This is a genomic window from Intestinirhabdus alba, assembly GCF_009711095.1.
GTDB classification, from domain to species: Bacteria; Pseudomonadota; Gammaproteobacteria; order Enterobacterales; family Enterobacteriaceae; genus Intestinirhabdus; species Intestinirhabdus alba.
In genome coordinates, this window is the sequence record NZ_WMJZ01000013.1 from 1 (window position 1) to 57,671 (window position 57,671).

The window sequence follows — 57,671 nt, forward strand, 5'->3', positions numbered from 1 at the left end:
GTACAGGCTCTCAACTCAAATATGGCGGTGAGGGGGGGATTCGAACCCCCGATACGTTGCCGTATACACACTTTCCAGGCGTGCTCCTTCAGCCACTCGGACACCTCACCATATTGTATTGTTGCCCAACTACCCGGGGGCAACGGGGCGGTACTATAGGGAGTTGCGGGGAGACGGTCAAGCAGTATTTAAGCTTTCATTATCGTTTGGTTACGCAATGTACATCATCCTTTGGTAGGAAAGGAACGAAATCAGATTTTGGGTATAGTTATGACGGGTGCTGTACTTCCTGCGAGGCAGGGAAAGGGGATTAACCTAAAGCCCGGTGGGAAATTAATGATGTCTGTAATCCGGCTTTCTCACTAACCCTTTTTCTTGACAATATTATAACTATTTGTTTTTAAATGTTTATTTATAGTAAGTAAAAAATAGGGTATATCCGGTTGAGCATGAGTTTTTCTACATGTAATCAATGTAATAGCCTGATATGATTCCAGTTCACTGCCGTACAGGCAGCTTAGAAATTGGGCTGGTGGCTGGTGCGGTTACCGTCACCGTTCACTGCCGTACAGGCAGCTTAGAAAACTGACAAAATTCAGGGATGGAACAGAGCAAAGTTCACTGCCGTACAGGCAGCTTAGAAAGGAAAGAAAATATTTATCGTGAACATTATTATGTTCACTGCCGTACAGGCAGCTTAGAAATGGTATACGCTCCCAGCGTGTGCCGTTTAGCACGTTCACTGCCGTACAGGCAGCTTAGAAACTTAGTCGATTACGGATAGGTGAAACAATTACCGTTCACTGCCGTACAGGCAGCTTAGAAACTCAACGGCCAACAGGCAAGCTGTTAACCGTTGTTCACTGCCGTACAGGCAGCTTAGAAAATGCCCGGCCGCGCTCCGCGGAAAATCAGTGAGTTCACTGCCGTACAGGCAGCTCAGTGATAGAAAGAATAACGATGGGTATCCTGGCTGGTGTTCGCCGCATCGGGCGGGGCGATACGGAGCTAAAGCACGCTATGCGCGCAGGCGGACGGCGTACGGGCGAATAGCCCTGGAGGCCATCAATACAAAAAAGGCCGGATAAACCGACCTTTTTATCTTCTGTACGCCGCGCGGGCGTCAAAAATAATCAGCGACTACGGAAGACAATGCGGCCTTTGCTCAGGTCGTACGGGGTCAGCTCAACGGTCACTTTGTCGCCCGTCAGAATGCGGATGTAGTTTTTACGCATTTTACCGGAGATGTGGGCAGTAACCACGTGACCGTTTTCTAACTCTACGCGGAACATGGTATTAGGCAGCGTTTCGAGAACGGTACCCTGCATTTCAATATTGTCTTCTTTGGCCATCTAATCCTCTGGGGTATCACTACCATAACTTGAACCGGCAAGATAATGCCGAAGTTCTTTAAATAAGTAAAGATTTGTGCGCTAAAACGCCGCAAATCAGGTTAGGCGCATTACTCAACACGCGGCAAAACCGCACTTGAAGCGCAACGTATAAGGGAGCGATGAGATAAACGAGGATGTTACCTGACGCAATCTGTTCCTTAACGGCGGCGGGGTAATGGGCATAACCTGCTCAGCGGCACAATTATAACACCGCGGTAAAAAATGTGCCGAAAACATTCACTCGGCAGGTGAAAATAACGTTGCTGGCAGCCAGAAATGGGCCGGAAGCGGCCGCTGACGCATCGCTTCGAGGTGTTGCAGATACTCCTGGCGGGGTATCTCAACGGCTCCCAGAGACGCGGTGTGGTTGTTTAGCACCTGGCAGTCGATCAGTTCCCCGCCATGACGGATAAACTCGGCGCAAAAAACGAGCAGCGCGGTTTTCGAGGCGTTTTCCCGGCGGCTGAACATCGATTCACCGCAAAACAGCGATCCTTGCGCAACGCCGTACAGACCGCCGACCAGCTCGCTACCGCACCAGACCTCTATCGAGTGTGCATGACCCAGCTCGTGCAGGCGGCGGTACGCCTCGGCGATGCCGTAGGTTATCCACGTTCCTTCGTCGCGATCGCTGGCGCAGCCCTCAATGACCCGATCGAAAGCGTGATTCAGGGTAATGCGATAGGGCGAACGCTGGTGAAAGCGCCGCATGCTGCGGCTGACGTGAAATGACGCTGGCCAGAGAACGGCGCGCGGATTGGGAGACCACCATAGAATCGGATCGCCAGGCGAAAACCACGGAAAAATCCCTCTTTGATAGGCCATCAGCAGGCGAGCGGGGCTGAGATCGCCGCCCATAGCCAGCAAACCGTTCGGTTCGCGCAAAGCGCCTTCCGGCGAGGGAAAGGCGAGGGAATGACGAGAAAGCTGAACCAGGCGCATTACGGCAAAACTCCAGTCGCGAGAGATCGTTCAATAATAGCTTACAGGCTTTGCTTAAACTGATAATAGCGGCCCCGACAGGCTAACAGATCGGCATGATTACCTTGCTCAATAATCTGTCCGTTGTCCATGACGATTATTCGGTCAAAGCGCGCCAGCCCCCGCAGGCGGTGCGTGACCATCAGCACGGTCTTGCCCCGCATCACCTCCGCCAGCAGCTCAAGTATCTGGCTTTCCGTGGCGGCGTCCAGTCCTTCGGTAGGTTCGTCGAGCAGCAGCAGCGGGGCGTCGTGCAGCAGGGCGCGGGCGATGGCCAGGCGGCGCAGCTCGCCGCCGGACAGCTGGCGTCCGCCTTCACCCAGCCAGCCGTTAAGCCCGCTGCCGTCCAGCAGTTTTTCAAGTCCGACCCGGCGCAGCATAGCGGCGAGCGCCTCGTCGTCGGCGTCCGGGGCGGCCAGCAGCAGATTATCGCGCAGCGTGGCGCTGAACAGATGCACGCGCTGGGGCACGACGCCGATGCTCCGGCGCAGGGTCGCTTCGCCCAGCGTGCCAAGGGGCCGTTCGTTAAGCAGGATCTCCCCCCGCTGTGGGTCCCAGGCGCGGGTCAGCAGCTGCAGCAGCGTCGATTTACCGCAGCCGGTGCGGCCAAGAATAGCAATATGCTCGCCGGGGGCGGCCTGAAATGAAACGGCCTCCAGCGCCCGTTGCGCCTGACCCGGATAGCTGAAACAGACCTCGCGCAGCGCCAGGGCAATCTGCGCCGGAGCGGCAGCATCGCCTTGCGGAAAGATCACTTCCGGCGGCTGCCCGGTCAGTTCGCTGATACGCAGCGCGGAGGCAATCACCTGGCCGAGGTGCTGAAACGCACCGGTGACCGGTGCCAGCGCTTCAAAGGCTGCCAGCGCGCAAAAAACGAACAGGGCGATTAGCGCGCCTGGCTGGCTGTTTCCGCCGACGCCCCCGGAGGCCATCCACAGCATCATTAATACCGCGACGCCGCCCACCAGCAGCATTAGCACCTGAGAAAGCGCCGTCAGCTCGGACTGACGACGCTGCGCGTCGTGCCACTGCAGCTCTGTATTCTCCATTTGTGCGCGGTAGCGTTCACTGGCGCTGAAAAGGGTCAGTTCGGCCTGCCCCTGCAGCCAGGCGGTGAGCTGCTGGCGATACAGGCCGCGCAGGTGGGTCAGATTTTGCCCGTTGCGCTTTCCCGCCAGATAGAAGATCGGCGGTATAATAAGCAACGTCAGCAGCATAATCCCGCCCAGCGTGGCGGCAAGCGTGACGTCAAGCACGCTCAGGCCGAGGGTCACCACGACGATGACCGCGAATGCACCCACCAGCGGTGAAATAACCCGCAGGTACAGATGATCCAGCGTATCAACATCGGCAACGACGCGGTTTAACAGCTCACCCTGGCGATAGCGGGCCAGCCCGGAAGGGGAGAGAGGCAGCAGCTTACTAAAGGTGTAAATGCGCAGATGCTGCAGCACGCGAAAGGTTGCGTCGTGGCTGACCAGCCGCTCAAAATATCGCCCGGCGGTGCGGACGATCGCCGCGCCGCGCACGCCCGCCGCCGGTAACATATAGTTAAAGCTGTAGATCCCGGCCACGCCCGCCACGGCGGAAGCCGACAGGAACCAGCCGGAGAGCGTCAGCAGGCCAATGCTGGCCAGCAGCGTGACGATGGCCAGCACGATCCCCAGGGTTAACATCCATTTGTGTCGTTTATAGAGCGTCAGATAGGGAAGCAGGGCGCGCATTTAAATCTCCTCCTGACGATGGGCCAGCAGCGCAGCGAACGCGCCGTTTTTCGCGCTAAGCTCGGCGTAAGTCCCGGTTTCGATGATTTGTCCATCCTGCAGGACCCAGACGGCGTCCCAGTCCGCCAGAGCCTCCAGCTGATGCGTGACCATCAGCGTGGTCTGCCGCTTTGACGCCGCGTACAGCGCTTGCATTACGTGGCGCTCGCTGTGGGCGTCGAGGCTGGCGGCAGGTTCGTCGAGCAGCAGCAGCGTGCAGGGCGCGATAAGCGCCCGCGCCACGGCGACGCGCTGGGCCTGCCCGACGGAAAGACGACCCGCCTGATCGCCTACGGGCGTATCTGACCCCTGCGGCAGCAGCGACAGAAATTCGCTGACCCCGGCGGCATCAAGGGCGGCCTGCAGCGTCAGTTCACTGGCCTCTGTCTGCGCCAGCAGAACGTTTTCGCGCAGGGTTGCGGCGGGCAGCTGCGGGTTTTGCCCGACCCAGGAGATCTGTTTGCGCCAGGGGGCGGGGGCCAGTTCACGAAGCTCAACGCCGCTGATGCGCAACGATCCCTGATAGGGAAGAAAACCGGCCAGCGCGTTCAGCAGCGTGCTTTTACCGGAACCGCTGCGCCCGACCAGCACCGCGCGCTGCCCGGCGGGCAGGGTAAAATTGAGCGGACCGGCCAGCGGCTGGCCTTCCGGCGAGATAATAAACAGATCTCTGGCCTCAATAGCGACAGCGGCGCTGCCCATTAGCTCCAGCTCGCCACGCTCCGGATGAGCCAGCGGCGTCTCCATAAAGGTTTTCAGACTGTCGGCCGCGCCCACCGCCTGTGCCTTAGCGTGATAAAAGGTGCCCAGATCGCGCAGCGGCTGAAAAAATTCCGGGGCAAGGATCAGCGCCAGAAAGCCTGAGGAGAGAGTGACCCCGGCACCGTAGCTGCCGAAGTTGAACTCGCCTAAGTAGGAGAAGCCAAAGTACACTGCCACCAGGGCGATAGAGAGCGAGGCAAAGAACTCCAGCACGCCGGAGGATAAAAAGGCGAGGCGCAGCACCTCCATGGTGCGCTGGCGGAAGTCCCGGGAGGCGGTGCGGATAGCCGCCGTTTCAGCCTCGCCGCGTCCGAATACGCGCAGCGTGTCCATACCGCGCAGACGATCGAGAAAATGGCCGCTCAGCCGGGCCAGCGCCAGGAAGTTGCGGCGGTTGGCGTCGGCCGCGCCCATGCCGACCATCGCCATAAACAGCGGAATAAGCGGGGCGGTGCCCAGCAGGATCAGCGCTGCGGCCCAGTTTGTCGGGAGGATGGCCGCCACAATCAGCAGCGGCACGCAGACGGCAAGCGCCATCTGCGGCAGATAACGCGCGTAGTAGTCGTGCATATCGTCAATCTGCTCAAGCACCAGGGTGGCCCAGCTGCCTGCGGGCCGGCCCTGAATCCATGCCGGCCCCGCCTGCTGGAGTCGGTCCAGCACCCGGCGGCGAATTTCAAAGCGAATGTGCTGCCCGGCATAAAAGCCGACGCGCTCACGCAGCCAGACGACCCACGCGCGCAGAATGAAGATCAGCGCCAGGATGGCAAAGGGGAGCAGCAGGGCTTCGCGCGGGATATTTTCCATTATCATATGATGCAGAAGCCGGGCCAGAATCCAGGCCTGGGCAACAATCAGCGCGCCGCTGGCCAGCCCCAACAGACGAGAAAAATTCAGCCAGCGCCGGGAGATGACGTTTTGCTGCTTTAACCAGCAGATCAGTTCTTTTTGACGGGTTTTATCCATTACGCGCTTAACAGGTGAGTTATCAGAATTATTGGCGCGCTAATGTTACAACGAGGCAAAAATAAAGGCGACTGCTAGTCGTATCACTTTGCTGAACGAGCCGAATTTTTTCCGCGACCGCAGGCTGCGTTTTAGCGCCGTTGAGGTGCCTGCTGCGGGCGGCTATGGGCGGGAGACAGAGAACGCCTGGCTGTTTAGCACGGTTCCGGCACAAAAAAGCCCCGATCTTGCGACCAGGACTTTGTTAGCCAGCAGAAGCAACAGCTCTTCAGGGGGTTATGACGGGCTTTGCACTCTGCCAGCGTTTTAGCATCAGAAGCTGTAACGGTAGCCGGCGTTCATCTGCCGTTGGTTGAACTGATGGCCGGTTGATATTTCAGCATCCATATAGAAAGTATGTCGTTCAGCCACCTGGGCGCTGATGCCCACGCCGTTATTCCACCAGCCTCCATGCATTTTCTCGTTCTCACGGGAGCCGTTGAGCCGGTAATCGATCTTGCCGGCCATTTCGCCGACAAAGGCCGTCTTATAATAGACGTCAACGGCACTGTTACCGCTCAGGCTGTATCCCACCAGTGAACCTATCCGGCCCTGCACGGAATTTATATCATCTGATTTAATGCGCAATCCGTTGCTGGCGGTGGTTGAGATACCTTCCTGCCAGATCCAGGACAGCTGAGTCTGCGGTTCAATATAGAATCCGTTCTGCGGCGCATTAAGCCAGAAGCGTTTTCCTGATTCCAGCGACAGGCTGAAGCTGTTACTTTTGCTCTCACCGGATACACCGTTATGGCTGCTGTCTATGACCTTAAAGCTGTTAGTGAGACGGCTGTATTTCATCAAACCGTCAATATACAGGCCATTATCAATGAGGTAGCTGGCGTAAAGTCCGGCGCTCTGGCTGTTAATGCTGCCGTCGCCGCCGTTCCTGGCGTAACTCTGGCTGGAGTTAGCGGCACCGAACATCGCCCCAATCAGGACGCTCCCGGTGGCGGTGGCTATGTGTTTATCCGCGCCCAGCTGGAAGCCGTGATAGTTCATATTGAAGCCGCTAAGGTAACTCTTTGCAAAGCTGTCAAAGCGCCCGGCATAACCGCGAGCCCATACGTCGCCTTCTGTTTGATTAAGGCGTAGCTCACCCATGCGCTGTAAGAGCGTCTGGTTTTCAGCGTAGCTTAACAGGTAGTTGCCGATAAGCGCGTTGGCCGCGGCGTCTGCTGCCGAGCTCAGCGTTTTGCCACCCGTATCATTGCCGCCGGTATTACCACCGGTATTGCCACCGCCGCCGTTATTGCCGCCGGTATTACCACCGGTATTGTCGCCGCCGCTGTTATTGCCGCCGGTGTTACCACCACCGGTATTGTCGCCGCCGCTATTTGAACCTGAATAACCTTTCAACTCCCAGTCATGGTTGTTGTCCGTACGGGTCAGTTCATAGCTGTAGCCGCCAAAATCGACGGTCTGGCTGTTGTGCAGCGTAAAAGTTGCGAGACCATCCTGCGTCTCGACTACCGTCAGGCGCTCCCTTCCGTTGGTGGGCTGGGTTGCGTCACCGGTCAGGAGCAGCGAATGCAGACCTGCGCTAGTGCCCGCAACGAGTAGTTTATCGCCGATCTGCTGTGCCATATTGACGCGCATAATAAAGCGGCCGTTCCCGCTTAGATTATTATCGACCGTCAACGTTCGCCAGGCGCGAGGGAGCAGCGCTGCGCCAGGATCGTCGCCAAAGGAGATCGCGCCATTGTTTACGGAGTCAATCAGTCTGGAGCTGCCTGTCATCGTCCACCGGCTGTCAGCGTCAACATCGACAGAGCCGTTTTCTGCGCTGCCCGCCCACTCTGAGGCGCTCAGCGTCAGGTTGGCGGTGCTAAGACCGTCGGCATAAATGTCGCCAGCCAGCGTACTGTTATCCGTAGCGTGAAGGGTAACGTTGCTGCCGATGGTTCCGTCAGTGCCTGACATTCCGCTGGCAGGCACAATGCCTGAATGGATCAGCTTGCCCCCGGGAGCGCTAAGGTTGGCGTTTTCCAGTTGGGCCGTAATGGTTGCGCCTTCGGCGCGGAACAGATCCCCTTGCGCGCTGGAAATCGATCCGCCTTTTTGCGTCAGCGTGATGGTAGCGGCGGTGTCAGACGCCCGACGTTGTCCGCTGGCGTAAATCGCATGTGCTCCAATCCCGCTGGCGGCAATCTTATTGTTACCTGCCGCGCTGTTGGTCAGCGTAATATCCCCGCCCTTGTTGGCGAAAATAGCATGTGCATAATCGCCAGACGTTTCAATTAGGTAGTTATCCCCGGTAAGGCTAATTTGGGGGGAAGTATCGGTAGTGCGGGCGAGTATTCTGTCGCCTTCTGTTGTAAAGCCGTAGGCGCTTTCGCCGGACGTCACTATTGACTGATTGTCACCAAAAAGCGCTATTTCGCCGTTGGTGGTAGCGTAAATGCCACTGGAGTTTTTTCCCGTTGTGACGATGGATACGCTTGAAGCCGTATTGCTATCACCCACCTGGATACGTGATTTACCGTGAGTGGTCAGGCCCGTTACAAGCCCGCCAGAATCCTCACCGCTGGTGGTGATGATATTGTTGGTGCCTGTAAGAAATACTTCGCCGTTTTTAGTCGCGCTGCTTCCCAGCGCTGCAACGGCGTTCCAGACCATGATCGCGGCGGAATTTTTCCCGTGAGTCGTAATCTGAAGGTCTTCCGCCGTTACCCTGCTGTCACGAGCGCTACTGGCACCGGTGGCGATGCGGATACCGTAGGTATATGGCAGTAAGGAGCCTACAGTACCGAGCGAGATAACGGCATTTTTACCTAAATTGACGTTGGCACCGTTGGTCACATTGATGCCGATAGGGCCTGTGCCATTTACGCTGTTGGCGGTGGAAGTGATTATTATTGAGCCATTGCGTACCGTGAATGTACCTGCATTCAGATCCAGGCCCACTGTATTTGGCATATTTCCCAGGGAAATGTTTAATGGCGCATCTATAACTATTTCAGAAAGCGCGCCGGTCATTTTCACGCTTCTGGCAATTGGTGCGTTAGTTACGGCAGTGGTACTATGTTCTATTGTCAGTTTTCCGCCGTTAGTGACATTAATGGCCGGTGCTACGGAGGTATTGGTATATATTTCTTCAGTGGTGGTGGTTATCGTCGTTCCATCAACGTTAAGTGCTGCACAATAAGCATGTCCAACGGGGAACAGAATGACGGATAAAGCGAGTGCTACGGGCGTAAGCAGCGGCGTTACGTTCTTGTGAACGCACTTCCTTTTCATGAGTATGACCTCCATCCTTTAAATATAAATGGCATGATGAAAATATGAAATACATAGGTTGCGCAGGCATGGTAAGCATAGTGGGGAATATAAGCAATACGCCTTATTTATTTCAGTGTTTAAATTTTTCTAATGGATTGAAATAAAAGGTTTTATATTTTTGAGATGATGTTTGTTTTATATTGTCGTGGTGGTTAGTTAAGTGGAAAATATAATATTAATTTTCTGAGCGGGCTAATTCTATTTAAATGGTGTGAATTGTCTTAAAGCTGATGTATTGATAATTTCCCGCCGCAAATGAACAGCTAAATACGGCGGGAACGTTTCTTTTTACTGGCGCAAAAGATCGTAGCGCGCAGGCCTAGTTGGCGGCGTCGGCCAACCCATCGAGATAGCGTTCAGCATCCAGCGCGGCCATGCAGCCGGTGCCTGCGGAGGTGATCGCCTGGCGATAAATATGGTCCATGACGTCGCCGGCGGCGAAAACGCCCGGAATGCTGGTCTGGGTCGCATTACCGTGAATGCCTGACTGGACCTTAATGTAGCCGTTCTCCAGCGCCAGTTGGCCCTCAAAAATGGCGGTATTAGGGCTGTGGCCGATGGCGACGAACAGGCCCGCCACCTCCAGCGATTCACTATTTTCGCCATTTTGCGTATCGCGCAGGCGCAGGCCGGTCACGCCCGTCTGGTCGCCGACCACCTCTTCCAGCGTCCGGTGGGTATGCAGCACGATGTTGCCGCTCTCTACCTTGTCCATCAGGCGTTTGATGAGGATTTTTTCGGCGCGGAAGCTGTCGCGACGGTGGATCAGATGAACTTCGGCGGCGATGTTAGACAGATACAGCGCCTCTTCAACGGCGGTGTTGCCCCCGCCGATAACCGCGACCTTCTGATTGCGATAAAAGAAGCCGTCGCAGGTGGCACAGGCGGAGACGCCGCGTCCTTTAAACGCCTCTTCCGAAGGCAGCCCCAGATAGCGGGCGGATGCACCGGTCGCGATAATCAGCGCGTCGCAGGTATAGTGACCGCTGTCCCCGGTCAGGCGGAAGGGACGTGTCTGCAGGTCCACCTGGCTGATGTGATCGAAGATAATTTCGGTTTCAAACTTCGCCGCATGTTCGTGCATACGTTCCATCAGCAGCGGGCCGGTCAGATCGTGCGGGTCGCCGGGCCAGTTTTCCACTTCGGTCGTGGTCGTCAGCTGACCGCCTTTTTCCATGCCGGTTATCAGCACCGGCTTCAGGTTTGCGCGGGCCGCGTAGACGGCAGCGGTATATCCCGCAGGGCCTGAACCCAGGATTAGCAGTTTACTGTGTTTGGTGGTGCCCATGAGATCCCCATAGTTGTTAGCAGGCAATGGGCTGGATTGTAGGGAATTTACCGGGGTAAAAAAAGAGTATGGCGATTTTGTTAACGATTTGTGCAATAGCACAGGTCGATGAGTGGGGACTTTTGCATTTATAGCGTGAAGGTGTCTGCCCCATTTCGCCCCGTTATAAGGCGATAAAATGACGATTAAGCCGGGGTCTTCGCTGAATAACTGGTATGTTGTACTAAAAAAAGATGTTTTACTTTGACAATCACCTGCCGTTTTGCGAAAACATTCGTGGGAGAAAAAACAGTGCTATATGCGTGCCGCATAAACACGCATGTAAATACTATGTTTACCGGGCTAGTGAAATCTACGCATGGCGTGGACAGACGCCATGCGTGATGTCGATAGCGGCTGCAAGGCACCGGGCTTCTCATCATAGACCCCGGCATGCGCGCCGTTGCTCCTTTCGGGGGGCGGTCTATCGTGACGGGCTGCGACTCTTGACAGTGATGTTATTGAGTCAGTCAGGTTTAGGGAAGAATACAGAGAGACAATAATAATGGTAGATAGCAAGAAGCGCCCTGGCAAAGATCTCGACCGTATCGATCGTAACATTCTTAATGAGCTGCAAAAGGATGGTCGTATTTCCAACGTCGAGCTTTCTAAACGTGTGGGACTTTCCCCGACGCCCTGTCTTGAACGCGTGCGTCGTCTGGAAAGGCAAGGATTTATTCAGGGCTATACGGCGCTGTTAAACCCGCACTATCTGGATGCATCACTTCTGGTATTTGTTGAGATTACTCTGAATCGCGGTGCGCCGGACGTGTTTGAACAATTTAACAACGCCGTGCAGAAACTTGAAGAAATTCAGGAATGTCATCTGGTTTCCGGGGATTTTGATTATCTGTTGAAAACCCGCGTGCCGGATATGTCAGCGTACCGTAAGCTGCTCGGGGAAACCCTGCTGCGTCTGCCTGGCGTAAATGACACCCGCACCTACGTGGTGATGGAAGAAGTCAAACAGAGTAATCGTCTGGTTATTAAGACTCGCTAATACGGAACAGGTGCAAAATCGACGCATTTTGATTACACTCCTGTTAATCCATACAGCAGCAGTGCCGGGGCAACCTGGTGCTGTTGTCCGTTTTAGCCTCAGGCAGGAAAAGCCTGAAACCTGGAGAGCTTTTCTTGAGCCAGGAATACACTGAAGACAAAGAAGTCACACTGACAAAGCTGAGCAGTACGCGCCGACTTCTCGAAGCGCTGCTGATTCTTATTGCGCTTTTCGCCGTCTGGCTGATGGCCGCCTTACTCAGCTTCAATCCTTCAGATCCCAGCTGGTCACAAACGGCCTGGCATGAGCCTATCCATAATTTAGGCGGTGCGCCCGGCGCGTGGCTGGCCGATACGCTGTTCTTTATTTTTGGCGTGATGGCGTACACCATTCCCGTCATTATGGTCGGCGGCTGTTGGTTTGCATGGCGGCATCAGGCCAACGACGATTACATCGATTATTTTGCCGTCTCGCTGCGCATTATCGGCGTGCTGGCCCTGATTCTTACCTCCTGCGGCCTGGCGGCCATCAACGCCGACGACATCTGGTATTTCGCCTCCGGGGGCGTTATCGGCAGCCTGCTGAGCACCACGCTGCAGCCGCTTCTGCACAGCAGCGGCGGAACCCTTACGCTGTTGTGCATCTGGGCTGCGGGCCTGACGCTGTTTACCGGCTGGTCGTGGGTCAGCATCGCCGAAAAGATCGGTGGCTGGGTGCTCAACATCCTTACCTTTGTCAGCAATCGCACGCGCCGCGACGACACCTGGGTCGACGACGAGAGCGATGAGTATGCAGACGAAGATGACTATGAAGCCGAACGTGAAGGCGCGGCGCGCGAAAGCCGTCGGGCGCGTATTCTTCGCGGCGCGCTGGCGCGCCGTAAGCGCATAGCGGAAAAATTTATTAATCCTCACGGACGGCAAACCGACGCGGCGCTGTTTTCCGGTAAACGTATGGATGACGAAGAGAGCGTCGCATACAGCGCCCGCGGCGTGCCTGCCGATCCCAACGATGTACTCTTTTCCGGGCACCGGGTGACGCAGCCGGAGTACGATGAATTTGATCCTCTGCTGGACGGGCAGCCGGTTGCTGCGCCGATCGCCGCAGCCGCTGCCGCGACGGCGGCAACCCAGGCGTGGGCAGCGCCAGTCGAACCGGTTGTGCACACGCCGCCAACGTCGGGCGTGCAGCCAACGGGTGAATGGCAGACGGCCATGACGCCGCAGAACGATGAGCCGCCTTATGCCGCCGGGTCGGAAGGTTACCCGCACCAGCCGCAGCATGAGCCGTGGCAGCAGCCGGCCGATCCCGTATCGCAGCCGCTGCACGCCTGGCCGACAGCCCCGCAGGCCCCTCAACAGGCCCCCACGCTTCAGCCTTCGTCTACCTTTCAGCAGAAAGCGACGTTCCAGTCTTATTCTACGATGCCGCCGCCGTCGGCTGACGCGCAGGCTGAAGCCGCGCCGCCTGAACCGGCGGTGGAGGAGAGCAAACCGGCGCGTCCGCCGCTTTACTATTTTGAAGAGGTGGAAGAGAAGCGCGCCCGCGAGCGCGAGCAGCTTGCCGCCTGGTATCAGCCCATTCCTGAGCCGGTACAAGAGCCGGAGCCGGTAAGGCCCGCCGTTGCCACAGCGCTGCCGCCGGTGGAAGCCGCCGCCGCGACGGCGACCCTTGCGTCGGGCGTAAAACAGGCCGCGACAGCCGCTGCCGCAACGGCGTTCAGCCCGGCCAGCGCCGCCGCGCCGCGTCCGCAGGTCAAAGAGGGGATTGGGCCGCAGCTGCCACGGCCTAACCGCGTAAGGGTGCCTACCCGTCGTGAGCTGGCCTCGTTTGGTATTAAACTGCCGTCCCAGCGAATCGCTGAAGAAAAAGCGCGAGAGACGGAGCAGAAGCTGCATAGCGCAGAACCGTATAGCGACACCGATATGGACGCCGTTCAGCAGGATGAGCTGGCCCGCCAGTTCGCCCGCACGCAGGAGCAGCGCTACGGGGGCGCTTACCAGGATGATGCGTCGCCGACCCAGGATGAAGAGCTTGCCGCAGAAGCGGAGCTGGCGCGCCAGTTCGCCTCTTCGCAACAGCAGCGCTATTCCGGCGAGCAGCCGGCGGGTGCCAGCCCGTTCACGCTGGATGATTTTGAATTTTCGCCGGCGAAGATTCTGCTGGACGACGGCCCGCAAGAGCCGCTGTTTACGCCGGGCATAATGCCGGAACCCGAGCCTGAGGCGGTTCCTCCGCAGCCGCAGCATCAGCAGCCCGTACAGCCGGTTCCTCCGCAGCCGCAGTACCAGCAGCCCGTACAGCCGGTTTCCCCGCAGCCGCAGCATCAACAGCCGCCCGCCGCGCCGCAGGAGAGCCTGATTCACCCGCTGCTGATGCGGAACGGCGACAGCCGTCCGCTGCAAAGGCCGACCACGCCGCTGCCGTCGCTGGATCTGCTGACCCCGCCGCCGGGCGAGATCGAGCCGGTAGACACCTTCGCCCTCGAACAGATGGCGCGCCTGGTGGAGGCTCGCCTGGCGGACTTCCGCATCAAGGCGGACGTGGTGAACTACTCCCCTGGTCCGGTGATTACCCGCTTTGAGCTTAACCTGGCACCGGGCGTTAAGGCGGCGCGAATCTCTAACCTTTCCCGGGACCTGGCGCGTTCGCTGTCAACGGTTGCGGTGCGCGTTGTGGAAGTTATCCCGGGTAAGCCCTACGTTGGGCTGGAGCTGCCGAACAAGAAGCGGCAGACCGTCTATCTGCGCGAAGTGCTGGATAACGCGAAGTTTCGCGAAAACCCGTCGCCGCTTACCGTAGTGCTGGGTAAAGATATCGCCGGCGATCCGGTGGTGGCCGATCTGGCGAAGATGCCTCACCTGCTGGTCGCCGGTACGACCGGTTCCGGTAAGTCGGTTGGGGTCAACGCCATGATCCTCAGTATGCTCTATAAGGCGCAGCCGGAAGATGTGCGCTTCATTATGATCGACCCGAAAATGCTGGAGCTTTCGGTCTATGAAGGGATCCCGCATCTGCTGACGGAAGTGGTTACCGACATGAAGGATGCCGCCAACGCCCTGCGCTGGAGCGTCAACGAAATGGAGCGCCGCTACAAGCTGATGTCCGCGCTTGGCGTCCGCAATCTGGCGGGCTACAACGAGAAGATCGCCGAGGCGGCGCGTATGGGGCGTCCGATCCCGGATCCGTACTGGAAGCCCGGCGACAGCATGGCCGCAGAGCATCCGGTGCTGGAAAAGCTGCCGTATATCGTTGTGCTGGTGGATGAATTCGCCGATCTGATGATGACCGTCGGTAAAAAGGTGGAAGAGCTGATCGCGCGCCTGGCGCAGAAAGCACGCGCCGCGGGCATTCATCTGGTGCTGGCGACCCAGCGTCCGTCGGTTGATGTGATTACCGGTCTTATCAAGGCCAATATCCCGACCCGAATCGCCTTTACCGTTTCCAGCAAAATTGACTCCCGCACGATCCTCGACCAGGGGGGCGCAGAGTCGCTGCTCGGCATGGGCGATATGCTTTTCTCCGGGCCGAACTCGACGATGCCGGTGCGCGTCCACGGTGCCTTCGTTCGCGATCAGGAAGTCCATGCGGTGGTGCAGGACTGGAAGGCGCGCGGTCGTCCGCAGTACATTGACGGCATTACCTCCGACAGCGACGGCGAGGGCGGCGGCGGCGGCTTTGATGGCGGCGAGGAGCTGGACCCGTTATTCGATCAGGCGGTTAATTTCGTCACGGAAAAACGCAAAGCCTCTATCTCAGGCGTGCAGCGCCAGTTCCGCATCGGCTATAACCGCGCGGCGCGTATTATTGAGCAGATGGAAGCCCAGGGTATCGTCAGCGAGCAGGGCCATAACGGTAACCGGGAAGTGCTTGCACCACCGCCGTTTGAATAAGCGAAAGGCGGCTAACGGCATGATTTTTAGGAATCATATGGTTTCTTTATGCTGGCTTTTATTCTGAAATGAGCGGCAGAAGGCTCTCCCAATCGGGTAAGACGTTTTTGAGGAATAATGATGAAAAAGATCGCTATCACCTGTGCACTACTTACAAGTTTTATCGCCAGCAGCGCCTGGGCTGACGCCGCCAGCGCCCTGAAAAGCCGTCTGGATAAGGTCGGCAGCTTCCACGCCAGCTTTACCCAGAAGGTCACCGACGGCAGCGGCACGGCGGTTCAGGAGGGGCAAGGCGACCTGTGGGTAAAACGTCCGAACCTGTTTAACTGGCATATGACCCAGCCCGATGAAAGCATTCTCGTCTCCGACGGAAAAACCCTCTGGTTCTATAATCCGTTCGTTGAGCAGGCGACCGCCACCTGGCTGAAGGATGCCACTGGCAATACGCCGTTTATGCTGATCGCCCGCAACCAGGCCAGCGACTGGCAGCAGTACAACATTAAGCAGGATGGCGATGACTTTGTGCTGACGCCGAAAGCCAGCAGCGGCAACCTGAAGCAGTTCACTATTAACGTCGGGAACGATGGCACCATTCATCAGTTCAGCGCGATTGAACAGGACGATCAGCGCAGCAGCTATCAGCTGAAATCGCAGCAGAACGGCGCGGTCGACGCGGCCAAATTCCGCTTCACCCCGCCGCAGGGCGTGACGGTAGACGATCAACGTAAGTAGAGGCGATGAGTGAGCAATCTGTCGCTCGATTTTTCCGATAACACCTTTCAGCCTCTGGCCGCGCGTATGCGGCCAGAAAATTTAGCACAGTACATTGGCCAGCAGCACCTGCTGGCCGCCGGTAAGCCGCTGCCCCGCGCCATTGAGGCGGGGCACCTGCATTCAATGATTTTGTGGGGGCCGCCCGGCACGGGTAAAACCACCCTTGCCGAGGTGATCGCCCGCTATGCGAACGCCGACGTGGAGCGCATCTCTGCGGTGACTTCCGGCGTGAAGGAGATCCGGGAGGCCATCGAGCGCGCCCGCCAGAATCGTAACGCCGGGCGGCGTACTATCCTGTTCGTCGATGAGGTCCACCGCTTTAATAAAAGCCAGCAGGACGCCTTTCTGCCGCATATTGAGGATGGCACCATCACCTTTATCGGCGCGACGACGGAAAATCCCTCCTTTGAGCTGAACTCTGCGCTGCTCTCCAGGGCGCGCGTCTATCTGCTGAAATCTCTCACCGCCGACGATATCGAACGGGTGTTGGACCAGGCGATGGAGGATACCTCACGCGGCTACGGTGGCCAGGATATCGTTCTGCCGGATGAGACCCGCCGGGCGATCGCCGAGCTGGTGAACGGCGATGCGCGCCGGGCGCTGAACACGCTGGAAATGATGGCCGATATGGCAGAAGCGGACCCTGGCGGCAGGCGGGTGCTGCAGCCTGCGCTGCTGACGGAGATCGCCGGCGAGCGCAGCGCGCGATTTGATAACAAAGGCGATCGTTTTTACGATCTTATTTCGGCGCTGCACAAGTCGGTGCGCGGCAGCGCGCCGGACGCCGCGCTCTACTGGTACGCGCGCATTATTACCGCCGGCGGTGATCCGCTGTACGTGGCGCGCCGCTGCCTGGCGATCGCCTCTGAAGATGTCGGCAATGCCGATCCGCGCGCGATGCAGGTAGCGATTGCCGCGTGGGACTGCTTTACCCGCGTCGGGCCTGCGGAGGGCGAGCGGGCTATCGCCCAGGCGATTGTCTATCTCGCCTGCGCGCCGAAAAGCAACGCGGTCTATACCGCCTTTAAAGCGGCGCTGGCCGACGCCCGGGAACGTCCGGATTATGACGTGCCGCCCCATCTGCGCAACGCGCCGACTAAGCTGATGAAGGAGATGGGCTACGGCCAGCAGTATCGCTACGCCCACGATGAGCCGAACGCCTACGCCGCCGGGGAGGTTTACTTTCCGCCGGAAATAGCGCAAACGCGCTATTATCATCCGACAGGCAGGGGACTTGAGGGCAAGATTGGCGAAAAGCTCGCCTGGCTGGCTGAACAGGATCAAAATAGCCCCACAAAACGCTACCGCTAATGCAGGCGTTGCGGTAAGGTTACTTCCTCTATTTGCGTGGTCGCAGGCTGTGGTCACGTCTCTCTTTTTCAATTCGATAAGCACAGGATAAGCATGCTCGATCCCAATCTGCTGCGTAACGAGCCAGACGCAGTCGCTGAAAAACTGGCACGCCGGGGCTTTAAGCTGGATGTAGATAAGCTGCGCGCTCTCGAGGAGCGTCGTAAAGTTTTGCAGGTTAACACGGAAAACCTGCAGGCAGAGCGTAACGCTCGATCGAAATCCATTGGCCAGGCGAAAGCGCGCGGGGAAGATATCGAGCCTTTACGTCTGGAAGTCAACAAGCTGGGTGAAGCGCTGGATGCGGCAAAAGCCGAGCTGGATGCCCTGCAGGCCGAGATCCGCACTATTGCCCTGACTATTCCTAACCTGCCTGCCGACGACGTGCCGGTGGGTAAGGACGAGAACGATAACGTAGAGGTCAGCCGCTGGGGCACGCCGCGCCAGTTTGACTTCGAGGTGCGCGATCACGTGACGCTGGGCGAAATGCACGCCGGCCTTGATTTTGCCGCCGCCGTTAAGCTGACCGGCTCCCGCTTCGTGGTGATGAAAGGGCAAATCGCCCGCATGCACCGCGCTCTGTCGCAGTTTATGCTGGATCTGCACACCGAACAGCACGGCTACAGCGAAAACTACGTGCCCTACCTGGTCAACCACGACACCCTGTACGGCACCGGCCAGCTGCCGAAATTCGCCGGCGATCTGTTCCATACCCGTCCGCTGGAAGAAGAGGCTGACAGCAGCAACTATGCGCTGATCCCTACCGCCGAAGTACCGTTGACCAACCTCGTGCGCGATGAAATCATCGACGAAGAGCAATTGCCGATCAAAATGACCGCCCATACCCCGTGCTTCCGCTCCGAAGCCGGCTCCTACGGGCGTGATACCCGCGGCCTGATCCGTATGCACCAGTTCGACAAAGTGGAAATGGTGCAGATTGTGCGTCCGGAAGACTCTATGGCCGCGCTGGAAGAGATGACCGGTCACGCGGAAAAAGTTCTGCAGCTGCTGGGCCTGCCGTACCGCAAAATCGTGCTGTGCACCGGCGATATGGGCTTTGGCGCGTGCAAAACCTACGATCTGGAAGTGTGGATCCCGGCGCAGAATACTTATCGTGAAATCTCCTCCTGCTCCAACGTCTGGGATTTCCAGGCGCGCCGGATGCAGGCCCGCTGCCGCAGCAAATCCGATAAGAAAACCCGTCTGGTGCATACCCTGAACGGCTCCGGTCTGGCCGTTGGTCGTACCCTTGTCGCCGTGCTGGAAAACTACCAGCAGGCCGATGGTCGTATTGAAGTGCCGGAAGTTCTGCGTCCGTATATGAACGGGCTGGCCTATATCGGCTAAATCTGACTTTTTTCATTCGAAAGCGCCTGAGGGCGCTTTTTTTACATCTGTTTGATACCGGACAAGATTGGCTACTCCTTCAGTAGTAACATTGGCGTCGGACGAGATTCAGCATTTAATGCTGTTATTTCAAATTTTTATTATATACAAAACTATATAACGATAGTGTCGGTATTTCTGCCTGCACAACAATTTTTAGCTTTTGTTAAATATCAGCAAGCAAAGTGAGCCATTATGAAAACGGAAAACCCCAATGCCGTACTGGCAGCTGAGGTGAGTCGTCGTGGACTGGTTAAAACAACGGCGATAGGAAGTCTGGCACTGGCCAGCAGCGCCTTTAGCCTGCCATTTACCCGCATTGCCAGCGCAGCGGAAGCGATTAACCCGACACCGCCAGAGGAAAAAGTTATCTGGAGCGCCTGCACGGTGAACTGCGGTAGCCGCTGCCCGCTGCGCATGCACGTGGTGGATAACGTCATCAAGTATGTAGAAACCGATAACACCGGCGACGACGACTATGAAGGTCTGCACCAGGTTCGCGCCTGCCTGCGCGGCCGCTCAATGCGTCGCCGGGTCTACAATCCGGACCGCCTTAAGCAGCCGATGAAGCGCGTTGGCAAGCGCGGTGAAGGTAAATTCGAGCCGATCGGCTGGGATGAGGCCTATGACATCATCGTCAGCAACATGCAGCGCCTGATCAAAGAGTACGGCAACGAATCCATCTATCTGAACTACGGCACCGGCACGCTGGGCGGCACCATGACGCGCTCCTGGCCGCCGGGCGATACGCTGATCGCCCGCCTGATGAACTGCTGCGGCGGTTACCTGAACCACTACGGTGACTACTCTTCCGCGCAGATTGCCGAAGGCCTGAACTATACCTACGGCGGCTGGGCGGACGGCAACAGCCCCTCCGATATTGAAAACAGTAAGCTGGTGGTGCTGTTCGGCAATAACCCCGGTGAAACCCGCATGAGCGGCGGTGGGGTAACGTACTATCTGGAGCAGGCGCGAGAGAAGTCGAACGCACGCATGATTATTATCGATCCGCGCTATACCGATACCGGCGCGGGCCGTGAAGATGAGTGGATCCCGATCCGTCCGGGGACGGATGCCGCGCTGGTCAACGCGCTGGCCTGGGTGATGATCGAAGAAAACATGGTCGATCAGCCGTTCCTCGATAAATACTGCATCGGCTATGACGAAAAGATCCTGCCGGCAAGCGCGCCGAAAAACGGCCACTATAAGGCTTACATCCTGGGCCAGGGCGATGACGGCATCGCCAAAACCCCGGAATGGGCGGCGCAGATTACCGGTATTCCGGCCGAGCGCATCGTCAGGCTGGCGCGTGAAATCGGCAGTACCAAACCGGTTTATATCAGCCAGGGCTGGGGTCCGCAGCGCCATGCGAACGGTGAAATTGCCACCCGCGCGATCTCCATGCTGGCGATCCTTACCGGGAATGTCGGGATTAACGGCGGTAACACAGGTGCTCGCGAAGGCTCCTACGAGCTGCCGTTTGTGCGTATGCCGACCCTGGAAAACCCGGTTGAAACCAGCATCTCTATGTTTATGTGGACCGATGCGATCGTACGCGGCCCGGAGATGACCGCGCTGCGCGACGGCGTTCGCGGCAAAGATAAGCTGGATGTGCCGATCAAGATGATCTGGAACTATGCCGGCAACTGCCTGATCAACCAGCACTCTGAGATCAACCGCACCCATGAGATCCTGCAGGACGACAAGAAGTGCGAGCTGATCGTGGTGATCGACTGCCATATGACTTCTTCAGCGAAGTATGCCGATATTCTGCTGCCGGACTGCACGGCGTCCGAGCAGATGGACTTCGCGCTGGACGCCTCCTGCGGGAATATGTCCTACGTGATCTTCACCGACCAGGTAATTAAGCCTTATTTCGAGTGCCGGACCATCTATCAGATGACCAGCGATCTGGCAAAACGCCTTGGCGTAGAGCAGCAGTTCACCGAAGGACGCACCCACGAAGAGTGGATGCGCCATCTGTACCAGCAGTCGCGTGAAGCGATTCCTGAGCTGCCGAGCTTTGAGGAGTTCCGCAAGCAGGGGATCTTTAAGAAGCGCGATCCGGAGGGGCATCACGTTGCCTATAAAGCGTTCCGGGAAGATCCGCTGGCCAATCCGCTGTCCACGCCGTCGGGTAAAATCGAGATCTACTCGCAGGCGCTGGCGGAAATCGCCGCCACCTGGGAGCTGCCGGAAGGCGATGTGATCGATCCGCTGCCGATCTACACCCCGGGCTTTGAAAGCCGTAACGATCCGCTGATCGAAGAGTATCCGCTGCAGCTAACCGGCTTCCACTATAAGTCTCGCGTTCACTCCACCTACGGCAACGTCGATGTCCTGAAGGCCGCCTGCCGTCAGGAGATGTGGATCAACCCACTGGATGCGAAGCAGCGCGGGATTAACAACGGCGATAAGGTGCGCATTTACAACGGCCGCGGCGAGCTGCATATCGAAGCGAAAGTGACGCCGAGAATGATGCCGGGCGTGGTGGCGCTGGGGGAAGGGGCATGGTATGACCCGGACGCGAAGCGCGTTGACCAGGGCGGCTGTATTAACGTGCTGACGACTCAGCGACCGTCTCCTCTTGCCAAGGGGAACCCATCACATACTAACCTCGTTCAGGTTGAAAAGGTGTAAGGAGTAACCGATGACAACTCAGTATGGATTTTTTATTGACTCCAGCCGTTGCACCGGTTGCAAAACCTGTGAACTGGCCTGTAAAGATTATAAAGATTTGACCCCGGAGGTCAGCTACCGTCGCATTTATGAGTATGCGGGCGGCGACTGGCAGGAGGACAACGGCGTCTGGCATCAGAACGTCTTTGCCTACTATCTCTCCATCTCCTGTAACCACTGCGCCGATCCGGCCTGCACCAAGGTTTGCCCGAGCGGGGCGATGCACAAGCGCGATGACGGGTTTGTGGTGGTGAATGAAGAGGTCTGCATCGGCTGCCGTTACTGCCATATGGCCTGCCCGTACGGCGCTCCGCAGTATAACGAAGCGAAAGGGCACATGACCAAATGCGACGGCTGCCACGACCGCGTCGCCGACGGCAAAAAGCCAATCTGCGTCGAGTCCTGCCCGCTGCGTGCGCTCGACTTCGGGCCGATCGACGAGCTGCGTAAGAAACACGGCGATCTGGCGGCGGTTGCGCCGCTGCCGGGAGCGCACTTTACGAAGCCGAACATTGTGATTAAACCAAACGCCAACAGCCGCCCGACCGGGGATACCACCGGTTATCTGGCCAATCCGAAGGAGGTGTAAAATGGGAAATGGATGGCATGAATGGCCGTTAATGATCTTCACGGTCTTTGGTCAGTGCGTGGTCGGCGGTTTTATCGTGATGGCCCTGGCGCTGATGAAAGGTGATGAGCGCGCGGAGGTCCGCCAGCGCATTATTGTCTGCATGTTCGGGCTGTGGGTGCTGATGGGCATTGGCTTTATCGCCTCTATGCTGCATCTTGGTTCGCCCATGCGCGCCTTCAATTCGCTCAACCGGGTCGGCGCGTCGGCGCTGAGTAATGAAATCGCCAGCGGCTCGATCTTCTTTGCCGTCGGCGGTATCGGCTGGCTGCTGGCGCTGCTGAAGAAGCTGCCGTCGGCGATCCGCAGCCTGTGGCTGGTCCTGACTATGGTACTGGGCGTGATCTTTATCTGGATGATGGCGCGCGTTTATAACGGTATTGATACCGTGCCGACCTGGTACAGCGTCTGGACGCCGCTGGGCTTCTTCCTGACCATGTTCCTCGGCGGGCCGCTGCTGGGCTGTCTGCTGCTGCGCGCCGCGGGGTATGAAGGCCGGGCGATGCGTCTGTGGCCGGTGGTATCGCTGCTGGCGCTGGTGGTTAGCGCGATGATGTCGGTGATGCAGGGGGCGGAGCTGGCAACCATTCACAGCTCAATCCAGCAGGCCGCGGCGTTGGTGCCGGACTACGGCTCGCTGATGGCCTGGAGGATCGTACTGCTGGCGGTGGCGCTGTGCTTCTGGATCGTGCCGCAGTTGAAGGGGCAACAGCCCGCCGTATCGCTGCTTTCGATCGCCTTTATCCTGCTGCTGGTGGGTGAACTGATCGGTCGCGGCGTGTTCTACGGCCTGCATATGACCGTAGGCGTGGCGATAACGGGATAACGTCGGGGCGGCTGGTGCTTCGTCTGTCAGAGGTGGTGCCAGCCGGTTTACAGCTCAAACGTCCGATGGTCAGACCGGGGTCAGCCTCCCGGCGAGACCGCCGATAACCCTGCGACTCAACCCTGTGTCGCAGGGTTTTATTTTTTCCTGGCGTTCGGCTGTGAAGTACAACGCGGGAAACGACGCCTTTCTCCGTAATCTGACCGGAGCCGGCCTCCTGGTCAGGTTGATAACAAAGAGGGAAAACGTGTTTTCCCCTCTTTGCGTTTTTCAGTCAAAAATCAACGAATTGATTTTATTGTTTATTTTTCCGGCGTTGCGGAACGAACCTGTTCGTCCTGATTTTGTATGAACCGCTGCAAATCACGCCATAAGGGATCGGTAAGACGTGGCCCGGCAGCCGGGCCGCGCTTATTGCCCCCTGGTCAGCGTATCGTAGCTGGTCATCAGATTACGATAATCGGGAATGTGACTGGAGAACAGCGCCGCCAGCCCTTCAACGTCGTTGCGCCAGTCGCGGTGCAGCTCGCAGGCGATGCCAAACCACGTCATCAGCTGGGCACCGGCCTGCGACATGCGATCCCACGCCGAGTGGCGGGTGATCTCATTAAAGGTGCCTGAGGCGTCGGTCACCACAAAAACCTCAAAGCCCTCCTCAATGGCTGACAGCGCCGGGAACGCCACGCAGACTTCGGTCACGACCCCCGCAATGATCAGCTGTTTTTTCCCCGTCGCCTTCACCGCCTTAACAAAATCCTCGTTATCCCAGGCGTTGATATTGCCGGGACGGGCAATATAGGGCGCGTCGGGAAACTGGGCTTTTAATTCCGGCACCAGCGGTCCGTTGGGTCCCGCTTCAAAGCTGGTGGTAAGGATGGTTGGCAGACCGAAATACTTCGCCAGGTCGCCCAATGCCAGCACGTTGTTTTTAAATTTATCAGGCTCTATATCCCGCACCAGCGAGAGCAGGCCGGCCTGATGGTCCACTAACAGCACCGCCGCATTATTTTTATCGAGACGAACATAGGATTTTGTCATCCTCTTCTCCAGTGAGAACCGAAAGTGCCCTGTAAACGACCAGGATGTGTGTCTTGCCTTCAAAGCATAGACCGGAAAAATAATACCGTCGGGACCATGAAATTTTTCGACCGAACAAAAGGTGATAATTTCGCTACTGTTCAATAAAAACAATGGGATGGAGAGGATCCGATCCGCTTTATTCTGTTCAAGAATTAGTAATTCAAATCGTCGTTCCCAAAAGCGCGGCGCGGCGTGATGTCCGCCGATTGACAATGTTTTTGTTGGTGTCATGATGCGCGTGAAATTTGAACTTCCTCACGGTTCCCGACCATGTCCACCTATACCCGGCCCGTCATGCTTTTGCTGTCCGGCCTGCTTTTGTTGACCCTGGCGATCGCGGTATTAAATACGCTGGTCCCCCTCTGGCTCGCCCAGGAAAGGCTGCCGACCTGGCAGGTTGGCGTTGTCAGTTCGTCATATTTTACCGGTAACCTTGCGGGAACGGTGCTGACCGGTTATCTCATTAAGCGCTTTGGCTTTAACCGCAGCTACTATCTGGCATCGCTGATCTTCGCCGCGGGCTGCGTTGGCCTTGGCGTGACGCCAGGCTTCTGGAGCTGGCTGGGCTGGCGTTTTATCGCCGGCGTCGGCTGCGCCATGATTTGGGTGGTCGTGGAAAGCGCGCTGATGTGCAGCGGCACCTCGCGCAACCGCGGGCGGCTGCTGGCCGCCTATATGATGATTTACTACGTGGGGACGTTCCTGGGCCAGTTGCTGGTCAGCAAGCTGTCGACGGCGCTGATGAGCGTTCTGCCGTGGGCTACCGCGCTAATCCTGGCGGGTATTTTGCCGCTGCTCTTTACCCGCATTGTTAACCAGAGCGCCGAAGAGCAGACCATGACGCCCATTAGCAGTATGCTGAAGCTGCGCCAGGCGCGGCTGGGCATCAACGGCTGTATTATTTCCGGGATTGTGCTGGGGTCGCTGTACGGCCTGATGCCGCTCTACCTTCGTGACCTGGGCATCAGCAACGCCAATGTCGGTTTCTGGATGGCGGTGCTGGTGAGCGCGGGCATCCTCGGACAGTGGCCCATTGGCCGCCTGGCGGATCGCTTTGGGCGTCTGCTGGTGCTGCGGGTGCAGGTGTTCGTGGCGATCCTCGGCAGCGTTGCGATGCTGAGCCAGGCGGCGATGGCCCCGGCGCTGTTTATCCTCGGCGCGGCGGGGTTTACCCTCTATCCCGTGGCGATGGCCTGGGCCTGCGAAAAGGTTGAGCGTCATCAGCTCGTCGCCATGAACCAGGCGCTGCTGCTCAGCTATACCGTGGGCAGCCTGTCAGGCCCCACCCTGACCGCCATGCTGATGCAAAATTTCTCCGATAAGATGCTGTTTATCACCATCGCCAGCGTGTCATTTATTTATCTGCTGATGCTGCTGCGTAACGCGGGCCAGAGGCCGAATCCGGTCGCCCACGTTTAACCTGCGCAGGGGAGCCAGGTTGCCGCCTGCCCTTTACGCTTTTCGGGAAGCGTAAACGCTCTTTTTCTGGCGTGGCGGATCGCTCCTCTTTTCCGGTAGGCACCGGGCGGTTAAAAAAACGCCTGCGGTGAATCCGGGCGGGGGAGGTAGAGATCACGGCAGTGGCACCAGCCTGGCCGGCACGTCGTATTCCTTGCCGTTATAGCGCAGCGTCAGGCTGGCCCTGCCCGGTGTATCCTTCGTGGCGCATTCGCCATCAGCGTTAATATAGGTTGCGGAGGTCACGCTTTTTTCGCTTACCCGAATATCGGCGTACCCCTGATGAGAAACGGGGGCAATGGCAAGAGTACGTTTGATATCCAAAAACTCGCCGGCGCAGTTGCCGTCCCACTCTCCGCTGCCATCCTCCAACAGAATGCCTTTTAATATGCGGCGCAGCCGATTATTTTCAATCACATACAGGGATAATGCGCTTTCTCTGAAAGGATTAACGCGCGAGCTGCCGCTGCGCGCGATATGCAGGCCAAACGCCAGCTGGTCGGGGGAAACCTTCCAGCGCGCGGTATCGAGGGTTAGCCGGGTAATACGGAACACGTCATCGCTCATCTGGTCGGGCAGGCGCAGGCGCTGCTTTACGTTCAGGGTGGCGGAATCCAGCACCAGCAGCTCCAGATCGCCGGTGTGATAGTTTTCCGTTTCTTCTTTAAGATCGACCATCAGAGGAACGGCGGCAAGGGTTAGTTCTGGACGGGCTGGCCAGACGCGACAGAAAGCCTGCTGCGGGGTATCGCCATTGGTGGTGATCAAACGTCCCTCGCGGGTCATCACGCCTTCCGCCGTCGGCGTTGCCTCCGGCCAGACGTGCTTAACGATGGCGTCGATACGGCAGTCGGTGGCGCTGGCGCACTGCGCCGTCAGCAGCACTATTCCTGATATGAGTAAACGCATTGCTTCCCTTACTGGCTACCGTTAACGGAAAGGGCGGCCCTTTCGCTTAATACATCACTTTATGACCGTACTGCTCAAGGATACCCTTCACGCGCTCCATGGTCTCTTTTTTCGGCGGATGGACGCCGTCCAGCTTGTACTCTTCGCCCATCGCCACCCATTTATGCTTGCCCAGCTCGTGGTAGGGCAGCAGCTCAATTTTTTCTACGTTGCCCATGTCGCGGGTAAACTCGCCGAGGCGATGGGCGGAGTCGTCGTCGTCGGACCAGCCCGGAACCACCACGTAGCGAATCCACACCTTGACGTTTTTCTGCGCCAGATAGCGTGCAAACTCCAGCGTACGATGGTTCGATACGCCCACCAGATTCTGGTGGATCTCATCGTTCATCTGCTTAAGGTCGAGCATGACCAGGTCGGTCACCTCCAGCAGCTCGTCAATCACCGGATCGTAGCGGCGCACAAAGCCGTTGGTGTCGAGGCAGGTGTGGATACCCTCTTTTTTACAGGCGCGGAACCAGTCGCGGACAAACTCCGCCTGCAGAATAGCCTCGCCGCCTGACGCGGTGACCCCGCCGCCGGAGGCGTTCATAAAGTGACGATAGGTAACGACCTCTTTCATCAGCTCTTCAACGGTTACCTCTTTACCGCCATGGGTGTCCCAGGTATCGCGGTTATGGCAATACAGGCAGCGCATCAGGCAGCCCTGGAAGAAGGTGATAAAGCGGATGCCCGGGCCGTCAACCGTACCACAGGATTCAAAGGAGTGAATGCGACCAATTGCTGACATTGCGGTGATTCTCCAGAAGTGGCCCATCCGGGGCCGTGTTGGCGCACAGCTCATCGGCTGTGTCGAGTCTGTTTTGACGGCTACCCATTAACATATAGATAGCTGGCAAAGCAGGCTTCAGGCCTGTCTAATGCTCTGGTTACGCTCTTTGATGGTAAAAAGGCTCCACTGACGTGGAGCCTTTATCATACGCTTTTTAACGCGCGAATTCAGTCAGTACCCATTACATGGTCTGAGTGAAAGTACGGGTAATAACGTCCTGCTGCTGCTCTTTTGTCAGGGAGTTAAAACGTACTGCGTAGCCGGAAACGCGGATGGTCAGCTGCGGATATTTTTCCGGATGTTCCATCGCGTCGAGCAGCATTTCGCGGTTCATCACGTTGACGTTCAGGTGCTGACCGCCTTCGATAGACGCTTCGTGATGGAAGTAACCGTCCATCAGACCCGCCAGGTTGGTTTTACGCACTTCGTCGTCTTTACCCAGCGCGTTCGGTACGATAGAGAAGGTATAGGAGATACCATCTTTAGCGTAGGCAAACGGCAGTTTAGCAACGGAGGTCAGAGAGGCCACAGCGCCTTTCTGGTCACGGCCGTGCATCGGGTTAGCGCCCGGTCCGAACGGTGCACCTGCGCGACGGCCGTCCGGGGTGTTACCGGTTTTCTTACCATATACCACGTTAGAGGTGATGGTCAGAACAGACTGAGTCGGGATAGCGCCACGGTAGGTGGTCAGTTTCTGAATTTTCTTCATGAAACGTTCTACCAGGTCAACCGCCATGTCATCAACGCGCGCGTCGTTGTTACCAAACTGCGGGTATTCGCCTTCGATTTCAAAGTCGATAGCCAGGCCGTCTTCGTCACGAACCGGTTTAACTTTCGCATATTTGATTGCGGACAGGGAGTCAGCGGCTACGGACAGGCCGGCGATACCGCACGCCATGGTGCGAACGACGTCACGGTCGTGCAGCGCCATCAGAGAGGCTTCGTAGCTGTACTTGTCGTGCATATAGTGGATAACGTTCAGCGCGGTGACGTACTGCTTAGCCAGCCAGTCCATGAAGTGATCCATACGATCCATCACTTCGTCGAAGTTCAGAACGTCGCCTTTGATCGGCTCAGATTTCGGACCAACCTGCATTTTCAGTTTTTCATCAACGCCGCCGTTGATGGCGTACAGCATGGTTTTCGCCAGGTTAGCACGCGCGCCGAAGAACTGCATTTGCTTACCAACAACCATCGGGCTAACGCAGCAGGCGATAGCGTAGTCGTCGTTGTTGAAGTCCGGACGCATCAGGTCATCGTTCTCATACTGCAGAGAAGATGTGTCGATGGACACTTTTGCGGCGAATTTTTTGAAGTTCAGCGGCAGTTTTTCAGACCACAGAATAGTGATGTTCGGCTCCGGAGACGGCCCCATGGTGTACAGGGTGTTCAGGAAGCGGAAGCTGTTTTTGGTGACCAGAGTACGGCCGTCAACGCCCATACCGCCGATAGATTCCGTTGCCCAGATCGGGTCGCCGGAGAACAGCTCATCATACTCAGGGGTACGCAGGAAGCGAACCATACGCAGCTTCATGACCAGGTGGTCAATCATTTCCTGAGCGTCTTGCTCGGTAATTTTGCCCGCTTTCAGGTCACGTTCGATGTAGGCATCCAGGAAGGTGGATACGCGACCGAAGGACATTGCCGCGCCGTTCTGAGACTTAACGGCGGCCAGGTAACCGAAGTAGGTCCACTGGATAGCTTCCTGAGCGTTGGTTGCCGGACCGGAGATATCACAGCCATATTTAGCGGCCATCTCTTTGATCTGACCCAGCGCGCGGTGCTGTTCGGCAATCTCTTCACGCAGGCGGATAGTTGCTTCCAGGTTTACGCCGTTCTCCAGGTCAGACTGCAGGGAGGTGAACTGGGCGAATTTGTCTTTCATCAGGAAGTCGATACCGTACAGCGCAACGCGACGGTAGTCACCGATGATACGACCGCGGCCATAGGCGTCCGGCAGACCGGTCAGCACGCCGGATTTACGGCAGCGCAGGATGTCCGGCGTGTAGACGTCGAACACGCCCTGGTTGTGGGTTTTGCGGTATTCGGTGAAGATCTTTTTCAGCATCGGATCCAGCTCGCGATTGTACGCTTTGCAGGAACCTTCAACCATTTTGATACCACCGAACGGGATAATCGCACGTTTCAGCGGCGCTTCAGTCTGCAGACCAACGATTTTCTCCAGCTGCTTGTTGATGTAGCCAGCGTCATGAGAAGTGATGGTAGAAGCAACGGAGGTGTCAAAGTCAACAGGCGCGTGAGTGCGGTTTTCCTGTTTAACGCCTTCCATTACGCTGTCCCACAGGGTAGTGGTCGCTTCAGTAGCGCCAGCCAGGAAGGACTCGTCACCCTCGTACGGAGTGTAGTTTTTCTGAATGAAGTCACGGACGTTTACTTCATTCTGCCAGTCACCTTTGGTAAAACCTTCCCAGGCTGTGGCTAACTTTTCATTAAACTCGGACATGTAACACCTACCTTCTTAAGTGGATTTTTTATTTACTGCGCGGATCCACGCCGTCCTTCACGCTGCCTCTTTGCTGGCGGTGCTTTGCCATCCCGATGCAATTTGAACGACTTTGTGTCCGGCGATATCAGCGTTAATGACGATCGCTGCCGCGCAGGTAAATGACCCAGTACGTCAAACCGACCAGTAAACCGCCGCCGATAATGTTGCCGATGGTAACCGGAACCAGATTATCAGTGATGAAGCTCATTACGGTCAGATGAGAAAAATTTTCCGGTGCTGAACCCACTGTGGTCCAGAACTCCGGAGAAGCAAAATCGCGAATTACAATACCCATAGGGATCATAAACATGTTTGCGATACTGTGCTCAAAACCGCTGGCAACAAACATCGCAACCGGCAGAATCATAATAAACGCTTTGTCCATCAGGCTGCGGCCTGAATAGCTCATCCAGACGGCCAGGCAAACCATCAGGTTAGCCAGAATGCCGAGGCAGACGGCTTCAATAAACGTATGGTGCATCTTATGGTCGGCGGTTTGCAGGACGTTAAGCCCCCACTGACCGTCGGCGGTCATATACTGGCCGGAAAGGCACATCAGCAGTACAAAAAGCAGCGCGCCGGCCAGGTTGCCAACATACACGTTCAGCCAGTTTTTCGCCAGCTGACCCCAGGTGATTCGACCGCTGGCTTTCGCCACCACGATCAGCACGGTTGAGGTAAAGAGATCGGCCCCGCAAATAACGCAAAGAATCAACCCCAGAGAGAAGCAGATGCCGCCAAGCAGCTTCGTCACGCCGTAGGGCATCGCGCCCGCGCCGGTAGTGGCGGTGATATAAAAAACAAAGGCGATTGAAATAAATACGCCGGCGGTAATCGCCAGATAAAAAGTCTTTAACGGATGCTTCGTTGCTTTATAGACGCCTGCCTCTTCGGCTACTTTGGCCATCGCGGCGGGGAGTAAAAGATCAAAAGGGTTGTCAGCTTTCACACTAACTCTCTCTTTATTAAGTCGGCGACGAGATACTAACAAAGCATTATAAATGAGAATTTGATATAGATCATATCGTACCTGGCTTAAAGGCCCTGAGAACGCATGGTTTTCAGGCAATTTTCATCTAATTCTTTGATTATTTTGGTAAAAATAAATTTTAATTTTTAGCAAATGAGTTGAATTGTTTCTTTGCTCGCCACTCGTAGAGTTAATTAAAATGGGGTAATTAACAGTTAAAGTAACAATAGTGATCTATTGTTAATTATATATTAACTTATTATTAACATTTTTAATCCATAGCAAAATAAATGATAAGGGGCACAAAAGCGCCCCGTAATATATCTCAGCCCGAAGAATAAACCTACGGTACGCGGGCCAGGTGCTGTTATTTTGACCACCAGGCGGATTTGGCGCGCTGAAGCTTTTCATAGGCTTTTAGCAGCGACTGATGCGAAGCGAAGATCTGCAATTCGTCGTCCACCGGCGGCAGCCCGTAAAACGCCGCTTCGCCGCTTATCGCCGCGCTGGCCGCCTCTACCGCCCCGGTGCCGTACATACGGTTAAAGGCGTTCAGATACTGCAGCGGCTCGCGATCGGCTTCCTGCGCCAGCAGCAGCAGGGTCTGCAGGCAGCGATAATAGTTGGCGCGTTCGGGGCTAAAGAGCGAGGCGTTAAACTCCATCGTCCACTCGGTCCAGATCAGCGCCTGTTCCAGATCGCCGCCCGCCAGCGCCAGCATCGCCTTCAGTTCACCAATGCGCAGGGTGTACCAGCCGTTGTCCTGGCCGGTCGCCAGGCCCAGCAGCTCGCGCACCCGGGTAAAGTCATCATAGCCCTCTTCGTCGAGCCGTTCGATAAGCTGGAGATACGCCTCTTTTTCCCAGGCGCTGTCCGGCAGAGAGAGCAGAGTTTCGCGCAGATGAATACCCATGCTGCTGTTGGCCAGCCACAGATCTTCCGCCGGATAGATATCGGACATGCCCGGAACGATGATACGGCAGGCGTAAACGCCAAGATGTTCGTAGTCGGCAATGTACACCTCTTTATCTTCCGCCCTGAAGATGGCCATCAGGGTGGCGAACTCCTCCTCCGTGGTGCCTGAGAAGCTCCAGTCCGTGAACGGATAGTCAGCGTCCTGTTTAAACAGATCCCAGGAGATCAGGCCGCTGGAGTCAATAAAGTGGGTTTCAAGGTTGGTGTGCTCCGCCACCTCTTCATCGTCAAAGGTTGGTGGCGTAAAGACGTCGAGATCCTTCAGGCCGCGACCCTGCAGCAGCTCGGTGACGGTACGCTCCAGGGCGACCCCGAAGTCGGGATGAGCGCCGAAAGAGGCAAAGCAGGTGCCGTTGGCCGGGTTGAACAGCACCACGCAAATAACCGGATACTGGCCGCCCAGCGAGGCGTCATAGGCAAAAATCGGGAAGCCTTCCGCCTCCAGGGTGGCGATAGATTCCACCACCGACGGATAGCGCGCCAGCACGTCGGAGGGAATTTCCGGCAGGCTGATGCTTTCCGCGATAATGCGGTTCTTCACGTAGCGCTCAAAAACTTCAGACAGCCCCTGCACCCGCGCTTCATTAGAGGTATTACCGGCGGACATGCCGTTAGACACGTACAGATTGCCGATGATGTTCATCGGGATATACACGGTCTGTTTATCGGACTGACGGGTAAACGGCAGGGCGCAGATGCCGCGCTCCTCGTTACCGGACTGCAGGTCGATAAGCTGGCTGCCGCACAGCGCGTTTTCCGGATCGTAAAAGGCGCGCAGTCGATCGTCCAGCAGCCCCTGCGGCAGGTCGTCATCGTCAGTTAACGGAAACCATTTTTCGTTGGGATAGTGAACGAACGGGCCGTTGGCAACGGCCTTGCCGAGCCAGAAGTCGGCGAAGAAATAGTTGGTGGACAGACGCTCAAAATATTCGCCCAGCGCCGAGGCCAGCGCCGCCTTTTTGGTCGCCCCTTTACCGTTAGTAAAGCACAGCGCGCACTCTTTATCGCGAATGTGTACCGACCAGACGTTCGGCACCGGATTCAGCCAGGACGCTTCTTCAATATGAAAGCCGAGATCGAGCAGTTTCTGCTGGAAGCGGGCGATAGAGTCTTCCAGCGCGGCGTCTTTGCCGGGGATAAATGTTTGCGTCATGAAAAATCACTTTAGTCGTACGGAAAGCGCGCAATGATACGGGTTTTATACCCCTTGCGCCATCGCCACCGCCGTGGCGACGTAAATAAAAGTCCTGGCTATGCTTTTACAGCGTGTTAACGGATAAGAGTATAAAAATGAAGACGTTCGATTTACAGCGGATGGCGCTGGACAACGTTCCCATGGAGTTTCTGGCTGAGGTCGCGCTGCGCAGCCTCTATACGTTTGTTCTGGTTTATCTTTTTTTAAAGCTTACCGGCCGACGCGGCGTGCGGCAGATGTCGCTGTTTGAAGTGCTGATCATCCTTACCCTGGGGTCGGCGGCCGGGGATGTGGCCTTTTACGATGACGTGCCGATGCTGCCGGTGCTGGTGGTCTTTATCACCCTGGCGCTGCTGTACCGGCTGGTGATGTGGCTGATGGCCCACAGCGAAAGGCTCGAAGATCTGCTGGAGGGAAAGCCGATGGTGATCGTGGAGGATGGCGAGCTGGCCTGGTCGAAGCTCCAGAGCGCTAACATGACCGAGTTCGAGTTCTTTATGGAGCTGCGGCTCAGCGGCGTGGAACAGCTGGGGCAAATCAGGCTGGCGATACTGGAGACCAGCGGACAGATCAGCGTCTACTTTTTTGCCGATCGGGACGTCAGGCCAGGGCTGAGCATTCTTCCCAAACACTGTACGCCGCGCTTTAAGACGGCACCGGAATCCACCGACTACGCCTGTGTACGCTGTAGCGAAGTGATTACCATGAAGGCCGGGGAGCAGCAATTATGTCCGCGCTGCGCAAATCCGGAATGGTCGAAGGCAAGCCGGGCGAAACGGGTAACCTGACAGCCAAAACATCGGTATTTCTTCGCCAGACTGGCAGATTCTGTTGTGTGACCTGGCGCGCATTTTCGGCCTGGCCAGTTTTACCCGTTGCGGCGCGTGTCGCTGAATGATAAAACCGATATCCACATGAATAACCTTTGTCTGACGCTCGTCAGGCAAAGCACAATGCAACGTGGTGAGGGGAAATGGCACAGGTCTTTAATTTTAGTTCAGGTCCGGCAATGTTACCGGCGGATGTGCTTAAGCAGGCTCAGCAGGAGCTATGCGACTGGCGCGGTCTTGGCACATCGGTGATGGAAGTCAGCCACCGCGGCAAAGCGTTTATTCAGGTCGCCGAAGAGGCGGAACAGGATTTACGCGATCTGCTTAACATTCCCTCCAGCTATAAGGTGCTGTTCTGCCACGGCGGCGGCCGCGGGCAGTTTTCCGCCGTTCCGCTCAATATCCTGGGCGGAAGAACCACCGCTGACTATGTGGACGCCGGCTACTGGGCGGCCAGCGCCATCAAAGAAGCAAAGAAATACTGTACGCCGAACGTGATTGACGCCAGGATCACCGTTGACGGCCGCCGCGCGGTCAGGGCGATGAGCGAGTGGACGCTTTCCGCCGACGCCGCCTATCTGCACTATTGCCCGAATGAGACCATTGACGGCGTCGCCATTAACGAGACACCCAACTTCTCTCCGGAAGTCGTGGTAGCGGCAGATTTCTCCTCAACCATTCTCTCCGCTCCGCTTGACGTTACCCGCTTTGGCGTGATTTACGCCGGGGCGCAGAAAAACATCGGGCCTGCCGGACTGAGCATTGTCATCGTGCGTGAGGATCTGCTGGGCAAAGCGCACGCTTCCTGCCCGTCGATTCTCGACTACAGCGTCCTGAACGATAACGGCTCAATGTTCAACACCCCGCCAACCTTCGCCTGGTATCTCTCCGGGCTGGTCTTTAAGTGGCTGAAGCAGCAGGGCGGGCTGGCGGCAATGGATAGCGTTAATCAGCAGAAGGCCGCGCTGCTGTATGAGGTGATTGATAACAGCGACTTCTACCGCAACGACGTCGCGCCGGCGAACCGTTCGCGGATGAACGTACCGTTCCAGCTGGCCGACAGCGCTCTGGACGCGCTGTTCCTGGAGGAGTCTTTCTCCGCTGGCCTGCACGCGCTGAAGGGCCATCGCGTGGTGGGTGGTATGCGCGCCTCAATTTATAACGCGATGCCGCTTGAGGGCGTCAGGGCGCTGACCGAATTTATGGTCGATTTCGAACGCCGCCGCGGCTGATCCGCGTTCCTTTCTCTCCACGGCTTGCCCGTGGGGATTTTACCGTTACTGAAGAGTTTATTTCATGGAATCCCTGACGTTACACCCCATCGCCCGGGTCGATGGCACCATCAATCTGCCCGGTTCGAAAAGCGTTTCGAATCGCGCTCTGCTGCTGGCGGCGCTGGCGCATGGCACCACCGTTCTGACCAATCTTCTTGACAGTGATGACGTTCGTCACATGCTCAACGCTCTGAGCGCGCTGGGGGTCAGCTATACGCTCTCCGCCGATCGCACCCGCTGCGAGATTATCGGCGGCGGGGGTGCGCTGCGGGCGAAAGGGGCGCTGGAGCTGTATCTTGGCAACGCCGGCACCGCTATGCGCCCCCTGGCGGCGGTGCTGTGCCTGGGCGGCAATGATATTGTGCTGACCGGCGAGCCGCGGATGAAAGAGCGGCCGATAGGCCACCTGGTGGACGCGCTGCGTCAGGGCGGCGCGCAGATTGACTATCTGGAGCAGGAGAATTACCCGCCGCTGCGCCTGCACGGCGGCTTTAGCGGCGGACAGGTTGCGGTGGACGGCAGCGTTTCCAGCCAGTTTCTTACCGCGCTGCTGATGACCGCACCGCTGGCACCACAGGATACGCTGATTACCATTAAGGGCGAGCTGGTCTCGAAGCCCTACATTGATATTACGCTGAAGCTGATGAGTACTTTTGGCGTGGAGATTGAGAATCAGGACTACCAGCGTTTTCTGGTGCGGGGCGGCCAGCAGTACCGGTCGCCGGGGCGCTACCTCGTTGAGGGCGACGCCTCATCCGCCTCCTATTTTCTCGCCGCGGCGGCGATTAAGGGCGGGACGGTGAAGGTGACCGGAATCGGCCGCAACAGTATGCAGGGCGATATCCGTTTCGCCGATGTACTGGAGAAAATGGGGGCGATCGTGAGCTGGGGTGACGACTATATCGCCTGCACTCGCGGCGAGCTGAACGCGGTGGATCTGGATATGAATGCCATTCCGGATGCGGCGATGACCATCGCCACCACGGCGCTGTTCGCCAGAGGCACGACGACGCTGCGTAATATCTACAACTGGCGGGTGAAAGAGACCGACCGGCTTTTCGCTATGGCGACAGAGCTGCGCAAGGTTGGGGCCGAGGTGGAAGAGGGGCATGATTACATTCGTATCGCGCCGCCCGCCCGGCTGCAGTTCGCGGAAATTGGCACCTGGAACGATCACCGGATGGCAATGTGTTTTTCGCTGGTGGCGCTGTCCGATACGCCGGTGACGATTCTTGATCCCAAATGCACCGCCAAGACCTTCCCGGACTATTTCGAACGGCTGGCCGGCATCAGTACGCTCGCCTGATTTTCCCTCGCGTCGGTCGACCGATCGACGCGCTGCTTTCCGCTTTTCTGTTACCGCGCATAGTGTTACTCTTCCATAGCTGTAACTTTTTGATTTATAAGTTTAAGTTATTTATTATCAACGGAAGATTAATATGAAGAATAAATCATTACTCCTGGCGCTTGCCGTCTCCTCCACACTGCTCGCCGGCTGCGCCAATCTTGACGGCAATCTCCTTGCCAGCTCCGGGATGTCGGCCTACAAGGCCGCCACGCTTTCCGACGCCGAGGTAAAATCGCTGGCTGACGGTGCCTGTAAGCAGATGGATGGTGAGAACAAGATCGCCGGTGCGAAAAGCAAATACACCAAGCGTCTGAATAAAATTGCTAAGGCGCTGGGCAACAATATTGACGGTACGCCGGTCAACTACAAGGTATACCTCACTCAGGACGTTAACGCCTGGGCTATGGCTAACGGCTGCGTTCGCGTCTACTCCGGTCTGATGGATATGATGACCGATAACGAAGTTGAAGGCGTACTGGGTCACGAGCTGGGCCACGTTTCGCTGGGCCACTCGCGTAAAGCGATGCAGACGGCGTACGCAACCCTGGCGGCCCGCGATGCCATCGCCTCGGCCGGCGGCGCGGCGGCTTCGCTTTCCCAGTCCCAGCTTGGCGATCTGGCGGAAGGAGTGGTTAACTCTACCTTCTCCCGGAGCCAGGAATCCGACGCGGACGACTTCTCCTACGATCTGCTGAAGAAGCGCGGCATTAAGCTGGATGGGCTGGCGAGCGCCTTTGATAAATTAGCCGGTCTGGACGGCGGTCGTGCGAAGTCGCTGATGGATTCCCATCCGGCGTCAGCCGATCGCGCGCAGCATATCCGCGATCGTATCGCGGCAGATAAAAAGTAAAACTATGTGAACTTCCGGGCTGGTTCCCTGCCAGCCCGCTATAATTGCGCAACTATTCCCCACCTGAATATATACAAGACAGGTTTTTGCATGCAACGTTAACGATAGCGGGCGTGGGCGCGTATAATGCGCGGCGTTTATGTTAACGGTACGCCTGTTATAAGGAGAGAAAGATGACGGCAATTGCCCCGGTAATAACGATTGATGGGCCGAGCGGCGCAGGAAAAGGAACTCTGTGCAAGGCTATGGCGGAAGCATTGCGCTGGCATCTGCTGGATTCGGGGGCGATCTATCGCGTACTGGCGCTGGCGGCGCTGCATCACCACGTGGACGTTGCCTCCGAGGACGCGCTGGTGCCGCTGGCTTCCCATCTGGACGTCCGCTTTGTCTCAACCGACGGCAGCCTGGAAGTCATCCTCGAAGGGGAGGATGTCAGCGCTGAAATCCGTACCCAGGACGTCGCCGACGTCGCCTCGAAGGTCGCCGCCTTTCCGCGCGTACGCGAGGCGCTGCTGCGGCGTCAGCGCGCTTTCCGCGAGCCGCCCGGCCTGATTGCCGACGGACGCGATATGGGAACGGTGGTATTTCCGGATGCGCCGGTAAAAATTTTCCTCGACGCCTCCTCTGAAGAGCGCGCGCACCGCCGTATGCTGCAGTTGCAGGAGAAGGGCTTTAGTGTTAACTTTGAACGCCTTTTGGCCGAGATACAGGAACGTGACGATCGCGACCGTAATCGCGCCGTTGCGCCGCTGGCACCCGCTGCCGATGCTTTAGTTCTGGATTCCACCCGATTAAGCATTGAGCAAGTGATTGAAAAAGCGTTACACTACGCGCGCCAAAAGCTGGCACTCGCATAATTAATGCGACCGAATTAGCAGTATCCCCGCTGCAAAGGAATGACAGTGGGTATGTGAAACAACCCCATCCGGCACGGAGCCAGGTGGACGTTAAAATATGAAACCTGAAGATCAAACATGACAGAATCTTTTGCTCAACTCTTTGAAGAGTCCTTAAAAGAAATCGAAACCCGTCCGGGTTCTATCGTTCGTGGCGTTGTTGTTGCTATCGACAAAGACGTAGTGCTGGTTGACGCCGGCCTGAAGTCCGAGTCTGCCATTCCGGCTGAGCAGTTCAAAAACGCCCAGGGCGAACTGGAAATCCAGGTGGGCGACGAAGTTGACGTAGCGCTGGATGCAGTAGAAGACGGCTTCGGTGAAACGCTGCTGTCCCGTGAAAAAGCGAAACGTCATGAAGCCTGGATCACGCTGGAAAAAGCTTACGAAGATGCTGAAACTGTTACCGGTGTTATCAACGGCAAAGTTAAGGGCGGCTTCACGGTTGAGCTGAACGGTATTCGCGCGTTCCTGCCGGGTTCCCTGGTAGACGTCCGTCCGGTGCGCGACACGCTGCACCTGGAAGGCAAAGAGCTTGAATTCAAAGTCATCAAGCTGGATCAGAAGCGTAACAACGTGGTGGTTTCCCGTCGTGCCGTTATCGAATCCGAAAACAGCGCAGAACGCGATCAGCTGCTGGAAAACCTGCAGGAAGGCATGGAAGTCAAAGGTATCGTTAAGAACCTCACTGACTACGGCGCATTCGTCGATTTGGGCGGCGTTGACGGCCTGCTGCATATCACCGATATGGCATGGAAACGTGTTAAGCATCCGAGCGAAATCGTTAACGTTGGCGACGAAATCACCGTTAAGGTGCTGAAGTTTGACCGCGAGCGTACTCGTGTCTCCCTGGGCCTGAAACAGCTGGGCGAAGATCCGTGGGTGGCTATCGCTAAACGTTATCCGGAAGGCACCCGCCTGACCGGTCGCGTGACCAACCTGACCGACTACGGCTGCTTCGTGGAAATCGAAGAGGGCGTTGAAGGCCTGGTTCACGTTTCCGAAATGGACTGGACCAACAAAAATATCCACCCGTCCAAAGTGGTTAACGTTGGTGACGTGGTAGAAGTGATGGTTCTGGATATCGACGAAGAGCGTCGTCGTATCTCCCTGGGCCTGAAGCAGTGCAAAGCTAATCCGTGGCAGCAGTTCGCGGAAACCCATAACAAGGGCGACCGTGTTGAAGGTAAAATCAAGTCTATCACTGACTTCGGTATCTTCATCGGCCTGGACGGCGGCATCGATGGCCTGGTTCACCTGTCTGATATCTCCTGGAACGTTGCAGGCGAAGAAGCGGTTCGTGAATACAAAAAAGGCGACGAAATCGCAGCCGTTGTACTGCAGGTTGACGCCGAGCGTGAGCGTATCTCCCTGGGCGTTAAGCAGCTGGCGGAAGATCCGTTCAACAACTGGGTTGCGCTGAACAAGAAAGGCGCAATCGTAACCGGTAAAGTCACTGCCGTTGACGCGAAAGGCGCAACCGTAGAGCTGGCTGACGGCGTTGAAGGCTACCTGCGCGCTTCTGAAGCTTCCCGCGATCGCGTGGAAGACGCGACCCTGGTTCTGAGCGTTGGCGATGACGTTGAAGCTAAATTCACCGGCGTCGATCGTAAAAACCGCGCAATCAGCCTGTCCGTTCGTGCGAAAGACGAAGCCGATGAGAAAGATGCCATCGCCACTGTGAACAAGCAGGAAGATGCTAACTTCTCCAACAACGCAATGGCTGAAGCTTTCAAAGCAGCGAAAGGCGAATAATCAGGAGCGCTGAATCCTTTGGGCCTCAGGCGGCTGCACGCCCCGATGCACAAAGGATGACAAGCACACTTGACAGGTTGCAGAATTCATTCTGTAATCAATGACAAAGGGCGGCTATGGCCGCCCTTAATCAATGTATCGGCCGTCGCCGATTTTGCCTTACAGGAACCGGAGGAATCATGACCAAGTCAGAATTGATCGAAAGGCTTGCCACCCAGCAATCTCATATTCCCGCGAAAGCGGTTGAAGATGCGGTCAAAGAGATGCTGGAGCATATGGCCTCGACGCTTGCGCAGGGCGAGCGTATTGAAATCCGCGGTTTCGGCAGTTTCTCTTTGCATTATCGCGCGCCTCGTACCGGACGTAACCCAAAGACTGGCGATAAAGTGGAGCTGGAAGGAAAGTATGTTCCGCACTTCAAGCCGGGTAAAGAACTGCGCGATCGCGCCAATATTTACGGTTAAGTTTTAACGCAAAACTGAATCCCGAAAAAAGCACCTGATGGTGCTTTTTTCATAACCATTTTCCGCTTCCGGAAAGCGCCTCGCATTTTATTTTGTTGTTTTCGTTGCCGGAGAAATATTCCGGAAACGGTCGCGCATAACGCTAATCTGTTACCGGACAGGCGATAAAAAAATCTGCACACTCTCTGTCTCAGAGAGGTGTTTATGAAGATAACCACAGCCAGCGCCTGCGCCCTGTGCGGTATTTTGCCGCTGATTGCTCTGCCTGCGCTTCCCGCTACAGTTCTGTGCGTTGCTGCCTTTGCGCTGGCCTGCGCTTTCGCCCTGCTGCCGTGGAGCGTCGCGCACCGCGCCGCGCTGGTTCTGCTGTTTTTTCTGTGGGGGATTCTGGCGGCACAGCAGGCTCTGTGGCCCGTCGCCCACTTACCGGGAAAAGCCCGCCAGGTTGTCGTCCGACTTACCGGTACGGATAACATGACCACGCACTACGGAGAGATCACTCATCTGCAGGGGAAGCGGCTGTTTCCGGCACCGGGTATTGTTCTGTACGGCCAGAGTCTGCCGCAGGATGCCTGTGCCGGACAGCGCTGGGCGATGACCCTGAGGATCCGCGCGGCGCACGGGTCGTTAAACGAGGGCGGTTTTGATGGTCAGCGCTACGCGCTGGCCCAGCACCGGTCGTTGAGCGGGCGGATAGTCAAAGCCAGCGTGCTGCAACCGGCGTGCAGCCTGCGCGCCCGCTATCTTACCTCGCTAAACGCAACGCTGGCGGCTTACGCCTGGCAGCCGGTTATTACAGGGCTGGGGATGGGGGAGCGGCTGGCGCTGCCCCGTGATATTAAAGACATTATGCGCAATACCGGCACGGCGCATCTGATGGCGATCTCCGGGCTACATATTGGCTTCGCGGCGCTGCTGGCAGGCCTGCTGATTCGCGGTGGACAACGCCTTCTGCCCGTCAGGTGGATCGGCTGGCGGGCACCGCTGGCGGGCGGCATTGCCTGCGCCGCGTTTTATGCCTGGCTGACGGGCCTGCAGCCTCCCGCCCTGCGTACGGTGGTAGCCCTGGCGGTCTGGGGGATGCTGAAGCTAAGCGGGCGGCAGTGGAGCAGCTGGGAGGTGTGGTGCTGCTGCCTGGCAGCGATTCTGGTGGTCGATCCGCTGGCCGTACTTTCGCACAGCCTGTGGCTGTCGGCAGTGGCCGTCGCCGCGCTGATTTTCTGGTATCAGTGGATTCCCGGTCCCGTCTGGCCGGGGGCGCGGATCGTGCGTCCGCTGCTGGGGCTGGCGCACCTGCAGCTGGGCATAACGCTGCTGCTGGCTCCGGTGCAGATTGCGTACTTTCACGGCATTAGTCTGACCTCAATCATCGCCAACCTGTTTGCCGTGCCGCTGGTGACCTTTGTTGCCGTTCCGCTGATCCTCGCCGGGATGATCGCCCACCTGACCGGCCCGCAGATCGTGGAAGAAGCCTTGTGGTATCTGGCGGATCGCTCGCTGGCGCTCCTGTTCCATCTGCTCAGAAGCCTGCCCGAAGGCTGGATCGACATTGACGCCCGCTGGCAGTGGCTCGCCTTTTCCCCCTGGCTGCTGCTGGTGGCATGGCGATTAAACGCCTGGCGCAGCGTTCCGGCCGTCTGCCTCACCGCGCTGCTGTTGCTGAGCTGGCCGCTCTGGCGTCCGCCCCGGGACGACGGCTGGCAGGTCCATATGCTGGATATCGGCCAGGGGCTGGCGGTGGCGATTGTCCGCAACGGGAAGGCGCTGCTGTACGATACCGGTACGGCCTGGCCTGAAGGCGACAGCGCGCAGCTACAGATTATCCCCTGGCTGCGCTGGCATAATCTGCATCCGGAAGGGATTATTCTCAGCCATGAGCACCTGGACCACCGCGGCGGGCTGCGCACGCTGCAGAAGGCATGGCCCTCTCTCTGGATAAGAAGCCCGTTGGGGTGGGAGGGGCATAAGCCCTGCTTTCGCGGCGAAGCGTGGCGGTGGCAGGGGCTGAATTTTCGCGCGCACTGGCCTCTGGCGGGGGAGACCACCAGCGGAAATAACCGCTCCTGCGTGGTCAGCGTGGATGACGGCAAGCACCGCGTTCTGCTGACTGGCGATATTGAAGCGCCGGCCGAACAGAAAATGCTGCGTCGCTACTGGCAGCAGCTGCAGGCGACCGTGATCCAGGTGCCGCATCATGGCAGCAGCACTTCGTCATCGCTGGCGCTGGTGCAGCGGGTAGGGGGGCAGGCAGCGCTGGTCTCCGCATCGCGTTACAACGCCTGGCGACTGCCCTCGCAGAAGGTCAAAAAGCGTTATAGGGAGCAGGGCTACCGGTGGCTGGATACACCGCATCACGGGCAGATTACCCTTGATTTTTCCCCTCAGGGATGGCAAGTGCGCACGTTTCGGCAGCAGATTTTGCCCCGCTGGTATCATCAGTGGTTTGGCGTGCCAGAGGATAACGGGTAGAATATGCGGCTATTTCAACAAATGCTGGTTTTTTGAATGCATAACGATAAAGATCTCTCTACGTGGCAGACGTTTCGCCGGCTGTGGCCAACCATAGCGCCTTTTAAATCGGGTCTGATCGTGGCGGGTGTAGCGTTAATTCTCAACGCAGCCAGCGATACCTTCATGCTATCGCTCCTTAAACCCTTACTGGATGAGGGATTTGGAAAAACGGATCGCTCAGTGCTGCTCTGGATGCCGCTGGTGGTCATTGGTCTGATGATATTGCGCGGCATTACCAGCTATATCTCCAGCTATTGCATTTCCTGGGTTTCGGGCAAAGTGGTAATGACCATGCGCCGACGTCTGTTCGGCCATATGATGGGTATGCCCGTCGCTTTTTTTGATAAGCAGTCTACGGGGACACTACTTTCGCGTATCACCTATGACTCAGAACAGGTTGCCTCCTCCTCCTCCAGCGCGCTGATCACCGTGGTGCGCGAAGGGGCGTCGATTATCGGCCTGTTTGTTATGATGTTTTACTACAGCTGGCAACTGTCGCTGATTCTGGTCGTGCTGGCCCCCATTGTGTCGATTGCCATTCGGGTGGTCTCGAAGCGTTTTCGCAGCATCAGTAAAAATATGCAGAACACGATGGGGCAGGTGACCACCAGCGCGGAGCAGATGCTGAAGGGCCACAAAGAGGTGCTGATCTTTGGCGGCCAGGAGGTTGAAACCAAACGCTTTGATAAGGTCAGCAACAGAATGCGCCTGCAGGGCATGAAGATGGTTTCGGCCTCGTCTATTTCTGACCCGATCATTCAGCTTATTGCGTCGCTGGCGCTGGCCTTCGTTCTGTACGCGGCCAGCTTCCCGAGCGTGATGGAGAGCCTGACTGCGGGCACCATTACCGTGGTCTTTTCATCCATGATTGCGCTGATGCGGCCGCTGAAGTCGCTGACCAACGTTAACGCCCAGTTCCAGCGCGGTATGGCGGCTTGTCAGACCCTGTTTGCTATTCTGGACAGCGAACAGGAGAAAGACGAAGGAACCCGCGTTATTGAGCGCGCAACGGGGGATCTGGCGTTTCGCAATGTCACCTTCACCTACCCGGGACGTGAAGTCCCGGCGCTGCGCAATATCAGCCTGCAAATTCCGGCGGGCAAAACCGTGGCCCTGGTGGGACGGTCAGGCTCCGGCAAGTCAACCATCGCCAGCCTGATTACCCGCTTCTACGACGTCGACCAGGGCGAAATACTGATGGACGGGCACGATCTGCGGGAGTATACCCTCAGCTCGCTGCGTAACCAGGTGGCGCTGGTGTCGCAAAACGTGCATCTGTTTAACGATACGGTCGCCAACAACATCGCCTACGCGCGCAACGAACAGTACAGCCGCGAGCAGATCGAAGAGGCCGCGCGGATGGCCTATGCGATGGACTTTATCAATAAGATGGATGACGGTCTGGATACCGTTATTGGTGAAAACGGGGTGCTGCTCTCAGGCGGTCAGCGCCAGCGTATCGCCATCGCCCGCGCCCTGCTGCGCGACAGCCCGATTCTGATTCTTGATGAGGCTACCTCGGCGCTGGATACCGAGTCTGAGCGCGCCATTCAGGCCGCCCTCGACGAGCTGCAGAAAAACCGGACCTCGCTGGTGATCGCCCACCGCCTTTCTACCATCGAACAGGCGGATGAAATTGTGGTGGTGGAAGACGGGACGATCGTGGAACGCGGCACCCACGGTGAACTATTGGCGCAGCGCGGCGTGTACGCCCAGCTGCACAAAATGCAGTTTGGTCAATGATTGCGCGAATCTGGTCCGGGGAGTCGCCCCTGTGGCGGCTGCTGCTGCCGCTCTCCTGGCTGTACGGGCTGGCAAGTAGCGCAATTCGCCTGTGCTACCGCCTCGGCGTAAAGCGCGCCTGGCGCGCGCCGGTTCCGGTGGTGGTGGTGGGCAACCTGACGGCAGGCGGTAACGGCAAAACGCCGGTGGTTATCTGGCTGGTGGAGGAGCTGCAGCGACGCGGCGTGCGCGTGGGCGTTGTCTCCCGCGGCTACGGTGGCAAGGCCGCCGCTTATCCGCTGCTGCTGACTCCGCAAACCACCACGGCCGAGGCGGGCGATGAGCCGGTGCTGATCTATCAGCGGACCGGAGCGCCCGTCGCGGTATCTCCCGCGCGTGCGGAAGCGGTCAGCGCGCTGCTGGCGCAGCATGACCTACAGATAATTGTTACCGATGACGGTTTACAGCACTATCGTCTGGCGCGCGACGTGGAGATCGTGGTAATTGACGGCGTCCGCCGCTTTGGCAACGGCTGGTGGCTGCCGGCCGGGCCGATGCGCGAGCGCGCCGGGCGGCTGAAGTCGGTGGATGCGGTCATCGTTAACGGCGGCGTTCCGCGGGAGGGCGAAATCCCGATGCAGCTTGCGCCGGGGCCGGCGATCAATTTACGCACCGGCGAGCGTCGCGATGTTGCGCAACTGCCGGGCATCGTGGCGATGGCTGGCATTGGCCACCCGCCGCGCTTTTTCGCCACGCTTGAGGCGTGCGGGGCGCACCCGCAGAAGTGTGTGCCGCTGGCGGATCACCAGCCGCTGTCCCATAGCGACGTGAAGGCGCTGCTCGGTGCCGGGCAGACGCTGGTTATGACCGAGAAAGACGCGGTGAAATGCCGCGCTTTTGCCGAAGACAGCTGGTGGTATCTGCCCGTTGACGCCCGCTTGGCGGGGGAGCGGCCGGATGCCTTACTTGCACAACTTGTCTCGCTGATTCGCTAGCGTCATCAGGCGGCGGCGGGTTTTTATGGGGGCACCAATGTCGCTGCAGCTCTCTCTTGCCGACGCTCGCCATCTTCATCTTGCCGCTCAGGGGCTGTTGAAAGCACCTGAGCGTCGCGCGTTGCCTGCGGATATTCTCTCTACCCTCTCACGCATGTCGCTCCTGCAGATTGACACCATCAATATTGTCGCGCGTAGTCCTTATCTGGTGCTGTTCAGCCGCCTGGGCGACTATCCGCCGCAGTGGCTGGACGACGCGCTGCGGTGCGGAGATCTGATGGAATACTGGGCGCATGAGGCCTGCCTTATGCCGCGCGATGATTTTCGGCTGGTGCGCCACCGTATGCTTGCACCGGAAGGAATGGGCTGGAAGTACAAAGCGGCATGGATGGTAGAACATGCGGATGATATTGCCCGACTGCTTCGCCATATTGAGGATTACGGGCCGGTGCGTGCGGCGGATTTTGACGCCCCGTGCCGGGGAGGCGGCGGATGGTGGGAGTGGAAGCCGCACAAGCGCCACCTGGAAGGGCTGTTTACCGCCGGAAAGCTGATGGTGGTGGAGCGGCGTAACTTCCAGCGGGTATATGATTTAACCCATCGCGTTATGCCGCACTGGGATGACGCGCGCGATCTGCTCTCTCCGGCCGAGGCGGAGGCCATCATGCTCGACAACAGCGCGCGCAGCCTGGGGATTTTTCGCGAGCAGTGGCTGGCGGATTACTACCGCCTGAAGCGCCCCGATCTTACCGCCTGGCGGGAGAGCCGCGCGGCCGAGGGGCAGATTGTCGCCGTCGAGGTTGATACCTTAGGTCCGATGTGGCTGCATGTGGACCGGCTGGCGCAGCTGCAGCAGGCGCTGGCCGGAAAGTTAACCGCCAGCCACAGCGCGGTGCTGTCGCCCTTCGATCCGGTGGTATGGGATCGGCGGCGGGTCGAACAGCTGTTTCATTTCAGCTACCGGCTGGAGTGTTACACCCCCGCAGCGAAGCGGCAGTACGGCTATTTTGTCCTGCCGCTGCTGTATCGCGGGCGGCTGGTGGGGCGGATGGATGCCAAAATGCATCGTAAGGCGGGCGTGCTGGAGGTGATTGCGCTGTACCTGGAAGCGGGCGTTCGGCCTGGCGTAAGGTTGCAGAAGGGGCTAAGCCGGGCGATAACGTCGTTTGCCCGCTGGCAGGGAGCGGGCCGGGTGGCGCTCGGCGTGCTGCCGGGCGGCCTGTTTGCGGACTGCCGTCGGGGCTGGGAAATAGACGCGGAGCAATAAACGATTATGATAAGATCTGTCAATTCACAATCCGGTCCATCTGGAGGAACTATGGATCACCGTCTGCTTGAAATCATTGCCTGCCCGGTCTGCAACGGCAAACTCTGGTACAACCAGGAAAAACAAGAGCTGATTTGCAAACCGGATAACCTTGCTTTTCCCCTGCGCGACGGCATTCCGGTGCTGCTGGAAAACGAAGCCCGCGCGCTGGCCGCCGATGAGAGACAATCATGAGCTTTGTGGTCATTATTCCCGCGCGTTATGCGTCCACGCGCCTGCCGGGCAAGCCCCTGCTGGATATCAACGGTAAGCCGATGATTGTGCACGTGCTGGAGCGCGCCCGTGAGTCCGGTGCCGGGCGCATCATCGTGGCGACCGATCATGACGACGTGGCGCGGGCGGTGGAGGCCGCCGGCGGAGAGGTGTGCATGACCCGCCCCGACCATCAGTCCGGCACCGAACGTCTGGCGGAGGTCGTGGAGAAGTGCGGCTTCAGCGACGACACCATTATCGTTAACGTGCAGGGCGACGAGCCGATGATCCCGGCGGTCATTATCCGCCAGGTGGCGGATAACCTGGCCCGGCGCGAGGTGGGCATGGCGACGCTGGCGGCACCGATTCACAGCGTGGAAGAGGCGTTTAATCCGAACGTGGTCAAAGTGGTGCTGGACGCCGAAGGCCATGCGCTCTATTTTTCCCGGGCGACCATCCCCTGGGATCGCGATCGCTTCGCTAAAAGCCTTGAAACGATTGGCGATACGTTCCTGCGCCACCTCGGGATTTACGGCTATCGCGCCGGTTTTATCCGCCGCTACGTCAACTGGACGCCAGGCCCGCTTGAGCATATTGAGATGCTGGAACAGCTCCGGGTGCTGTGGTACGGCGAAAAGATCCACGTCGCGGTGGCGGAAGAGGTGCCCGGCACGGGTGTCGATACCGCCGAAGATCTTGAGCGCGTTCGCGCCGAAATGCGTTAACCTCAGTTTCCCCCATGCCTCCCGTCCCCGGGAGGCGTCTCCTCTCTGCGCTATTTTCCTTTTATCAATTGATCTGATCCGGGTGACAACGCTCCGGATGGCGGCCATTATAAAAGCCGTCGTCTTTGTGGGGTAAAAGGAATGGAACGACTGCGTACTGAATTAAGTCATTTGCTGGGCGAGAAGCTCAGCCGCGTAGAGTGCATCAGTGAAAAGGCAGATACCACCTTATGGACGCTCTATGATGCTCAGGAAAATCCAATGCCGCTGATGGCGCGAAGTTTTTCTCTCCCCGGCATGGCGCAGCAGGTGGCCTGGAAAACGACCATGCTGGCGCGAAACGGCACGGTGCGGATGCCGGTTATCTATGGCGTCATGACCCATGAAGAGTATGACGGGCCGGATATCCTGCTGCTTGAACGGCTGCGCGGGGTCTCCGTTGAGGCTCCGGCGCGTACCCCCGAGCGCTGGGATCAACTGAAGGCACAGATCGTCGAGGCGCTGCTGGCCTGGCATCGTCAGGACAGCCGGGGCTGCGTCGGCGCGGTGGATAGCACTCAGGAAAACGTCTGGCCCGCCTGGTATCGCCAGCGCGTCGAGGTGCTGTGGAGCACCCTGAATCAGTTCAATAACACCGGTTTGACGATGCAGGATAAGCGGCTCTTATTTCGGACCCGCGAATGTCTGCCCGATCTGTTCGCGGACTTTAACGATAACTGCGTGCTAATCCACGGTAATTTCACTCTGCAAAGTATGCTGAAAGATCCCCGCAGCGATCAGCTGCTGGCGATGGTCGGACCTGGAGTGATGCTCTGGGCACCCAGGGAGTACGAGCTGTTCCGGCTGATGGACGGCACCCTTGCGGAGGATTTGCTCTGGCACTACCTGCAGCGCGCGCCGGTCGCGGAGTCATTTATCTGCCGGCGCTGGCTGTACGTCCTGTGGAACGAGATTGCGCAGCTGGTGAACACCGGCCATTTTAACCGCTCCAGCTTCGATCTGGCGGGTAAATCACTGCTTCCCTGGCTCGCCTGACGCGCCTTTCAGCCATTGCCAGATGCGGCCCAGCGTTTCATAGCTCGCCCGCTCGCTGTGCATCAGCCAGAGCGGTGAGGGTATCGCGCGCTCCCAGGGGTTTAAGGCGGACTCGATGGCCAGCTGGTTTGCCGGTGCGGGCAGCGGATGTAACCCGGCGCGCTGAAAGAATATCATCGCCCGTGGCAGGTGAGATGCCGAGGTGACCAGCAGGAAGGGGGCGTCGCCAATGACCAGCTTAACGGCGGCCGCTTCTTCCTCGGTGTCTTTCGGCCGATCCAGGGTAATAATATCCTCTCTGGGAACGCCCAGTGATTCAGCCACGCGCGCGCCAACCTCCGCCGCGCTCACCGTATTGCTTTGCGCAACGCCTCCCGTAAAAATCAGTTTTGCCCCCGGACTGGCGCGCCACAGGCGAATGCCTTCGTTAAGGCGCGGCAGGCTGTTATTGAGCAGATTCGAGCCGGGTGCCCACTGCGGATTCCAGGTATAGCCGCCGCCCAGCACCACAATGTACTGTACCCGCTGGCTGTTCCGCCAGGTCGGGTAGCTGTTTTCAATAGGGCGAAGCAGCGCGTCGGCCACCGGCTGCAGGCTGAGCAGCAGCAGCGTCAGCCAGCCGACGCTGATAACCGCCCGGCCGGTTTTCTGAAAGCGGCTAAACCACATCAGCCCCAGCCCGAAGCCGATGGCAAGCAGGATCAGCGGCAGGGGCATCAGCATCCCGCCGACGATTTTTTTCAGCGTGAAAAGCATCCTTTTTGGCTCCTTTTTTAACCATACGGCAGAAGTTCTTCCGGGATATTGCAGCAGAGAGGTTCATTATCGCCGCAGGTATGACAAAATAGCGGTTTTGCTAACAAACACCAAGCGCTGCCAGTGGAGAGTCCGATGCGGGATCGCAATTTTGATGACATCGCCGAAAAGTTTTCCCGTAACATTTACGGCACCACCAAAGGGCAGCTGCGGCAGGCGATTCTGTGGCAGGATTTAGAGCGGCTGCTGGCGGAGACTGGCGGGCGTAAACTGCGCGTGCTTGATGCCGGGGGCGGTGAGGGACAGACGGCGATTAAAATGGCCGGGCTTGGTCATCAGGTTACCCTGTGCGATCTTTCCGGCGAGATGATCGAGCGGGCGCAGCGCGCGGCGGAAGCGAAAGGCGTGCTGGGCAACATGCGTTTTATCCAGTGTGCCGCCCAGGAGGTGGCCACCCATTTGGAAAGTCCTGTCGATCTGATATTGTTTCATGCCGTTCTGGAGTGGGTGGCGGAGCCGGTTGACGCGCTGAAGGCCCTGTGGTCGGCGCTGCGCCCGGGCGGTGCGCTGTCGCTGATGTTTTATAACGCCAACGGCCTGTTGATGCATAACATGGTGGCAGGGAACTTTGACTACGTGCGGTCGGGGATGCCAAAACGTAAAAAACGGACGCTTTCGCCAGACTACCCGCGCGATCCCGGGCAGGTTTATCGGTGGCTGGAGGAGATCGGCTGGCGGATCGTCAGCCGGACCGGCGTACGCATATTTCATGATTATTTGCGTGAAAAGCAGCAGCAGCGCGAACGCTACGAAGCGCTGCTTGAACTCGAAACGCGCTATTGTCGCCAGGAGCCCTGGATTAGCCTCGGGCGCTATATTCACGTCACCGCGATTAAAGGCCAGGATCGAGCCGCAGATGCAAGGATAACCTATGAATGAATTTTCCCAGACAGTCCCGGAACTGGTTGCCTGGGCCAGAAAAAATGACTTTTCTCTCTCGCTGCCGGTAGACCGGCTTTCGTTCCTGCTGGCGGTGGCCACCCTGAACGGCGAGCGCCTGGACGGTGAGATGAGCGAAGGTGAGCTGGTGGATGCGTTCCGCCACGTGAGTGATGCGTTTGAGCAAACCAGCGAAACCATCGGCGTCCGCGCCAATAACGCGATCAACGACATGGTGCGTCAACGTCTGCTGAACCGCTTTACCAGCGAGCAGGCGGAGGGTAACGCCATTTATCGCCTGACCCCGCTCGGCATCGGCATCACCGACTATTACATCCGCCAGCGCGAGTTCTCCACGCTGCGCCTCTCCATGCAGCTGTCGATCGTGGCGGGGGAGCTGAAGCGCGCGGCGGACGCGGCGGACGAGGGCGGCGACGAATTCCACTGGCACCGCAACGTCTACGCGCCGCTAAAATATTCCGTGGCCGAGATTTTCGACAGTATCGATCTGACCCAGCGGATCATGGACGAGCAGCAGCAGCAGGTGAAGGATGAAATCGCGCAGCTGCTGAACAAAGACTGGCGCGCGGCTATTTCCAGCTGCGAGCTGCTGCTTTCAGAAACCTCCGGAACCCTGCGCGAGCTACAGGACACCCTGGAGGCGGCGGGGGATAAGCTACAGGCCAACCTGCTGCGCATTCAGGACGCGACGCTGGCCCGTGACGATCTGCACATTGTCGATCGGCTGGTGTTCGATCTGCAGAGCAAGCTCGATCGCATTATCAGCTGGGGCCAGCAGTCCATCGACCTGTGGATCGGCTATGACCGGCACGTGCATAAATTTATCCGTACCGCGATCGATATGGATAAAAACCGCGTCTTCGCCCAGCGCCTGCGCCAGTCCGTCCAGACTTACTTCGATGACCCGTGGGCGCTGACTTACGCCAACGCCGATCGCCTGCTCGATATGCGCGATGAGGAGCTGGCGCTGCGCGATGAAGAGGTCACCGGGGAACTTCCGCCGGATCTGGAGTACGAAGAGTTTAACGAGATCCGCGAACAGCTGGCGGCGCTTATCGAAGAACAGCTGGCAGTCTATAAAACCAGACAAACGCCGCTGGATCTCGGGCTGGTTGTACGCGAGTATCTGGCGCAATACCCGCGCGCACGGCATTTCGACGTGGCGCGCATTGTCATCGATCAGGCGGTACGTCTTGGCGTAGCGCAAGCAGATTTCACCGGACTGCCGGCCAAATGGCAGCCGATTAATGATTACGGAGCCAAGGTACAGGCGCATGTCATTGACAAATATTGAACAAGTGATGCCGGTTAAGCTGGCGCAGGCGCTGGCGAATCCGTTATTTCCGGCGCTGGACAGCGCCTTACGCGCCGGCCGGCATATCGGGCTGGACGAGCTGGACAACCATGCCTTTCTGATGGATTTTCAGGAATACCTGGAAGAGTTTTACGCTCGCTATAACGTCGAGCTGATCCGCGCGCCGGAGGGGTTTTTTTATCTGCGCCCGCGTTCCACCACCCTTATCCCGCGCTCCGTCCTCTCCGAGCTGGACATGATGGTGGGTAAAATCCTCTGTTACCTCTATCTCAGCCCGGAGCGGCTGGCGAACGAAGGGATCTTTACCCAGCAGGAGCTGTACGACGAGCTGCTGACCCTCGCCGACGAGTCGAAGCTGCTGAAACTGGTCAATAACCGCTCCACCGGCTCCGACGTTGACCGCCAGAAGCTGCAGGAAAAAATGCGCTCGTCGCTCAACCGCCTGCGTCGCCTGGGGATGGTGTGGTTTATGGGCCACGACAGCAGCAAATTTCGCATTATCGAGTCGGTATTCCGCTTTGGGGCCGACGTGCGCACCGGTGACGATCCGCGTGAGGCGCAGCGCCGCCTGATCCGCGACGGCGAAGCGATGCCGGTCGAAAACCACCTGCAGCTCAATGATGAGACCGAAGAAAATCAGCCGGAAAGTGGAGAGGAAGAATAATGATTGAACGCGGTAAATTTCGCTCGCTAACGCTGATTAACTGGAACGGTTTTTTTGCCCGGACCTTCGATCTCGACGAGCTGGTCACCACCCTCTCGGGCGGGAACGGGGCAGGGAAATCCACCACTATGGCGGCCTTCGTCACGGCGCTGATCCCGGATCTGACCCTGCTGCACTTCCGTAACACCACCGAGGCGGGGGCCACCAGCGGCTCCCGCGATAAGGGCCTGCACGGCAAGCTGAAGGCGGGCGTCTGCTATTCCATGCTCGACACCATTAACTCCCGCCACCAGCGCGTGGTGGTGGGGGTGCGCCTGCAGCAGGTCGCCGGGCGCGATCGTAAAGTTGATATCAAGCCGTTCGCCATCCAGGGGCTGCCGATGTCGGTGCAGCCGACCCAGCTGGTGACCGAGACGCTGGACGCCCGTCAGGCGCGGGTGCTGTCGCTTGTTGAGCTGAAAGACAAGCTTGAGGCGATAGAAGGGGTACAGTTTAAGCAGTTTAACTCGATTACCGATTATCACTCGCTGATGTTCGACTTAGGCATTATCGCCCGTCGCCTGCGCACCGCCTCTGACCGCAGCAAGTTCTATCGCCTGATTGAGGCCTCGCTGTACGGCGGGATCTCCAGCGCCATTACCCGCTCCCTGCGCGACTACCTGCTGCCGGAAAACAGCGGGGTGCGTAAGGCGTTCCAGGATATGGAAGCCGCGCTGCGGGAAAACCGCCTGACCCTGGAGGCGATCCGCGTCACCCAGTCGGACAGGGATCTGTTTAAGCACCTGATTAGCGAAGCCACCCACTACGTGGCGGCGGACTATATGCGCCACGCCAACGAGCGGCGCGTGTATCTGGATAAGGCGCTGGCGTTCCGCCGGGAGCTGCACGCCTCCCGCAAACAGCTGGCCACAGAGCAGTACAAGCACGTCGATATGGCGCGCGAGCTGGAGGAGCACAACGGCGCGGAGGGGGATCTCGAAGCCGATTACCAGGCCGCGAGCGACCACCTGAACCTGGTGCAAACCGCGCTGCGCCAGCAGGAAAAAATTGAACGCTATGAGGCGGATCTGGAAGAGCTGCAGGTCCGCCTCGAAGAGCAGCACGAGGTGGTGGCGGAGGCCGTTGAGCGTCAGGAAGATAACGAAGCGCGTGCCGAGGCCGCCGAGCTGGAGGTGGATGAGCTGAAAAACCAGCTCGCCGACTACCAGCAGGCGCTGGACGTGCAGCAGACCCGCGCCCTGCAGTACAGCCAGGCGATATCGGCGCTGGAGCGGGCAAAGTCCCTTTGCCATCTGCCGGATCTGACCGCAGACAGCGCGGCCCAGTGGCTGGAAACCTTCCAGGCCAGAGAGCAGGAGGCGACCGAGAAACTGCTCTCCCTTGAGCAGAAAATGAGCGTGGCGCAAACCGCCCACAGCCAGTTTGAGCAGGCCTGGCAGCTGGTGGCGGAGATCAACGGCCCGCTGGCGCGTAGCGAGGCCTGGGAGGTGGCGCGGGAGCTGCTGCGTGAAGGCGTTGACCAGCGCCATCTGGCGGAGCAGGTCCAGCCGCTGCGTATGCGCCTTAGCGAACTGGAGCAGCGTCTGCGCGAACAGCAGGAGGCCGAGCGCCTGCTGGCGGAATTTTGCAAGCGGCAGGGACGGCAGTTCGATATTGACGAGCTGGAAGCGCTGCACCAGGAGCTTGAGGCGCGTATCGTCTCGCTGTCCGACAGCGTCTCGAATGCCCATGAACAGCGGATGGCGCTGCGTCAGGAGCAGGGGCAACTGCAGACGCGCATTCAGCAACTGATGCAGCGCGCGCCCGTCTGGCTGGCGGCGCAGAACAGCCTTAACGAACTTAGCGAGCAGTGCGGCGAGGCGCTGACCTCCAGCCAGGAGGTTACCGAGTATCTGCAGCAGCTGCTGGAGCGCGAGCGCGAGGCTATTGTTGAACGCGACGAGGTCGGCGTGCGTAAAAACGCGGTCGATGAAGAGATTGAACGCTTAAGCCAGCCGGGCGGGGCGGAAGATCAGCGTCTTAACGCGCTGGCGGAGCGTTTCGGCGGCGTGCTGCTGTCGGAAATTTATGACGACGTCAGCCTGGAGGATGCGCCGTACTTCTCCGCGCTGTACGGTCCGTCACGCCACGCCATCGTGGTGCCGGACCTGTCGCTGGTCGCCGATCGGCTGGAGGGGCTAACCGACTGCCCGGAAGATCTCTATCTGATCGAAGGGGATCCGCAGTCCTTTGACGACAGCGTATTCAGCGTCGACGAGCTGGAAAAGGCGGTGGTGGTAAAAATCGCCGACCGCCAGTGGCGCTACTCCCGCTTCCCGTCGGTGCCGATTTTTGGCCGCGCGGCCCGCGAAAGCCGTATCGAAAGCCTGCACGCCGAGCGCGAAGGGCTTGCTGAGCGCTTCGCCACCCTTTCGTTTGACGTACAAAAAACCCAGCGGCTGCATCAGGCCTTTAGCCGCTTTATCGGTAGCCATCTGGCGGTGGCCTTTGAGGACGATCCGGAAGCGGAAATCCGGCAGCTGAACGGCCGCCGCGTTGAGCTGGAGCGCGCTCTGGCCAGCCACGAAAATGATAATCAGCAGCAGCGGATCCAGTACGAGCAGGCGAAAGAGGGCGTGGCCGCGCTGAACCGCCTGCTGCCGCGCCTGAACCTGCTGGCCGACGATACGCTGGCCGATCGGGTCGACGAGATCCGCGAGCGGCTGGACGAAGCGCAGGAAGCCGCGCGCTTTATTCAGCAGCACGGCAGCCGGCTGGCGAAGCTGGAGCCGATGGTTTCGGTGCTGCAGAACGATCCGGAGCAGTTTGAACAGCTGAAAGAAGACTACACCTGTTCCCAGCAGACGCAGCGTGAGGCGCGTCAGCAGGCGTTTGCGCTGGCGGAGGTGGTCCAGCGCCGCGCGCACTTTGGCTACGCCGACTCCGCCGGGATGCTCAGCGGCAACAGCGATCTCAACGAAAAGCTACGTGAACGACTGGCGCAGGCGGAAGGTGAGCGTAGCCGTGCCCGCGAGGCGCTGCGCGGCCATGCGGCCCAGCTTAGCCAGTACAACCAGGTGCTGGCGTCGCTAAAAAGCTCCTGGGAAACCAAGAAAGAGTTGCTTAACGATCTGCAGCGCGAGCTGCAGGATATCGGCGTGCGCGCCGACAGCGGCGCGGAGGAGCGCGCCCGTACTCGTCGCGACGAACTGCACGCCCGGCTGAGCACCAACCGCACGCGCCGCAATCAGCTGGAGAAGGCGCTGACCTTCTGCGAAGCGGAGATGGACAACCTGACCCGCAGGCTGCGCAAGCTGGAGCGTGATTACTTTGAGATGCGCGAGCAGGTGGTTACCGCCAAGGCCGGCTGGTGCGCGGTAATGCGAATGGTGAAAGATAACGGCGTCGAGCGTCGCCTGCATCGCCGCGAGCTGGCCTATCTCTCCGCTGACGAACTGCGCTCCATGTCGGATAAGGCGCTGGGGGCGCTGCGTCTCGCGGTAGCGGATAACGAACACCTGCGCGACGTGCTGCGCATGTCCGAAGATCCCAAACGTCCGGAGCGTAAGATCCAGTTCTTCGTGGCGGTTTATCAGCATCTGCGCGAGCGTATTCGTCAGGATATTATCCGCACCGACGATCCGGTTGAAGCCATTGAGCAGATGGAGATCGAACTCAGCCGTCTGACCGAGGAGCTGACCTCCCGCGAACAGAAGCTGGCCATTAGCTCGCGCAGCGTGGCAAACATTATTCGTAAAACTATTCAGCGTGAACAGAACCGCATCCGCCAGCTTAACCAGGGGCTGCAGAACGTCTCCTTTGGCCAGGTGAACAGCGTACGCCTGAACGTCAACGTGCGCGAAACCCACGCCACGATGCTGGAGGTGCTCTCGGAGCAGCATGAGCAGCATCAGGATCTGTTCAGCAGCAATCGTCTGACCTTCTCTGAGGCGCTGGCGAAGCTGTATCAGCGGCTGAACCCGCAGATCGATATGGGCCAGCGTACGCCGCAGACCATCGGCGAGGAGCTGCTTGACTACCGCAACTACCTGGAGATGGAGGTTGAGGTTAACCGCGGCTCCGACGGCTGGCTGCGTGCGGAGTCCGGGGCGCTGTCCACCGGGGAGGCGATCGGTACGGGGATGTCCATCCTGGTGATGGTGGTACAGAGCTGGGAAGACGAGGCTCGCCGCCTGCGCGGCAAGGATATCTCTCCCTGCCGCCTGCTGTTCCTCGATGAAGCGGCGCGACTGGATGCTCGTTCAATCGCCACCCTGTTTGAGCTGTGTGAGCGCCTGCAGATGCAGCTGATTATCGCCGCGCCGGAAAATATCAGCCCGGAGAAAGGAACGACCTACAAGCTGGTGCGTAAGGTGTTTAATAACACCGAACATGTACACGTGGTCGGGCTGCGCGGATTTGCTCCGCAGCCGCCCGAAACGCTTCCGGGAACGGTTGAGGAGCCGCAGCTCAGCCTGGATAAATAAGGCGGCTGAATGGCTGCTTTAGATTTTCTGAAAATAGGCTTTTATCGTGCTTAATCAATGAATAAGAGGTGCATTTTCTTTAAATTTCTTTACATTAGGTCCGGCAGAAACGTGATGTCGTTTATATACTGGAAATAAGCCTGACAACCGACAGGCCTGGCTTGTCATGCTTCAGGCGTCCGGCACCGCGGGTTTCCCGGCCGCCGGACGCGAAGGAGAACGGGAAGCCTGGCGGTTTAAAACATGATAAAGAAAAACAGGGGGCAGGGATGTTGCTTAAGAGAAGAAGTGGTCGTTGGCTGCTGACAGGTAGTTTATGTCTGGCCGTAACATTCGCTCCACTGTTAAACGTACGGGCCGACGAGCCTGAAATTGTTGCCAGCGTCAGCCCTGCGGCCGTTGACGAGCCGGGCATGGAGCAGGCGCTGTCCCCCGTAACGGCGATGATGGCGGGCATTCAGCCTCTGCCGGAGGGCGCTGCGGAAAAAGCCCGCGCCGGGCTTCAGTCACAGCTTCCCTCCGGCTATACGCCGGTCTATATGAATCAGCTGACGCTGCTCTACGCCGCGCGCGACATGCAGCCGATGTGGGAAAACCGCGACGCGGTAAAAGCCTTC

At 58.0% G+C, this 57,671-nt stretch carries 42 protein-coding genes, 1 tRNA gene and 1 CRISPR repeat array (1 of these 44 running past the window's edge); of the genes, 29 read left to right on the forward strand and 14 right to left on the reverse strand.

The genetic code is table 11. The annotated features are described in order from the left end of the window. Nucleotides 1-22: 22 nt before the first annotated feature. The 6 genes from GJV78_RS10770 to GJV78_RS10795 all read right to left on the reverse strand — a co-directional run bounded on the left by GJV78_RS10770 (nt 23) and on the right by GJV78_RS10795 (nt 8,824). A tRNA-Ser gene (locus tag GJV78_RS10770) sits at nt 23-110 on the reverse strand. Between the two features lie 386 nt (nt 111-496). Then, a CRISPR array of direct repeats spans nt 497-946; the repeat unit is 28 nt; unit sequence GTTCACTGCCGTACAGGCAGCTTAGAAA. A gap of 187 nt (nt 947-1,133) precedes the next feature. Next, the gene (infA, locus tag GJV78_RS10775; RefSeq protein WP_001040187.1) at nt 1,134-1,352 is read right to left on the reverse strand and encodes a translation initiation factor IF-1; all 219 of its coding nucleotides are present in this window, start codon (nt 1,350-1,352) and stop codon (nt 1,134-1,136) included. A gap of 279 nt (nt 1,353-1,631) precedes the next feature. Further along, entirely contained in the window at nt 1,632-2,336 is a 705-nt protein-coding gene (aat, locus tag GJV78_RS10780; RefSeq protein WP_155108351.1) for a leucyl/phenylalanyl-tRNA--protein transferase, read from the reverse strand. Between the two features lie 41 nt (nt 2,337-2,377). Further along, nucleotides 2,378-4,099, reverse strand: a complete 1,722-nt coding sequence (cydC, locus tag GJV78_RS10785; RefSeq protein WP_155108352.1) for a heme ABC transporter ATP-binding protein/permease CydC — start codon at nt 4,097-4,099, stop codon at nt 2,378-2,380. Then, nucleotides 4,100-5,866, reverse strand: coding sequence for a heme ABC transporter permease/ATP-binding protein CydD (gene cydD / locus GJV78_RS10790; RefSeq protein WP_155108353.1), 1,767 nt, complete (start codon nt 5,864-5,866; stop codon nt 4,100-4,102). It lies immediately after the preceding gene. 312 nt (nt 5,867-6,178) lie between these two features. Beyond that, nucleotides 6,179-8,824 carry an autotransporter outer membrane beta-barrel domain-containing protein gene (locus GJV78_RS10795; RefSeq protein ID WP_167519513.1) on the reverse strand — a complete coding sequence of 882 codons (2,646 nt, stop codon included), beginning with the start codon at nt 8,822-8,824 and terminating at the stop codon, nt 6,179-6,181. 13 nt (nt 8,825-8,837) lie between these two features. Here GJV78_RS10795 and GJV78_RS22975 point away from each other — a divergent pair, with 13 nt between their 5' ends. Next, nucleotides 8,838-9,053, forward strand: a complete 216-nt coding sequence (locus tag GJV78_RS22975; RefSeq protein WP_167519514.1) for a hypothetical protein — start codon at nt 8,838-8,840, stop codon at nt 9,051-9,053. Between the two features lie 453 nt (nt 9,054-9,506). Here the strand turns inward: GJV78_RS22975 and trxB are convergent, their stop codons facing one another. Next, nucleotides 9,507-10,475 carry a thioredoxin-disulfide reductase gene (gene trxB, locus GJV78_RS10800; protein WP_155108355.1) on the reverse strand — a complete coding sequence of 323 codons (969 nt, stop codon included), beginning with the start codon at nt 10,473-10,475 and terminating at the stop codon, nt 9,507-9,509. A gap of 544 nt (nt 10,476-11,019) precedes the next feature. Between trxB and lrp the strand changes: the two genes are divergently transcribed. The 8 genes from lrp to GJV78_RS10840 all read left to right on the forward strand — a co-directional run bounded on the left by lrp (nt 11,020) and on the right by GJV78_RS10840 (nt 23,050). Beyond that, the gene (gene lrp, locus GJV78_RS10805; RefSeq protein WP_155108356.1) at nt 11,020-11,514 is read left to right on the forward strand and encodes a leucine-responsive transcriptional regulator Lrp; all 495 of its coding nucleotides are present in this window, start codon (nt 11,020-11,022) and stop codon (nt 11,512-11,514) included. Between the two features lie 134 nt (nt 11,515-11,648). After that, nucleotides 11,649-15,407: a DNA translocase FtsK 4TM domain-containing protein gene (locus GJV78_RS10810; RefSeq protein WP_155108357.1), complete on the forward strand. Its 3,759-nt coding sequence runs from the start codon at nt 11,649-11,651 to the stop codon at nt 15,405-15,407. Between the two features lie 120 nt (nt 15,408-15,527). Then, on the forward strand, nt 15,528-16,139 hold the full coding sequence (gene lolA / locus GJV78_RS10815; RefSeq protein WP_155108358.1) for an outer membrane lipoprotein chaperone LolA: 612 nt from the start codon (nt 15,528-15,530) through the stop codon (nt 16,137-16,139). Nucleotides 16,140-16,148: 9 nt separating this feature from the next. Then, nucleotides 16,149-17,492 (forward strand): replication-associated recombination protein RarA, encoded by a 1,344-nt coding sequence (gene rarA / locus GJV78_RS10820; protein ID WP_167519515.1) that lies wholly within the window; start codon nt 16,149-16,151, stop codon nt 17,490-17,492. A 93-nt stretch (nt 17,493-17,585) separates the two neighbouring features. Beyond that, nucleotides 17,586-18,878: a serine--tRNA ligase gene (gene serS, locus GJV78_RS10825; protein WP_155108359.1), complete on the forward strand. Its 1,293-nt coding sequence runs from the start codon at nt 17,586-17,588 to the stop codon at nt 18,876-18,878. Nucleotides 18,879-19,112: 234 nt separating this feature from the next. Then, on the forward strand, nt 19,113-21,557 hold the full coding sequence (gene dmsA / locus GJV78_RS10830; protein WP_155108360.1) for a dimethylsulfoxide reductase subunit A: 2,445 nt from the start codon (nt 19,113-19,115) through the stop codon (nt 21,555-21,557). A gap of 10 nt (nt 21,558-21,567) precedes the next feature. Continuing rightward, on the forward strand, nt 21,568-22,185 hold the full coding sequence (dmsB, locus tag GJV78_RS10835; protein WP_155108361.1) for a dimethylsulfoxide reductase iron-sulfur subunit DmsB: 618 nt from the start codon (nt 21,568-21,570) through the stop codon (nt 22,183-22,185). Between the two features lies 1 nt (nt 22,186). Further along, the gene (locus GJV78_RS10840; protein WP_155108362.1) at nt 22,187-23,050 is read left to right on the forward strand and encodes a dimethyl sulfoxide reductase anchor subunit family protein; all 864 of its coding nucleotides are present in this window, start codon (nt 22,187-22,189) and stop codon (nt 23,048-23,050) included. 411 nt (nt 23,051-23,461) lie between these two features. Here GJV78_RS10840 and ycaC read toward each other — a convergent pair whose 3' ends face one another. Then, a complete protein-coding gene (gene ycaC, locus GJV78_RS10845; RefSeq protein WP_155108363.1) occupies nt 23,462-24,088 on the reverse strand; it encodes an isochorismate family cysteine hydrolase YcaC in 627 nt (208 codons plus the stop codon). Nucleotides 24,089-24,400: 312 nt separating this feature from the next. On the opposite strand from ycaC, the gene GJV78_RS10850 reads away from it, so the two are divergent. After that, nucleotides 24,401-25,549, forward strand: coding sequence for an MFS transporter (locus GJV78_RS10850; RefSeq protein WP_155108364.1), 1,149 nt, complete (start codon nt 24,401-24,403; stop codon nt 25,547-25,549). A 153-nt stretch (nt 25,550-25,702) separates the two neighbouring features. Here GJV78_RS10850 and GJV78_RS10855 read toward each other — a convergent pair whose 3' ends face one another. The 5 genes from GJV78_RS10855 to ycaO all read right to left on the reverse strand — a co-directional run bounded on the left by GJV78_RS10855 (nt 25,703) and on the right by ycaO (nt 32,930). Further along, nucleotides 25,703-26,497 carry a PA3715 family protein gene (locus tag GJV78_RS10855; protein WP_155108365.1) on the reverse strand — a complete coding sequence of 265 codons (795 nt, stop codon included), beginning with the start codon at nt 26,495-26,497 and terminating at the stop codon, nt 25,703-25,705. 46 nt (nt 26,498-26,543) lie between these two features. After that, nucleotides 26,544-27,284: a pyruvate formate lyase 1-activating protein gene (gene pflA, locus GJV78_RS10860; RefSeq protein ID WP_155108366.1), complete on the reverse strand. Its 741-nt coding sequence runs from the start codon at nt 27,282-27,284 to the stop codon at nt 26,544-26,546. 223 nt (nt 27,285-27,507) lie between these two features. Next, complete coding sequence (gene pflB, locus GJV78_RS10865; RefSeq protein ID WP_155108367.1) at nt 27,508-29,790, reverse strand: formate C-acetyltransferase; 2,283 nt, start codon at nt 29,788-29,790, stop codon at nt 27,508-27,510. Nucleotides 29,791-29,923: 133 nt separating this feature from the next. Beyond that, nucleotides 29,924-30,781 carry a formate transporter FocA gene (gene focA / locus GJV78_RS10870; RefSeq protein WP_167519516.1) on the reverse strand — a complete coding sequence of 286 codons (858 nt, stop codon included), beginning with the start codon at nt 30,779-30,781 and terminating at the stop codon, nt 29,924-29,926. Between the two features lie 388 nt (nt 30,782-31,169). Next, nucleotides 31,170-32,930, reverse strand: a complete 1,761-nt coding sequence (gene ycaO, locus GJV78_RS10875) for a 30S ribosomal protein S12 methylthiotransferase accessory factor YcaO (protein ID WP_155108368.1) — start codon at nt 32,928-32,930, stop codon at nt 31,170-31,172. A 137-nt stretch (nt 32,931-33,067) separates the two neighbouring features. Between ycaO and GJV78_RS10880 the strand changes: the two genes are divergently transcribed. The 14 genes from GJV78_RS10880 (at nt 33,068) to GJV78_RS10945 (ending at nt 48,893) form a co-directional block, all read left to right on the forward strand. Next, nucleotides 33,068-33,760: a DUF421 domain-containing protein gene (locus GJV78_RS10880; RefSeq protein ID WP_155108369.1), complete on the forward strand. Its 693-nt coding sequence runs from the start codon at nt 33,068-33,070 to the stop codon at nt 33,758-33,760. 185 nt (nt 33,761-33,945) lie between these two features. After that, nucleotides 33,946-35,034 (forward strand): 3-phosphoserine/phosphohydroxythreonine transaminase, encoded by a 1,089-nt coding sequence (serC, locus tag GJV78_RS10885; RefSeq protein WP_155108370.1) that lies wholly within the window; start codon nt 33,946-33,948, stop codon nt 35,032-35,034. A gap of 64 nt (nt 35,035-35,098) precedes the next feature. After that, nucleotides 35,099-36,382 (forward strand): 3-phosphoshikimate 1-carboxyvinyltransferase, encoded by a 1,284-nt coding sequence (gene aroA, locus GJV78_RS10890; RefSeq protein WP_155108371.1) that lies wholly within the window; start codon nt 35,099-35,101, stop codon nt 36,380-36,382. 133 nt (nt 36,383-36,515) lie between these two features. After that, entirely contained in the window at nt 36,516-37,274 is a 759-nt protein-coding gene (loiP, locus tag GJV78_RS10895; RefSeq protein ID WP_155108372.1) for a metalloprotease LoiP, read from the forward strand. A 173-nt stretch (nt 37,275-37,447) separates the two neighbouring features. Further along, nucleotides 37,448-38,131, forward strand: a complete 684-nt coding sequence (gene cmk, locus GJV78_RS10900; RefSeq protein ID WP_155108373.1) for a (d)CMP kinase — start codon at nt 37,448-37,450, stop codon at nt 38,129-38,131. Nucleotides 38,132-38,248: 117 nt separating this feature from the next. After that, on the forward strand, nt 38,249-39,922 hold the full coding sequence (gene rpsA, locus GJV78_RS10905) for a 30S ribosomal protein S1 (protein WP_155108374.1): 1,674 nt from the start codon (nt 38,249-38,251) through the stop codon (nt 39,920-39,922). Nucleotides 39,923-40,101: 179 nt separating this feature from the next. Further along, nucleotides 40,102-40,386, forward strand: a complete 285-nt coding sequence (gene ihfB, locus GJV78_RS10910) for an integration host factor subunit beta (protein WP_000167332.1) — start codon at nt 40,102-40,104, stop codon at nt 40,384-40,386. Nucleotides 40,387-40,590: 204 nt separating this feature from the next. Continuing rightward, a complete protein-coding gene (locus GJV78_RS10915) occupies nt 40,591-42,855 on the forward strand; it encodes a ComEC family protein (RefSeq protein ID WP_155108375.1) in 2,265 nt (754 codons plus the stop codon). A 36-nt stretch (nt 42,856-42,891) separates the two neighbouring features. Then, entirely contained in the window at nt 42,892-44,640 is a 1,749-nt protein-coding gene (msbA, locus tag GJV78_RS10920; protein ID WP_155108376.1) for a lipid A ABC transporter ATP-binding protein/permease MsbA, read from the forward strand. Then, nucleotides 44,637-45,614: a tetraacyldisaccharide 4'-kinase gene (gene lpxK / locus GJV78_RS10925; protein ID WP_155108377.1), complete on the forward strand. Its 978-nt coding sequence runs from the start codon at nt 44,637-44,639 to the stop codon at nt 45,612-45,614. Before msbA ends, lpxK begins: the two co-directional genes overlap by 4 nt. Before the next feature lie 37 nt (nt 45,615-45,651). Continuing rightward, the gene (locus tag GJV78_RS10930) at nt 45,652-46,881 is read left to right on the forward strand and encodes a winged helix-turn-helix domain-containing protein (protein WP_155108378.1); all 1,230 of its coding nucleotides are present in this window, start codon (nt 45,652-45,654) and stop codon (nt 46,879-46,881) included. A gap of 51 nt (nt 46,882-46,932) precedes the next feature. After that, nucleotides 46,933-47,115: a protein YcaR gene (ycaR, locus tag GJV78_RS10935; RefSeq protein ID WP_155108379.1), complete on the forward strand. Its 183-nt coding sequence runs from the start codon at nt 46,933-46,935 to the stop codon at nt 47,113-47,115. Then, nucleotides 47,112-47,858 carry a 3-deoxy-manno-octulosonate cytidylyltransferase gene (gene kdsB, locus GJV78_RS10940; RefSeq protein WP_155108380.1) on the forward strand — a complete coding sequence of 249 codons (747 nt, stop codon included), beginning with the start codon at nt 47,112-47,114 and terminating at the stop codon, nt 47,856-47,858. The genes ycaR and kdsB overlap by 4 nt, the downstream gene beginning before the upstream one ends. 141 nt (nt 47,859-47,999) lie before the next feature. Next, nucleotides 48,000-48,893: a YcbJ family phosphotransferase gene (locus tag GJV78_RS10945; RefSeq protein WP_155108381.1), complete on the forward strand. Its 894-nt coding sequence runs from the start codon at nt 48,000-48,002 to the stop codon at nt 48,891-48,893. Here GJV78_RS10945 and elyC read toward each other — a convergent pair. After that, nucleotides 48,870-49,649 (reverse strand): envelope biogenesis factor ElyC, encoded by a 780-nt coding sequence (elyC, locus tag GJV78_RS10950; protein WP_155108382.1) that lies wholly within the window; start codon nt 49,647-49,649, stop codon nt 48,870-48,872. The two genes, GJV78_RS10945 and elyC, sit on opposite strands and share 24 nt — an antisense overlap. Nucleotides 49,650-49,784: 135 nt before the next feature. Here elyC and cmoM point away from each other — a divergent pair, with 135 nt between their 5' ends. From cmoM to ldtD, 5 genes are all read left to right on the forward strand, one after another. Then, on the forward strand, nt 49,785-50,588 hold the full coding sequence (gene cmoM / locus GJV78_RS10955; protein WP_155108383.1) for a tRNA uridine 5-oxyacetic acid(34) methyltransferase CmoM: 804 nt from the start codon (nt 49,785-49,787) through the stop codon (nt 50,586-50,588). Beyond that, a complete protein-coding gene (gene mukF, locus GJV78_RS10960; RefSeq protein WP_155108384.1) occupies nt 50,581-51,903 on the forward strand; it encodes a chromosome partition protein MukF in 1,323 nt (440 codons plus the stop codon). The genes cmoM and mukF overlap by 8 nt, the downstream gene beginning before the upstream one ends. After that, a complete protein-coding gene (gene mukE, locus GJV78_RS10965) occupies nt 51,884-52,588 on the forward strand; it encodes a chromosome partition protein MukE (RefSeq protein WP_155108385.1) in 705 nt (234 codons plus the stop codon). The genes mukF and mukE overlap by 20 nt, the downstream gene beginning before the upstream one ends. Then, the gene (mukB, locus tag GJV78_RS10970) at nt 52,588-57,054 is read left to right on the forward strand and encodes a chromosome partition protein MukB (protein WP_155108386.1); all 4,467 of its coding nucleotides are present in this window, start codon (nt 52,588-52,590) and stop codon (nt 57,052-57,054) included. The genes mukE and mukB overlap by 1 nt, the downstream gene beginning before the upstream one ends. Nucleotides 57,055-57,323: 269 nt before the next feature. Next, nucleotides 57,324-57,671: the 5' portion of a L,D-transpeptidase gene (ldtD, locus tag GJV78_RS10975; protein ID WP_155108387.1), read on the forward strand. It continues 1,479 nt past the right edge of the window; only the first 348 of its 1,827 coding nucleotides appear in the window; it begins with the start codon at nt 57,324-57,326; its stop codon lies off the right edge, out of view.

Coding starts and splice junctions, on each gene's coding strand:
- serC (WP_155108370.1), top strand. CDS start 33,946: ATGGCACAGGTCTTTAATTTTAGTTCAGGTCCGGCAATGTTACCGGCG.
- aroA (WP_155108371.1), top strand. CDS start 35,099: ATGGAATCCCTGACGTTACACCCCATCGCCCGGGTCGATGGCACCATC.
- GJV78_RS10930 (WP_155108378.1), top strand. CDS start 45,652: ATGTCGCTGCAGCTCTCTCTTGCCGACGCTCGCCATCTTCATCTTGCC.
- GJV78_RS10855 (WP_155108365.1), bottom strand. CDS start 26,497: ATGCGTTTACTCATATCAGGAATAGTGCTGCTGACGGCGCAGTGCGCC.
- lrp (WP_155108356.1), top strand. CDS start 11,020: ATGGTAGATAGCAAGAAGCGCCCTGGCAAAGATCTCGACCGTATCGAT.
- elyC (WP_155108382.1), bottom strand. CDS start 49,649: ATGCTTTTCACGCTGAAAAAAATCGTCGGCGGGATGCTGATGCCCCTG.
- mukF (WP_155108384.1), top strand. CDS start 50,581: ATGAATGAATTTTCCCAGACAGTCCCGGAACTGGTTGCCTGGGCCAGA.
- kdsB (WP_155108380.1), top strand. CDS start 47,112: ATGAGCTTTGTGGTCATTATTCCCGCGCGTTATGCGTCCACGCGCCTG.
- ihfB (WP_000167332.1), top strand. CDS start 40,102: ATGACCAAGTCAGAATTGATCGAAAGGCTTGCCACCCAGCAATCTCAT.
- aat (WP_155108351.1), bottom strand. CDS start 2,336: ATGCGCCTGGTTCAGCTTTCTCGTCATTCCCTCGCCTTTCCCTCGCCG.
- loiP (WP_155108372.1), top strand. CDS start 36,516: ATGAAGAATAAATCATTACTCCTGGCGCTTGCCGTCTCCTCCACACTG.
- GJV78_RS10880 (WP_155108369.1), top strand. CDS start 33,068: ATGAAGACGTTCGATTTACAGCGGATGGCGCTGGACAACGTTCCCATG.
- dmsA (WP_155108360.1), top strand. CDS start 19,113: ATGAAAACGGAAAACCCCAATGCCGTACTGGCAGCTGAGGTGAGTCGT.
- serS (WP_155108359.1), top strand. CDS start 17,586: ATGCTCGATCCCAATCTGCTGCGTAACGAGCCAGACGCAGTCGCTGAA.
- trxB (WP_155108355.1), bottom strand. CDS start 10,475: ATGGGCACCACCAAACACAGTAAACTGCTAATCCTGGGTTCAGGCCCT.
- lpxK (WP_155108377.1), top strand. CDS start 44,637: ATGATTGCGCGAATCTGGTCCGGGGAGTCGCCCCTGTGGCGGCTGCTG.
- GJV78_RS10795 (WP_167519513.1), bottom strand. CDS start 8,824: ATGCCAAATACAGTGGGCCTGGATCTGAATGCAGGTACATTCACGGTA.
- pflA (WP_155108366.1), bottom strand. CDS start 27,284: ATGTCAGCAATTGGTCGCATTCACTCCTTTGAATCCTGTGGTACGGTT.
- ycaC (WP_155108363.1), bottom strand. CDS start 24,088: ATGACAAAATCCTATGTTCGTCTCGATAAAAATAATGCGGCGGTGCTG.
- GJV78_RS22975 (WP_167519514.1), top strand. CDS start 8,838: ATGTTTAATGGCGCATCTATAACTATTTCAGAAAGCGCGCCGGTCATT.
- dmsB (WP_155108361.1), top strand. CDS start 21,568: ATGACAACTCAGTATGGATTTTTTATTGACTCCAGCCGTTGCACCGGT.
- GJV78_RS10850 (WP_155108364.1), top strand. CDS start 24,401: ATGTCCACCTATACCCGGCCCGTCATGCTTTTGCTGTCCGGCCTGCTT.
- infA (WP_001040187.1), bottom strand. CDS start 1,352: ATGGCCAAAGAAGACAATATTGAAATGCAGGGTACCGTTCTCGAAACG.
- GJV78_RS10945 (WP_155108381.1), top strand. CDS start 48,000: ATGGAACGACTGCGTACTGAATTAAGTCATTTGCTGGGCGAGAAGCTC.
- cmk (WP_155108373.1), top strand. CDS start 37,448: ATGACGGCAATTGCCCCGGTAATAACGATTGATGGGCCGAGCGGCGCA.
- GJV78_RS10840 (WP_155108362.1), top strand. CDS start 22,187: ATGGGAAATGGATGGCATGAATGGCCGTTAATGATCTTCACGGTCTTT.
- pflB (WP_155108367.1), bottom strand. CDS start 29,790: ATGTCCGAGTTTAATGAAAAGTTAGCCACAGCCTGGGAAGGTTTTACC.
- ycaR (WP_155108379.1), top strand. CDS start 46,933: ATGGATCACCGTCTGCTTGAAATCATTGCCTGCCCGGTCTGCAACGGC.
- mukE (WP_155108385.1), top strand. CDS start 51,884: ATGTCATTGACAAATATTGAACAAGTGATGCCGGTTAAGCTGGCGCAG.
- lolA (WP_155108358.1), top strand. CDS start 15,528: ATGAAAAAGATCGCTATCACCTGTGCACTACTTACAAGTTTTATCGCC.
- cydD (WP_155108353.1), bottom strand. CDS start 5,866: ATGGATAAAACCCGTCAAAAAGAACTGATCTGCTGGTTAAAGCAGCAA.
- msbA (WP_155108376.1), top strand. CDS start 42,892: ATGCATAACGATAAAGATCTCTCTACGTGGCAGACGTTTCGCCGGCTG.
- mukB (WP_155108386.1), top strand. CDS start 52,588: ATGATTGAACGCGGTAAATTTCGCTCGCTAACGCTGATTAACTGGAAC.
- cydC (WP_155108352.1), bottom strand. CDS start 4,099: ATGCGCGCCCTGCTTCCCTATCTGACGCTCTATAAACGACACAAATGG.
- rpsA (WP_155108374.1), top strand. CDS start 38,249: ATGACAGAATCTTTTGCTCAACTCTTTGAAGAGTCCTTAAAAGAAATC.
- GJV78_RS10915 (WP_155108375.1), top strand. CDS start 40,591: ATGAAGATAACCACAGCCAGCGCCTGCGCCCTGTGCGGTATTTTGCCG.
- cmoM (WP_155108383.1), top strand. CDS start 49,785: ATGCGGGATCGCAATTTTGATGACATCGCCGAAAAGTTTTCCCGTAAC.
- ycaO (WP_155108368.1), bottom strand. CDS start 32,930: ATGACGCAAACATTTATCCCCGGCAAAGACGCCGCGCTGGAAGACTCT.